Annotated in this window: 55 protein-coding genes and 1 tRNA gene; 20 read left to right on the top strand and 36 right to left on the bottom strand. The window is 65.0% G+C overall.

What is annotated here, in order from left to right; translation table 11 throughout:
- Positions 1–217 precede the first annotated feature (217 nt).
- The 30 genes from HZB53_14435 to HZB53_14290 all read right to left on the bottom strand — a co-directional run bounded on the left by HZB53_14435 (position 218) and on the right by HZB53_14290 (position 31,352).
- Positions 218–1,690, bottom strand: a complete 1,473-nt coding sequence (locus HZB53_14435; GenBank protein ID MBI5878845.1) for an exo-alpha-sialidase — start codon at positions 1,688–1,690, stop codon at positions 218–220.
- Entirely contained in the window at positions 1,687–2,814 is a 1,128-nt protein-coding gene (locus HZB53_14430; GenBank protein MBI5878844.1) for an NAD-dependent epimerase/dehydratase family protein, read from the bottom strand. Before HZB53_14430 ends, HZB53_14435 begins: the two co-directional genes overlap by 4 nt.
- 28 nt (positions 2,815–2,842) lie before the next feature.
- A complete protein-coding gene (locus HZB53_14425) occupies positions 2,843–3,025 on the bottom strand; it encodes a hypothetical protein (GenBank protein ID MBI5878843.1) in 183 nt (60 codons plus the stop codon).
- Positions 3,022–4,824 (bottom strand): hypothetical protein, encoded by a 1,803-nt coding sequence (locus tag HZB53_14420; GenBank protein ID MBI5878842.1) that lies wholly within the window; start codon positions 4,822–4,824, stop codon positions 3,022–3,024. Before HZB53_14420 ends, HZB53_14425 begins: the two co-directional genes overlap by 4 nt.
- Position 4,825: 1 nt before the next feature.
- Positions 4,826–5,053: a hypothetical protein gene (locus HZB53_14415; protein MBI5878841.1), complete on the bottom strand. Its 228-nt coding sequence runs from the start codon at positions 5,051–5,053 to the stop codon at positions 4,826–4,828.
- 40 nt (positions 5,054–5,093) lie between these two features.
- On the bottom strand, positions 5,094–6,986 hold the full coding sequence (locus tag HZB53_14410) for an O-antigen ligase family protein (GenBank protein ID MBI5878840.1): 1,893 nt from the start codon (positions 6,984–6,986) through the stop codon (positions 5,094–5,096).
- 25 nt (positions 6,987–7,011) lie between these two features.
- Positions 7,012–8,664, bottom strand: coding sequence for a radical SAM protein (locus HZB53_14405; protein ID MBI5878839.1), 1,653 nt, complete (start codon positions 8,662–8,664; stop codon positions 7,012–7,014).
- Positions 8,665–8,701: 37 nt separating this feature from the next.
- Positions 8,702–9,925 carry a glycosyltransferase family 2 protein gene (locus HZB53_14400; GenBank protein ID MBI5878838.1) on the bottom strand — a complete coding sequence of 408 codons (1,224 nt, stop codon included), beginning with the start codon at positions 9,923–9,925 and terminating at the stop codon, positions 8,702–8,704.
- Between the two features lies 1 nt (position 9,926).
- On the bottom strand, positions 9,927–10,583 hold the full coding sequence (locus HZB53_14395; protein MBI5878837.1) for an acyltransferase: 657 nt from the start codon (positions 10,581–10,583) through the stop codon (positions 9,927–9,929).
- A gap of 96 nt (positions 10,584–10,679) precedes the next feature.
- Positions 10,680–11,663 carry a GHMP kinase gene (locus HZB53_14390; protein MBI5878836.1) on the bottom strand — a complete coding sequence of 328 codons (984 nt, stop codon included), beginning with the start codon at positions 11,661–11,663 and terminating at the stop codon, positions 10,680–10,682.
- A 34-nt stretch (positions 11,664–11,697) separates the two neighbouring features.
- A complete protein-coding gene (locus HZB53_14385) occupies positions 11,698–12,123 on the bottom strand; it encodes a hypothetical protein (GenBank protein MBI5878835.1) in 426 nt (141 codons plus the stop codon).
- A 56-nt stretch (positions 12,124–12,179) separates the two neighbouring features.
- Positions 12,180–12,641 (bottom strand): universal stress protein, encoded by a 462-nt coding sequence (locus HZB53_14380; GenBank protein ID MBI5878834.1) that lies wholly within the window; start codon positions 12,639–12,641, stop codon positions 12,180–12,182.
- Positions 12,642–12,665: 24 nt separating this feature from the next.
- Positions 12,666–13,382 carry a VIT1/CCC1 transporter family protein gene (locus HZB53_14375; GenBank protein MBI5878833.1) on the bottom strand — a complete coding sequence of 239 codons (717 nt, stop codon included), beginning with the start codon at positions 13,380–13,382 and terminating at the stop codon, positions 12,666–12,668.
- A 364-nt stretch (positions 13,383–13,746) separates the two neighbouring features.
- Positions 13,747–14,703, bottom strand: a complete 957-nt coding sequence (gene pyrB, locus HZB53_14370) for an aspartate carbamoyltransferase (GenBank protein MBI5878832.1) — start codon at positions 14,701–14,703, stop codon at positions 13,747–13,749.
- 474 nt (positions 14,704–15,177) lie between these two features.
- On the bottom strand, positions 15,178–16,410 hold the full coding sequence (locus tag HZB53_14365; protein ID MBI5878831.1) for a YgeY family selenium metabolism-linked hydrolase: 1,233 nt from the start codon (positions 16,408–16,410) through the stop codon (positions 15,178–15,180).
- Positions 16,411–16,431: 21 nt separating this feature from the next.
- Positions 16,432–17,508, bottom strand: coding sequence for a Zn-dependent alcohol dehydrogenase (locus HZB53_14360; GenBank protein MBI5878830.1), 1,077 nt, complete (start codon positions 17,506–17,508; stop codon positions 16,432–16,434).
- Between the two features lie 25 nt (positions 17,509–17,533).
- Positions 17,534–18,625 carry a redox-regulated ATPase YchF gene (gene ychF / locus HZB53_14355; protein ID MBI5878829.1) on the bottom strand — a complete coding sequence of 364 codons (1,092 nt, stop codon included), beginning with the start codon at positions 18,623–18,625 and terminating at the stop codon, positions 17,534–17,536.
- An 18-nt stretch (positions 18,626–18,643) separates the two neighbouring features.
- On the bottom strand, positions 18,644–19,192 hold the full coding sequence (locus HZB53_14350) for a histidine phosphatase family protein (protein MBI5878828.1): 549 nt from the start codon (positions 19,190–19,192) through the stop codon (positions 18,644–18,646).
- 62 nt (positions 19,193–19,254) lie between these two features.
- Positions 19,255–20,223, bottom strand: a complete 969-nt coding sequence (locus HZB53_14345; protein MBI5878827.1) for an ABC transporter permease — start codon at positions 20,221–20,223, stop codon at positions 19,255–19,257.
- Positions 20,224–20,226: 3 nt separating this feature from the next.
- Positions 20,227–21,285 (bottom strand): ABC transporter permease, encoded by a 1,059-nt coding sequence (locus tag HZB53_14340; GenBank protein MBI5878826.1) that lies wholly within the window; start codon positions 21,283–21,285, stop codon positions 20,227–20,229.
- 7 nt (positions 21,286–21,292) lie between these two features.
- Positions 21,293–22,759 (bottom strand): ATP-binding cassette domain-containing protein, encoded by a 1,467-nt coding sequence (locus tag HZB53_14335; protein MBI5878825.1) that lies wholly within the window; start codon positions 22,757–22,759, stop codon positions 21,293–21,295.
- A gap of 64 nt (positions 22,760–22,823) precedes the next feature.
- The gene (locus tag HZB53_14330) at positions 22,824–24,014 is read right to left on the bottom strand and encodes a BMP family ABC transporter substrate-binding protein (GenBank protein ID MBI5878824.1); all 1,191 of its coding nucleotides are present in this window, start codon (positions 24,012–24,014) and stop codon (positions 22,824–22,826) included.
- A 102-nt stretch (positions 24,015–24,116) separates the two neighbouring features.
- Entirely contained in the window at positions 24,117–25,526 is a 1,410-nt protein-coding gene (locus tag HZB53_14325; protein ID MBI5878823.1) for an 8-oxoguanine deaminase, read from the bottom strand.
- Between the two features lie 439 nt (positions 25,527–25,965).
- A complete protein-coding gene (gene corA / locus HZB53_14320) occupies positions 25,966–26,937 on the bottom strand; it encodes a magnesium/cobalt transporter CorA (protein ID MBI5878822.1) in 972 nt (323 codons plus the stop codon).
- Entirely contained in the window at positions 26,934–27,578 is a 645-nt protein-coding gene (locus HZB53_14315; GenBank protein MBI5878821.1) for a pyrimidine 5'-nucleotidase, read from the bottom strand. Before HZB53_14315 ends, corA begins: the two co-directional genes overlap by 4 nt.
- 31 nt (positions 27,579–27,609) lie before the next feature.
- A complete protein-coding gene (locus HZB53_14310; protein ID MBI5878820.1) occupies positions 27,610–28,467 on the bottom strand; it encodes a DMT family transporter in 858 nt (285 codons plus the stop codon).
- Positions 28,468–28,614: 147 nt separating this feature from the next.
- The gene (locus HZB53_14305; GenBank protein MBI5878819.1) at positions 28,615–29,502 is read right to left on the bottom strand and encodes a dihydrodipicolinate synthase family protein; all 888 of its coding nucleotides are present in this window, start codon (positions 29,500–29,502) and stop codon (positions 28,615–28,617) included.
- Positions 29,503–29,546: 44 nt separating this feature from the next.
- Positions 29,547–29,759, bottom strand: coding sequence for a hypothetical protein (locus HZB53_14300; GenBank protein ID MBI5878818.1), 213 nt, complete (start codon positions 29,757–29,759; stop codon positions 29,547–29,549).
- Positions 29,760–30,041: 282 nt separating this feature from the next.
- Positions 30,042–30,800 (bottom strand): 3-oxoacyl-ACP reductase FabG, encoded by a 759-nt coding sequence (fabG, locus tag HZB53_14295; protein MBI5878817.1) that lies wholly within the window; start codon positions 30,798–30,800, stop codon positions 30,042–30,044.
- 12 nt (positions 30,801–30,812) lie between these two features.
- Complete coding sequence (locus tag HZB53_14290; GenBank protein ID MBI5878816.1) at positions 30,813–31,352, bottom strand: hypothetical protein; 540 nt, start codon at positions 31,350–31,352, stop codon at positions 30,813–30,815.
- Positions 31,353–31,752: 400 nt separating this feature from the next.
- Between HZB53_14290 and mutL the strand changes: the two genes are divergently transcribed.
- The 6 genes from mutL (at position 31,753) to HZB53_14260 (ending at position 37,240) form a co-directional block, all read left to right on the top strand.
- Positions 31,753–33,567 (top strand): DNA mismatch repair endonuclease MutL, encoded by a 1,815-nt coding sequence (mutL, locus tag HZB53_14285; protein ID MBI5878815.1) that lies wholly within the window; start codon positions 31,753–31,755, stop codon positions 33,565–33,567.
- A 22-nt stretch (positions 33,568–33,589) separates the two neighbouring features.
- Positions 33,590–34,396 (top strand): alpha/beta fold hydrolase, encoded by an 807-nt coding sequence (locus HZB53_14280; protein MBI5878814.1) that lies wholly within the window; start codon positions 33,590–33,592, stop codon positions 34,394–34,396.
- Between the two features lie 58 nt (positions 34,397–34,454).
- The gene (locus tag HZB53_14275) at positions 34,455–35,210 is read left to right on the top strand and encodes a dienelactone hydrolase family protein (protein ID MBI5878813.1); all 756 of its coding nucleotides are present in this window, start codon (positions 34,455–34,457) and stop codon (positions 35,208–35,210) included.
- Between the two features lie 213 nt (positions 35,211–35,423).
- Complete coding sequence (locus HZB53_14270; GenBank protein MBI5878812.1) at positions 35,424–35,606, top strand: aminopeptidase P family N-terminal domain-containing protein; 183 nt, start codon at positions 35,424–35,426, stop codon at positions 35,604–35,606.
- 84 nt (positions 35,607–35,690) lie between these two features.
- The gene (locus HZB53_14265) at positions 35,691–36,893 is read left to right on the top strand and encodes a cation:proton antiporter (GenBank protein ID MBI5878811.1); all 1,203 of its coding nucleotides are present in this window, start codon (positions 35,691–35,693) and stop codon (positions 36,891–36,893) included.
- Positions 36,890–37,240 (top strand): hypothetical protein, encoded by a 351-nt coding sequence (locus tag HZB53_14260; protein MBI5878810.1) that lies wholly within the window; start codon positions 36,890–36,892, stop codon positions 37,238–37,240. Before HZB53_14265 ends, HZB53_14260 begins: the two co-directional genes overlap by 4 nt.
- 320 nt (positions 37,241–37,560) lie before the next feature.
- Here the strand turns inward: HZB53_14260 and HZB53_14255 are convergent, their stop codons facing one another.
- Both HZB53_14255 and HZB53_14250 read right to left on the bottom strand, forming a co-directional pair.
- Positions 37,561–38,964, bottom strand: coding sequence for an IS4 family transposase (locus tag HZB53_14255; GenBank protein MBI5878809.1), 1,404 nt, complete (start codon positions 38,962–38,964; stop codon positions 37,561–37,563).
- Positions 38,965–39,224: 260 nt separating this feature from the next.
- The gene (locus HZB53_14250) at positions 39,225–39,785 is read right to left on the bottom strand and encodes a GNAT family N-acetyltransferase (protein MBI5878808.1); all 561 of its coding nucleotides are present in this window, start codon (positions 39,783–39,785) and stop codon (positions 39,225–39,227) included.
- A 230-nt stretch (positions 39,786–40,015) separates the two neighbouring features.
- Between HZB53_14250 and HZB53_14245 the strand changes: the two genes are divergently transcribed.
- Positions 40,016–40,597, top strand: a complete 582-nt coding sequence (locus HZB53_14245; GenBank protein MBI5878807.1) for a TlpA family protein disulfide reductase — start codon at positions 40,016–40,018, stop codon at positions 40,595–40,597.
- Between the two features lie 250 nt (positions 40,598–40,847).
- On the opposite strand, the gene HZB53_14240 is transcribed toward HZB53_14245, so the two are convergent.
- From HZB53_14240 to HZB53_14225, 4 genes are read right to left on the bottom strand one after another with little or no spacing between them, the layout of a single operon-like run.
- Entirely contained in the window at positions 40,848–41,564 is a 717-nt protein-coding gene (locus tag HZB53_14240) for an HAD family hydrolase (protein MBI5878806.1), read from the bottom strand.
- Between the two features lie 8 nt (positions 41,565–41,572).
- Positions 41,573–42,535, bottom strand: a complete 963-nt coding sequence (locus HZB53_14235) for a threonine/serine dehydratase (protein MBI5878805.1) — start codon at positions 42,533–42,535, stop codon at positions 41,573–41,575.
- Positions 42,525–42,923 (bottom strand): PilZ domain-containing protein, encoded by a 399-nt coding sequence (locus tag HZB53_14230; protein MBI5878804.1) that lies wholly within the window; start codon positions 42,921–42,923, stop codon positions 42,525–42,527. The genes HZB53_14235 and HZB53_14230 overlap by 11 nt, the downstream gene beginning before the upstream one ends.
- 46 nt (positions 42,924–42,969) lie before the next feature.
- Complete coding sequence (locus HZB53_14225) at positions 42,970–43,707, bottom strand: SDR family oxidoreductase (GenBank protein ID MBI5878803.1); 738 nt, start codon at positions 43,705–43,707, stop codon at positions 42,970–42,972.
- 223 nt (positions 43,708–43,930) lie between these two features.
- Here HZB53_14225 and HZB53_14220 point away from each other — a divergent pair.
- The 13 genes from HZB53_14220 (at position 43,931) to HZB53_14160 (ending at position 56,748) form a co-directional block, all read left to right on the top strand.
- A tRNA-Leu gene (locus tag HZB53_14220) sits at positions 43,931–44,014 on the top strand.
- Positions 44,015–44,088: 74 nt separating this feature from the next.
- Positions 44,089–44,598, top strand: coding sequence for an HNH endonuclease (locus HZB53_14215; GenBank protein ID MBI5878802.1), 510 nt, complete (start codon positions 44,089–44,091; stop codon positions 44,596–44,598).
- Positions 44,599–44,825: 227 nt separating this feature from the next.
- Positions 44,826–45,740, top strand: coding sequence for an NAD-dependent epimerase/dehydratase family protein (locus tag HZB53_14210; protein ID MBI5878801.1), 915 nt, complete (start codon positions 44,826–44,828; stop codon positions 45,738–45,740).
- A gap of 85 nt (positions 45,741–45,825) precedes the next feature.
- A complete protein-coding gene (locus HZB53_14205) occupies positions 45,826–46,914 on the top strand; it encodes a glycosyltransferase family 4 protein (GenBank protein ID MBI5878800.1) in 1,089 nt (362 codons plus the stop codon).
- Positions 46,915–46,922: 8 nt separating this feature from the next.
- The gene (locus HZB53_14200; protein ID MBI5878799.1) at positions 46,923–48,038 is read left to right on the top strand and encodes a glycosyltransferase family 4 protein; all 1,116 of its coding nucleotides are present in this window, start codon (positions 46,923–46,925) and stop codon (positions 48,036–48,038) included.
- Positions 48,039–48,321: 283 nt separating this feature from the next.
- A complete protein-coding gene (locus tag HZB53_14195; protein MBI5878798.1) occupies positions 48,322–48,699 on the top strand; it encodes a VOC family protein in 378 nt (125 codons plus the stop codon).
- A gap of 293 nt (positions 48,700–48,992) precedes the next feature.
- A complete protein-coding gene (locus HZB53_14190) occupies positions 48,993–50,156 on the top strand; it encodes a glycosyltransferase family 4 protein (protein ID MBI5878797.1) in 1,164 nt (387 codons plus the stop codon).
- Positions 50,153–51,583 carry a sugar transferase gene (locus HZB53_14185; protein ID MBI5878796.1) on the top strand — a complete coding sequence of 477 codons (1,431 nt, stop codon included), beginning with the start codon at positions 50,153–50,155 and terminating at the stop codon, positions 51,581–51,583. The genes HZB53_14190 and HZB53_14185 overlap by 4 nt, the downstream gene beginning before the upstream one ends.
- Positions 51,584–51,635: 52 nt before the next feature.
- Positions 51,636–52,634, top strand: a complete 999-nt coding sequence (gene argF, locus HZB53_14180) for an ornithine carbamoyltransferase (protein ID MBI5878795.1) — start codon at positions 51,636–51,638, stop codon at positions 52,632–52,634.
- Between the two features lie 10 nt (positions 52,635–52,644).
- Positions 52,645–53,589: a carbamate kinase gene (gene arcC, locus HZB53_14175; GenBank protein MBI5878794.1), complete on the top strand. Its 945-nt coding sequence runs from the start codon at positions 52,645–52,647 to the stop codon at positions 53,587–53,589.
- A gap of 198 nt (positions 53,590–53,787) precedes the next feature.
- A complete protein-coding gene (locus tag HZB53_14170; GenBank protein ID MBI5878793.1) occupies positions 53,788–55,320 on the top strand; it encodes a hypothetical protein in 1,533 nt (510 codons plus the stop codon).
- 293 nt (positions 55,321–55,613) lie between these two features.
- The gene (locus HZB53_14165) at positions 55,614–55,841 is read left to right on the top strand and encodes a hypothetical protein (protein ID MBI5878792.1); all 228 of its coding nucleotides are present in this window, start codon (positions 55,614–55,616) and stop codon (positions 55,839–55,841) included.
- A gap of 526 nt (positions 55,842–56,367) precedes the next feature.
- Positions 56,368–56,748, top strand: a complete 381-nt coding sequence (locus HZB53_14160; protein MBI5878791.1) for a hypothetical protein — start codon at positions 56,368–56,370, stop codon at positions 56,746–56,748.
- The last annotated feature ends 462 nt before the right edge of the window (positions 56,749–57,210 follow it).

The following is a 57,210-nucleotide window of genomic DNA, read 5'->3' as shown; positions in this document are numbered from 1 at the left end:
GGAATACACGGAGCGGTTCTGTTGAGAAAGACTCAGGCGTTCAACGCATAGATACAAGCGCACGAAGCAACTCTTGATCGGTCTGTGACATTGTGCGATTTGTGAAGCGGGCGACTCTGCGCACACAGATATTCGATCGGTCATGACAGCCTGGCGCCAGGCAGCGGGTCTGAGTCGAGTCCCTACGTTCTGGCTTCGAGTGATCGAGAATCGACGGTCAGCGACCGCGCGCCATGACGCGGCTCACCACAACGAGCAGGAGCAGCGCGAGCACGGGCACGACGCCGAAATAGAGCGGCAATTCGCCCGGCCGCGATTCGGCCGGCACGGCGTCGGCCGGAAATTGCGGGCCGCGTGTGGGTGCCGGTGCGACGCTTGTGGCGAGTGCGGAAGGCCGCGTCGCCGTTGGCAAGGGTGTCGGCACGGTCCGAGCCGCGATCGAGCGCGCTGTACTCTCGCCGGTTGCGTACCAGACCCGACCGTCATTCGTGTACCATGCCGCATGCATCTTGTTGCCGAGGCCGATCGCCAACTTCAGATCATCGGGGCCGCGTTGCTGCCAGTCGTCGCCATCTTTGATGGACACGCCGAGGAATGTCTGGGGCGCCATCCAATCGGTGTTGCCCCAGGTGCTGCGGTATAGTGCGACGATGCCCTTGTCGCGGCCCACGGTCGCCATCTGGAGGACGCCGGAGCCGTCTGCAACAAATGGCGTTTGGAAGAAGCAGCCTTCAATCGGTGCCAGCACGCGCCGCCGTGCGCCCCAGGTCTGCCCGCCGTTGGTCGAAGTACGCCCGTAACGGGCGCACGAAACCTTGTCGTGGCTCGCCGTCCAGAGTAGGACTATACTGCCGCGCGCGTCGACGCCGATGCTGGGATACAGCGGTCCGAACAGGTTGGAATTAGGATCGCGCTCATCGAGTTGCACCGGGCGCGACCATGACAGTCCTTGATCTGTCGACTGCGCGTAATACAGGGTTGGCTCGAAGATGTCAACCCAGACCGCGTGCAGCACGCCGCTGGCCGGGTCCTGCACGACCACGATAGCGTCGGCTGTGCCGGGAACCTGCCCGCGCACCGGCCGCTGCCAGATCGGCTCGGGCGATGTCCAGTGCAGGCCGCGATCGACTGAGCGTGTGTAATAGATACCGGGGGTTGTGCCCGTGTTCCAGTAAAAGAGGTGCAGCGTGCCATCCCTGCCGGTCGCCAGGTACGGTGTCTGCACGTTATCGTCGATGCGGATGAACGGCGACCACGCGCGCGCGCTGGTTGCCAGGTCTATGGGCGCGCGGGTGAAAAACAGCAGGCCGCCGCCCACCCACGCAGCGTCCACGTAGCCTGCATCATCCGCCACGGCCACAACATTGGAAGCCAGCGAATAACTGCCGGGCGATACAAACAGATCCACCGGATCGGTCCAGCGCGCGCCGTCATACTGCGAGTAGTAGATGATGCTGCCGCCCACCTCTGGGTTCTGAGGGAACGGCGTGTACGCGGCCTGCCAGAAGATATGCACCCTCCCGAAAGCGTCGGCCACAATGGCCGGCCGGCCGGAATGCGGCACGTTGCCTGAGATGACCAGCGGCTGGCTCCAGCGCACACCGGCGGGATCCTGCGCGTCCACCGTTCCGGCGGCGAGCGCTATCGCGAACAGTGCCAGCACGAGCGCCGGCCAACGAGAGCGTGTCATCGCGCCAACCCTCGCCGTTCCAGTTCGCGCGCGGCGAGCGCGGACCCGTCGACCGCCGTCTGACCGCGCACCCAGCCGGCCAGTTCGCGCATGCCGTGCTCCAGCGTCACGCGCGGCGCATAGCCGAGCAGTTCGCGCGCGCGCGAAATGTCGGCCACACAGTGCCGGATATCTCCTTCGCGATACTTGCCGACGATCTCCGGCGCGATCTCGACGCCGAGCGCGGCCGCCACGGTCTCGGCCACGGCCCGAATGGTGATCGACCGACCGGTACCCACGTTGAATGATTGGTAATCCGCCGCGTCGTGCTCCATCGCCAGCAGGTTGGCCTGGACGATGTCGCTCACATGCACAAAATCGCGCGTCTGGAGACCGTCTTCGAAAATCTGTGGCGCGCGGCCGTTGAGCAGTCGCGACGAGAAGATGGCGGCCACGCCGGTGTACGGGTTCGATAGGGCCTGGCGTGTGCCGTACGTGTTGAAGTACCGCAGCGCGACGGCCGGTATGCCGTAGGCGCGGCCCACGCACAGGCACATCTCTTCCTGGTCCTTTTTGGCAATCGCGTAGATGCTATTCGCGCTCAGCGTTTTGTCCTCGCCGGTCGGTGTGGGACTCGCCTGAGCGCCGCAGTGCGGACACCGCATCTCCCAGTCGCGTCGAGCCAACTGCTCGGCCGCGCGCAGTGGGGGCGTGATCGGACCATGCGTGGAGCAGGTGTAACCGCCTTCGCCGTAGATCGACATGGACGACGCGACGATCAATTTGCGCACGCGGCCGCGCTCGGCCGCCAGCAGATCCAACAGCGTCGCCGTGCCGAGGGTGTTGACCGACACGTAGCGCGCAATCTGGTACATCGACTGCCCGACGCCGACCATCGCCGCTTCGTGAAAGACGACCTCGACTCCGTCGAGCGCATGCCGAAGCGTGTCGCGGTCGCGCACGTCGCCCCACAGGTACTCGACCTGCGGGTTGAGGTAGTCCGGCCGGACGCCGCCTTCGCCGTGGACCTGCGGTTCGAGGTTATCCAGCACGCGCACGCGGTGGCCGCGCGCGATGAGCGCGTCAACCAGGTGCGAGCCGATGAAACCGGCGCCGCCGGTGACTAATACGAGTTCCGATGCCATAGTATGTCTGCGGGATGGGCGATTGTGCCTAGAACAGCGTGTAGATGAACGGGCCAACGCCGGACGCCGACGCAAAGACCAGCAGTAGTCCGAAGACCATCAGCACCACGACCATCGGGATGAGCCACCACTTCTTGCGGCGCCACAGATACACGAAGACTTCGCCGGCCACACCGGTGTTGGCGGCCAGGCTGCGAAACCAAGCGCTCATGCGGCTTCCTCCTTGTCCTTCAATACCAGAAAGCGGTCAAAGACCAGCATGTCCAGTCCGCTGTTGTTGAACGTGCGCATGGCGTCTGCCGGGCTTGCCACGATTGGCTCGCCGCGCAGGTTGTACGAGGTGTTCATCAGCACCGGCACGCCGGTCGCGTCGCCGAACTTGCGCACGACGTTGTAGTAGCCGGAATTGGTCTCCGGCCGGATCGTCTGCAAGCGGCCGGTGCCCATATGGTTGACCGCTGGAATCTGATCCTGCTTGTCGCTCTTGATCGGGGCCACCAGCAGCATGTACCGCGCCGGCAACTGCCGCGCCGGGTCGTCCAGATCAAAATACTCCGCCGTGCGCTCTTCCAGCACCACCGGCGCAAAGGGGCGAAACGGCTCGCGGAACTTGATCTTGGCGTTGACAATGTTCTTCATCTCGGCGCGCCGCGGATCGGCGATGATGCTGCGGTTTCCGAGCGCGCGCGGTCCCCATTCGAAGCGACCGCGAAACCAACCGGCTACCTTGCCATTCACCAGGCCGTCCACCACGCGATCGAGCAGGCGATCTTCGTCGTCGAATTGCTCGTGCCGGATGTTGTTGGCGCGCAGGTAATCGCCAATCTCGGAATTGCTGTATCCCTGTCCCCAGTAGCAGTCGTTCAACGTAAACTTGCGCGGCTGGCCCAGAATGACGTGGTAGGCGTACAGCGCCGCGCCCAGCGCCCCGCCCGAATCGCCGGCGGCCGGCTGGATAAACAGTTCCTCGAAGCCGGTCTCGCGCAGGATGCGCCCGTTGGCTACGCTGTTGAGCGCCACGCCGCCCGCCATGACCAGTCGCTTTGAGCCTGTGCTCAGCCGGGCGTGGCGCGCCATCTTGAGGATAATCTCCTCGGTGACACGTTGGATGCTGGCCGCGATGTCGGCGTAGTGCTGGTTGCGTTCGGCGGCGCGGTCATCCCACTGCGGGTGGTCGCGTTGCGGATGCGTCTGCCGGGTGTAGAACTCGGACTCGCGGACACGCGGCTCGCCAAACAACTCGGTGAACCGGCGATTGTACGTCTGCTCCGTCGAGTGGTAGAAGCTGAAGTATTCCATGCTCAGCCGGAAGCTGCCGTCGGCTTCGACGCGCACGAGCTTGTACACGTCGTCGACGTAGCGCGGCTCGCCGTAGGGCGCCATGCCCATGACCTTGTACTCGCCCTCATTCACCTCGAAGCCGAGGAACGCCGTGAAAGCCGAGTAGAGCAGCCCGAGCGAATGCGGAAAACGAATCTCTCCGGTCAGGTTGATGCTGCTCTTGCCCGTGCCGGTCCAGTCGGCCTGGCCGTGCCCGATCGCCGCGGTTGTCCACTCGCCCACGCCGTCAAGCGTGAGCACGGCGGCGTCCGCATACGGCGCGCAGAAGAGCGCGCTGGCCGCGTGCGCCATGTGATGGTCGGCGAACAACACGCGGTTCTGCGGCACGCCCAGCTTGCGGACGATGAGGCCCTTGACCCACAGTTTTTCATTAAACCACGCGACCATCGCTTCCGGAAAAACGCGCCAGGTCCTGGGATAGCCGCCCAGCGAGGTCATCAGAATGCGCTCAAACTTGACCAGCGGCTTCTCGTAAAAGACCACGTAGTCCAGATCGCCGGCGGTGATACCAGCCTGCTTGAGGCAGAACGCGACCGCCTGCGCTGGGTAGTCGTGATCGTGCTTCTTGCGGGTGAAGCGCTCTTCCTCCGCAGCGGCCACGAGCATGCCGTCAACCAGCAGCGCCGCGGCCGAGTCGTGATAGAAGCACGAAATGCCCAGGATGCGCATGCTAGAATGACCTCCGCGCATCGTCCAACGCTTCGGAAACCGGCTCGCGGGGATTCCATTGCGGCGTTTCGGGCTTCAGGTGCAGTGGATCGCTGAACAGCCGTACGCCAATGCCGAACGGGGCGGCCAGCGTGAAATAGAAGATAGTCATGACCACTCGGCCGACCACGTCGGCCATCCAGTGGCCGAACGCGCGCCATTTGTCCCAGATTGTGCGTAGCAGTGCCATAATCAAGATCGAACGAGACTCGCAATAGTGAAGCGGCAGGCTAATGGCCCTTGGAACGCTCTGACGCGATGCGCGCCGCAAGCGCGCGTGCCGCTGCGGCACGCTCCAGATCATTGAGTTTATCGTACCGCAGTGATGCCGTCAATTCAAGGCGCGACGGCGCGTCCGGCGCGCGCACCCAGAATGTGTACGCGTCGTCCGCCCGGCCGGCGGCCAGAGCGGCGTCGCCCATCAACATGCGGAGTGTTTCATTCGCCGGGTCGCGGCGGTACGCGGCCTCGATGTAGCTCATGGCGGCATCGTATTGCCCGCGTGCCAGCGCAATCATGCCCATGCGCTGATTGGCGGTGCGGTTGCCCGGATCGAGCGCCAGCGCCTGACGGTAGGCGGCAATCGCTTCATCGAGCGGGGCCTCGCGCCGGAGCGTCTCCGGCAACCGGTCTGGAACGCGATAGCCCGCCAGTTCTGCGCGTGACTGGGCCAGCGCTCCGAGATTCGCGTATGCGGTGGCGACTATGGCATCGCGCTGCCATAGGGCGGTGACGAATAGCAGCGCTGCGGCAATCGCAATCACCCGCAGGGGCAGGCGTCCGAAAGCTGACCTGGCGCCGCCGTGCAAAGCCGCGATCATGCCGAGCGGGACAAACAGCAAGAGCATGCCACGTGAGCCGAACGGCACATCGTCCACCAACCCATGCAGCAGCATCACGGCCAGGCTGACCAACGCGGCCTCCCGCATCAGTCGGCGTGATTGATCTGCGGACGTGTTCCCGGAGTTTCTCGTGGCGCGCCAACTGGCGACTATGGCGACAAGCAGGAGCCAGATCAACGCCACGGCGCCCGGCAGCCCCTGCTCGATGAGAATATTGAGGAACGTGTTGTGCACGTGAGGCACATACAGGACGGGCAGCAACAGAGCGTACGCAGAGATCTGCATCGGCAGCGCGCCCAGCCCTGCGCCGGTGAAGATGTAGTCCTGCGCCAGTCCGATGCCGCCTTGCCAGAGCGTTACGCGCCCGATGACCGATCCGCTGCCGAAACCCGAAACGCCGGCCGGAGCCGCCACGGGCAGGCTGCCGAAGCTGCCTCGGTCAACAGCCGTGCCGAGCACGACGCCGACGCAGATCAGCGTCAAGGCGAGCAGGGCAGCGCGCACGACCGAGCGATTCTGCCGCAGCGCCGAGAACTGCCGTGCCAGCGCCCATCCAAGCAGGGCCACAGCCAGCGCCAGCCACGCCCCGCGCGACGCCGAGAGCAACAAGCCCGCGCCGGCGATCGCCAAAGCGATGCTCCACAGGATACGCAACGCGATGCGGCGGCGCGCTTCGATCCACACCACGATGCCGAATGGCACGGCCAGTGCAATAATGCCACCTGCGACATTGGGATTTAGGCGGCGGCCGGCGATCTCCGGCGCGGGTTCAGCCAGCCAAGCGCCGATCTGCGAGAGCGCATCGACCTTGCCGCCCCGCGCGCCCCAGTCGTTTGTCAGCACGAAGTAGATACTGATGGCGACGGCCAGCACGAACATGCCGAGCGCGGCGCCGCGCACGGCGGATGGCGTGCGCAGGTTGGCAACCGCGAAAAAGAGCGCCACCGCCGCGACGAGCGTCCAGTATTTGGCCCACGCCCACATGAGCGGCGTCGGCCCATCGGCCCAGCGCGGGTCCTGGTTGTACCCGACCGTGGCCGATGCGAAGGCGCTGGCCAGGAAGATGACCATCGGCAGGTCGAAGGGCGTGGGGCGCGTGGGGCTGCCGTACGCGAGGGTGCGCAGCAGCCACGCCACGCCGATCAGCGCCAGCGGCCAGGCGCCTTCCTGCGGCCGGATGTACCAGATCGCGCCGGCCAGTACGGCGAGACCGATGTCCAGCGCAGGCAGCAACTGTACGGTCAGCGAAGGCGCTTCGGAGCTTTGGGGTTGTCGAGACACGGGCACGCTCACTCAGCGAGACGGCTCACGTAGCCGAGTCGCCGGCGAGCGGCGTATCGCTGGCCCAGGTGAAGTGTTGGAAGGCGATATCGAGCGCCGATTTCAGCCCTTCCCATGAGTTCATGCCCTTGAGGAACGTCAGAATCGGGCCGGGACGATAGGCCCACTCGCGGAAGGCGCGCTTCTGCCAGTACTCCAGCCGCTCGGCCTTCAGATGCGGATAGTCGAGCACGGTCGAGCGATCCATATCGACTTCTTCCCAGCGCGTGCCGGGGCGGAACCAGCCATTTCTTACGACCTCGAAGAAGAACGGCGTGCCGGGGTACGGCGCGGCGATATGGAACAGGGCGATATCGAGCGGCAACTGCTTGGAGAACTCGATCGATTCACGGATGGTCAGTTCCGTTTCGCCGGGCAGGCCGATGATGAAGTAGCCCCAGTTCTTGATGCCGGCTGCGCGCGCCCAGGTGAGCGCCCGTCGCGCTTTTTGCGGGTCGGCGCCCTTGCGCGCGTGGTGAAGGATCGCCTCGTTGCCCGACTCGATACCCCACGAGATCATCCAGCAGCCCGCGCGGCCCATCAGCGACAACATCTCCGCGTCCACATAATCCACGCGGCTGTTGCACGTCCACTTGATGTCCAGTTTCTGGTCGATGATCAAGCGGCACAACTCGACCACCTGGTTGCGCGACAGGGTGAACAGATCGGCGTACATGTGGATGTAGTTGATGCCGAGTTTCTTCAGCACCCACAGCTCTTTGACGATATTCTCCGGCGAGCGCAGGCGCAGCGTCCACTGGTACGAGACGTGCTTGATGCAGTAGGTGCAGCCGGCGCTGCACCCGCGCGAGGAGACGATGAACGTGTACGCGCTCTTCATCATCGGCATGCGGTACTTGTCCAGCGGGAGCAGGTGATGCAGCGGGATCGGCAGGTCGTCCAGATTCGGGATGAACGGGCGCGGGGTATTGAGCGTGATCTCCGCGCCGCGCCGCCAGCCCAGGCCCTTGATATGTGACAGGTCCCCGCCGTTCTGCGAGACGAACTGGGTGGGCACGTTGGAGCCGGTGCCGGTCAGCAGGCGGCGGATGTTCTCGCTGGACGGCTCGCGCCCTTCGAAGGCGTCGATCACCTCGCGCAGGGTCATCTCCGGCTCGCCCTGCAACACGAAGTCGAGCGCCGGGTAGGGCTCCAGCGTTTCGCGCCACATCGGTGTGACATGCGTGCCCATGGCCATCGTCCGCGCGCCGAGCGACTTGGCCAGGAAGACGCCGTACATGTCGTTCTGCAGCGTCGGCGCGGTCACCTGAGTGAGGTAGTACTTTGGCATCGCCGCGCGCAGACGCGCCTCGAACTGAGGCCAGGTCATGCGCTCGGCGATGGCGTCGATGATGGCGACCGTGTAATCGGGCGCCAGCAGCGCGGCCATCTGCGCCAGCGAGACCTGCGGCCAGATCATGTTCTCGCGGCTCTTGCGCCCAACACGGTGCTGGCTGCGAATCCAGATGCCGCCGTCCGGCGCCGGCGGGTTGACGAGCAGCACGTCGACGGCCGTGGCGGGACGCTCGCGCGCCGTGATATGCTCGCGCACGGCGGCGCCGGCGTCCGGGAACTTAGGCGCGCGCACGATTTCGCGCGTGCGCGTGCCCAGATTGATTTGTGTATCAGATTCAGGCATGCTTCCTTCTTCCCCTTGTTGATGCGCCGGCACCGCGCTACGCCGCAGGGTCTTCGGCTGCGGCGGTGATGCCGGGTTCAATCAGATCGCGCTGCGCGTCGGCATCGCGCTGGGCCAGTTCCTCCAGCACGCGCATCACGACCCATGCGACGGCCAGTTGAATGCCGACGATGACCAGCGACGCGCCGATAAGCAGGTAGAACCAGAGGCGCTCGATTTCCCATCCGCTGAAGCTGGCGATGAACGCGCCGGTACCCATGAGCGTGCCGAGGCCAATCGCCGCCAGCCCCATCCACCCGAACTGGTAGTCGAGCGGCGGTGAGAAGATCGGCTTGCCGAACAGCCCTTGCCGCACCGGCTGGCGGTGGAAGAGCGCAACCAGGTAGTTGAACATCGCGCCGAGCGAGAAGAGGTTGATGCCCGCTACCACCAACAGAGCCGCGCCGAACACCAGGAACACCTGTGACGCCGTCAGCGTCGTGACGCCGCTCAGGCGCAAGAACAACATATACGCGCCGATCAGTAGCGCGACCGCGAGCGCCGCCAGCGCGCCGATGCCGAGGATGCGCACCGGGTTGTAGGCGAGCGCCGTCCAGACAATGGCGCGGGTGAAGCGCACCCCGTCGCGCACCACGGATAGCTTCGAGCGTCCAACGCGCTCAGCGTATGAAATCGGCACTTCAACGATCTTGAGGTTTTCGTGGATTGCGCGCGTGCTCATGGCCGGCGTGAACTGCAGGCCGTCCGGCAGCGGGTACAGGCGCGGCAGCACCGAGCGTCGCACGATCCGCTGACCGCTGGCGGTGTCGCGCACCGGCACGTTGCCGATCAGACTCAGCAGCATGGCGAAGACCGTGTTGCCGATGCGCCGCGTCAGCGGCATGTCGCTGCGCGCCCCGCTCATGCGCGATCCGACGACCACGTCGGCGTCCTGCGCCGCGCGGCACAACGCGGGAAAGCTCTCCGGCGGGTAGGTGCCGTCCGCGTCGAGAAACGCCACGTAGTCGCTCTGGCTGGAGCGGAAACCGGTCTTGATGGCCGCGCCATAGCCGCGGTTGCGCGGGTGGCGGATCAGGCGCACCAAGGGATAGCCAGCGACGACGTCAGCGGTGTGGTCACGTGAACCGTCGTCCACCACGACGAGTTCGGCGTCCCAACCGGCGTTGGCCAACTCAGGGCGTACGGCCAGCACGCGCTCGACAATGTGCGCGATGCCGTGCTCCTCGTTGTAGGCTGGAATGACAATCGATAAGGTGTGCATGTTAGAGCGAATAGACGGCTACCCCGTCGGGCACCGTGCTGGTCCCATCAATCTCCCGGATGACCCGCGCCGGCACGCCGCCGACCACGGTATGCGCCGGCACGTCTTTGGTGACGACTGCGCCGGCGGCGACGACCGCGCCGCGTCCGACGCGCACGCCATCCAATATCAGCGCGCCACTGCCGATCCACACATCGTCCTCAATGACGATTCCCTGCGCCGTGATGCCCTGCTCGACGAACGGGCGTGCCGGGTCATCGAAGACATGGTTGACGGCGATGAGCTGGCAGTGCGGCGACGTATAGACCCGGTCGCCGATCGTCACGCCGCCCTGCCCGCGAATAACATTATACTCGCCGATGAGGCTGTGGCGTCCGACACGAATGCCCGACTGCGGTATGCCCCGGAAGTTATATACGTGCAGCACCGAGCCGTGCATGACCAGCGTGTCGTCGCCGATCGTGACGCCGGCCGGGCAGGCATGAATATACACACCCTCGTCGAGGTACACGCGCCGGCCCAGCCGGATGTTGCCGGCAAAGCGCAGCCGCACGCCCGCTTCGATGGCGGCCATGCCGTCCATGCGCAGCATGAAGCGGTAGAGCAGCCCGCGCAAAGCGATTCCGGCAATTGTTGGCACCCATCCGGCCAGCGCCATCAGCGCTTGCTCCCATACATAGCGCGGCAGGCTGGCTGCCTGGCGATCCAGGTAGAGGCGGGCGGAGGGCGGTCGGCCCGCGGCGGTCGCCATGCTTCAATCCTCGACGTAGATAATCTTGGAGCCTTGCGGCTCAAAGCCGAAACCGATGCGCCGCAGTTCCGGCAGAGCGCGCTCGATGGCGGCCTGCCGTTCCGGTGGCGCATACAGCAGCAGGAACCCGCCGCCGCCCGCGCCAAGTACCTTGCCGCCGACGGCCCCGGCGGCGCGCGCGCGGTCATACCACTCATCAATCTGCCCGTTGCTGATCCCGGACGCCAACTGCTTCTTGGCCAGCCAGCCGTCGTGCAGGATGCCGCCAAACGCATCGAGGTCCTGCTGATTGAGCGCGGCGCGCAGTGCGTCGGCCTGTGCGACCATGTGCCCCAGCACGCGCCGGTTACCGGCGTCGTGCTCCGTGTTCGAGCGCTGCTCGGCCAGAATCGCGCTGGAGGCGCGGGTCGTGCCCATGTACATGAGCATCAGTCGGGATTGCAGCGTCTGCCGCAGAGCGGGCGGGCAAATGATCGGATTAACGAAGACGCTCTCATCCGGGTTGAATCGCAGATACTGCAGGCCGCCATAGGCAGCTATGTACTGATCCTGCTTGCCAATCGGACGTCCGCACCGCTCGATTTCGATTTCGCACGCCTCGCGCGCCAGCCGCTCGGCTCCCACGTGCCGCCCGATGTAACCGTACAACGCGGTCAGCAGTCCGACCGTGTACGTGCTGGAGGAACCGAGTCCCGTGCCTTCAGACGGAATGTCCGAGATTGATGTAATCTCGATGCCGCCATCAACCCCGACCAGTTTCAGCGCCTCGCGGATCAACTCGTGCTTCACCATGCCCACGCTATCGACGATTTCCGTGACGGAATAACTCGCGCGGATGCGGCTGTCAAACTTGCGGTTGACCGTGATGTAGATGTATTTGTCGATCGCGGTGCTGACGACGGCGCCGGGCGCACACTGGTAGTACGCCGCCAGATCGCTGCCGCCGCCGACGAAACTGACGCGCAGGGGGGTGCGGGAGATGATCACGCTGCGGATGATAGCATAGCTGACTAGTCGGCGGCTAGCGGGTTCTGATCAAATCGGTCAGCCGCAGTTGCGGGAGCCAGAAGACAATGGCCACTGACAGCGCGATAACGACGATGGTGGTTGCGATAACGGTAATGCTCAGTCTAGCGTTCTGCGGACGGACGGCGCGCCACAGCTTCTTGTACCACGGGCGATGGTGCCGCGAGCGCCGCACATGCACATGATCCTCGATGGCCTGTGTCGTCAGCACCGGGCCTTGTGGTTCCGGCGCGCCGGCGGCCGCGCTGTTCCAACGGATCTCCGGTGTGGCGGAAGGAACGGCCGGCGCGGTCGAAGTCACAGGGCCGTGCATTTCCAATTCGGCTATGCGCACCTGCAGGCGGGCCGCTTCAGCCTGCAGGTGCAAGATGAGGTCCACCAGTTGATCGAACGTCAGTTGCGATAGTTCGTCGCGCGTCATTATAGGCCATTTTAACCGAATGGCAGCGATGTCACAAACGACCGGACGATGCCCGCTCACGCCGCTCTCGCGACCGGCGTCGAGCGAACCAGCAGCACCGGCGCGCGCGCTTGACGGGCGACGCGGTCGGCGACGCTGCCCAGTAGCCAGCGAACTACGCCGGTGCGCCCGTGGGTCGTCATGACGATCAGGTCAACCGCCTGCTCGGAAGCGCAAGCGATGATGGCGTCGGCAGCGCGGGCATTGTCCAGCACGATTGCGCGCACGCGCTCCCGCGGTTGCAGCCGGGTGGCGAGCCGGTGCAGGTACAACTCGGCGTCGGCGCGCACCGCCTTCAAATCGTCTGCCAGCGTGCCGTCCATGTGCGGGTCGTGTTCCGCGATGTCGTGTAGCGAATAGGTCACCACGCGCAGCAGGATGATCTCGCCGTTGGCCGGAGCCGCCAGCATGTGCGCGTGCGGCAGCGCAGCCTCGGCCAGCGCCGATCCATCGAGCGGCACCAGGATGCGGTTATACATCGTGCCCCCTTCGGCCGTGCGGCGTTATGGCGCCGCCGGTACTTTGAAGATCACGCCAGCCAGATAGCCGGCCAGCGCACTGAGCGTGCCGATCAGGGCCATTTCCAGCCCGCTGCGCCCCGGGTGCCCGACGGTCGTGCGCGCTTTGTAGGCACCGACCACAAATAGCGTCAGGGCAGCGATGATGAGCGACAGCAGCATGCTGGTGCCGACCGGAAGCCAGATGTAGGGCGCCAGCGGGATCAGCGAGCCGACAATCGCGGCGAAGCCGACGACGAACGCCGAGCGTAGTGCGTGGCCGCGATCCGACGGCATCAGGCGCATCTCCTCAGCCATCATGACGGCCACCCAGACGTCCGGACTGGCCGTGATCGTGTTCACGATCCGCTCAAGCAGATCGCCGCTAAAACCCTTCTGCGCGTAGATCTGGCGGATTTCGTCTCGCTCGCGATCCGGCTGCGCAGTAATATGCCGGAATTCGCGCTGCCGTTCGCTTTCGTACAGCTCCGCGTCGGCCAGCGTCGAGGTGTACGCCACCGCGCCCATCGACACCGATTCGGCGAAGGTGGCGGCCAGCCCGGCGACGAGCACAATGGACGTGTCGCTGGTCGCCGCGGCGACGCCCAGAATGACGCCGAGCACGTTGACCAGTCCGTCCTGCCCGCCGAGTATCACTTCCGAAAGGCGCGAATGGTTGCGGTGTGCGTCCACTGCCGGTTTGCTTTGACGCCGGTGATTCATTGCTGGCCTCCGAGAGCGCATGAACGATGCGCGCTCCTTAGTTTACTCGAAGCTGCCGTGCGGCGGAAGGGGCGAATGTCACTCCCTGTGAAGGGTAAATTGGCATGGGGCGCAGGCACAAAAGACAAAGGCGCCCGCATCTGGGCGCCTTTGGTGAGCATTGAACTCCGGCCTGATCTTTGCGGTGTTGCGGCGTGGGCGAGGTTGCAGCCATGTGGTGCGCGAGCAGCGCGGACAAGAGCGCATACCACTCGGTTGCGCGCACGACATCGTCGAGGCTGATCTGGTCGAGCGTGGTATGCGCGTAGACCTCGTCGCCCGGACCGAAGCCGATCGACGGGATATGCGCTACGCTCGCCGCGGATTACCGCTCAGCCGCGCCAAGGATCAAGGCCAGCAGCGCCATGCGCACGACAACGCCATTGAACGCTTCCTGCCAGTAGCGCGCATGGCGGGTACCATCCACGTCGGCGGGCAACTCGTCCATGCGCGGCAGGGAGTGCAGGATGATGGCATCGGAGCGCGCCTTGTCACGCAGGAGTTCGCGGCTGACGACATAGTTATCCGGCGTATGCGGCCGCTCGGACGCGTGCTCGACGCGCGATTGCGTGTAGTCGGCCTGGATGACCGGCTCCATGTAGATCACGTCGGCCTGATCGATCACTTGTGCGACATGCTCTGCCTCGCGGAAACGCAGGTTGCGCTCGCGCAACTCGGCCTTGAACTCGTCCGTCAGCGACATGTCGGGCGGCGCGACGTAGATCGCCTGGCAATCAAACTGGGTGAGCGCATACGAGAGGGAGTGCATCGTCCGCATGCGCATATCGCCGATGCAGAGGAACGTCAGGCCGTCGATGCGGCCGCGCTCCTCGCGCACAGTGTACAAGTCGGTCAGCACCTGTGTGGGGTGCTCGCCCCAACCGTCGCCTGCATTGATCACCGGAACGCTGGCCCAGCGCGCAGCCTCGGCGGGCGCGCCCTGCAGGAAATGGCGCATGACGATTGCGTCACCGTAATACTCGAGCATGCGAACGGTATCCTTGATTGATTCCTGATACCAGTCGCCGGCGCGCGTCATCTTGAAGTCGGCAAACCCGACCACGTGGCCGCCGAGCCGGTGCATGGCCGCCTCATGCGCCAGCCGGGTGCGGGTACTCGGCTGGTAGAATGCCGTCACGAGCGTCTTGGCCGCCAGCAGGTCGCTGTTGCGCCGGTCGCGCGCAATCGGCTCGAGGTCTTTGGCGACTTGAAAGACACGCGTGAAATCGTCACGTTCGAAATCCTTCAGCGACAGGATGTCGCGGCCCAGAAAACTCCGCATCATGGCCTCCTTTCGGGCTCACTGTGTCCGTGCCCGACGGCAATCGGTGAGAAGCCGCACGCACTCTTCCTGGATATATGATACCACCGTGCGGTCGCGGCGCTCGCATGCAGAGCAGCAATTCTCATTTTGGAGTCGGCTGCCAATATGCCCCCTCATCCCCTGCCCCTTCTCCCCCGCGCGCGGGGGAGAAGGGGAAAAGCTAACGGGGATTGGCGCGGCGGCTACGCCGCCGCGCCAATCCCCGAAGAATCTCGCCCCCTCCCAACGAAGTTGGGAGGGGGTCGGGGGGAGGGCAACGCCACTTTTTCGGCGGGCCAGCTTGCGTGACAAGCGCCTGAGAGCCAGCGCATCGCAAGCGGCATTGGAAAGTACCCGTACAAAGCCAAATTGAGAATTGCTGCATGCAGAGGCCCGGCTTGCGGGCAACAAAAAAGCCCCGCACCGGCACGGTGCGGGGCGTACAACGAGCGGCTAGAACTCCGGCGTAACGGCGGCGGTAAGTTGCGCCAACACGGTCGGAAAAAGCGCGTACCATTCGGTGGCGCGCACCACATCGTCGAGCTTGTTCTGGTCCAGCGTGGTGTGCGCGTGGACCTCGTCGCCGGGCCCGAAGCCGATCGACGGTATCTGCGCCTTCCCCGCCCAGTAGGTGCCGTTGGTCGAGAAGCCCCATTTGCCCGTGGGCGGCGCTTCGCCCCACAGACGCGCCATCGTGCGTTGCCCGGCGCGCACCAGGGGATGCGTCTCATCGAGCGCCCAGGGCGGATAGTACTTTTCGATCGGGAAGACGAAGCCGGTGTAGCTCGGCGTGTCGTAGAACATCTCTTTGAGCGTGATCTCGCCGCGCAGTTCAGCCGGAATCAGTGCCTGGATGCGCTCCACGATGCCTTTGCGCGTCTCGCCGAACGTAATGCGGCGGTCGATGAAGATACTGAACAGGTCTGGCACGGCGTTGATGGACGGCGTGTGCACCTCAGCATCGGTGACAACCACGGTTGCCTTGCCCAGGAACGGGTCGCTCGGCAGCTGCGCGTCGAGATCGCGGATGCCCGCGATGATGTCCAGCATCTTGTACACCGCGTTGTCACCCAGGTGATGGTGCGCGGCATGAGCCGATTTGCCGCTGGCCGTGATCTGCAACTCGATGCGCCCTTTGTGCCCGCGATAGACCTGCATCTTGGTCGGCTCGCCGATGACGACGAAATCGGGGCGTACCCTTGGGTCCACCTCAACGAACGAGTTGGGGGCGATGCCGTCGCACCACTCTTCCATATTGCCGAAGTAGTACGCGGTCCAGCCGTGCAGCAGACCGAGCTGTCGGGCGAGCGCCAGGCCGTAGATCATGCCGGGCGTCGAGCCTTTTTCGTCGCATGCCCCGCGCGCGAAGAGAATGCCGTTTTCAACCTTGCCCTTGAACGGATCCCACTCCCAGGCGGCCGGATCGCCGACGCCGACGGTGTCGATGTGCGAATCATACACCAGGCAGCGCGGCCCGTTGCCGATGCGGCCCAGGATATTGCCCATCTTGTCGAAGCGCACCTCGTCGAAGCCGAGGGCGCGCATCTCCTGGCCGACGCGCTCGCCCACGGGGCCGATCTGCGAGTCGTACGACGGAATCGCGCAGATATCGCGGAAGAACCGGATCATCGAGTCGCGCCGCTGGGCGACGAGCGACCGGATTTCTTGGGTGATGTCAGGGCTCATGGCGTTTCAATCCGACAGGGGCTAGAGATCGATGACGCTGCGGGCCACTTCGCCGCGCGCCAGTGCCTCGTACGCTTCGTTGATACGCTCAAGCGGGTAGTGACGCGAGATCAACTCGTCTAGCTGCAATTGGTGATGCTTGTACAGATCGAGGACACGCGGGATGTCGATGCTGGGACGCGCGCTGCCGAACATGGAGCCTTTGACTGTCTTCTCCTCGGCAAAAAAGGAGAACGCCGGGAACGAAACCTTGCTGGCCGACGGCGGCATGCCAACCATGACGGCCGTGCCGCCTTTGCGGATCATAGCGTACGCCTGTTCCATGGTCGCCGGCAGGCCGATGACCTCGAATGACCAGTCCACACCGCCCTTGACAAGCTCGCGCACTTTCTTGATCGCGTCTTCGGACCGGCCGTTGATCAGATGTGTCGCGCCGAACGTGGTCGCCATCTCCAGCTTGTTGTCGTGAATGTCGACCGCGATGATGACGGAGGCGTTGGCCAGCCGCGCGCCCTGAATCACATTCAGCCCGACGCCGCCGCAACCGATCACAGCCACCGTCTCGCCCGGCGAAACCTTCGCCGTGTTGATGACGGCGCCGACGCCGGTCATCACGCCGCATGAGACGAGCGCGGCGCGGTCGAGCGGCACGTCGGACGGCACCTTGATGGCGGCGGATTCGTGCACGACCGTGTACTCGGCGAAGCACGACACGCCGATGAAGTTGTACACGCGCTCGCCGTGCTGACTGAGGCGGCAGGCGCGGCGCAGCACTTCGACGTTGTCGCACAGGTTCGGATGGCCGCTGTTGCACTGCCGGCAGTAGCCGCAGAATGGGCGGAACGTCACGGCGACCGGATCGCCCTTGTGCAGGCGGCTAACGCCCGGCCCGACGGCCTCCACGATGCCCGCGCCCTCGTGCCCGAGCACCACCGGCATTGGGTGCGGCGTCTCGCCGATCATGATGTGGTAGTCGCTGTGGCAGACGCCGGCGTGCGTAATCCGCACCAGCACCTCGCCGGTTAGCAGATTAGTGTCCAGATCGACCTGCTCGATGGTCAGCGGCGCATTGGGCGCGCGCAAGACGGCGGCCTTCATGGTCTCGCTCCTGTGCTCTGTCGTGCTACACGTTGAACTTGACGTGGACGATGTCGCCATCGCTGACCACGTACGTTTTGCCCTCGAGCCGCAGCGTGCCGCGCTTGCGCGCTTCGGCGAATCCGCCCGCGTCGATCAGGTCGGCATACGCGATGACTTCGGCGCGAATGAAGCCGCGCGCCAGGTCGCTGTGAATGGTGCCGGCGGCTTCGACCGCTGTCGCGCCTTTGCGGACCGTCCAGGCGCGCACCTCGTCTTCGCCGGTCGTCAGGAACGAATGCAGGCCGAGCAGGTCGTACGAGAGCCGGATGATGCGGTTCAGGCCGGGCTCGGTAATGCCGTACTCAGCAAGAAACTCGCGCGCATCGTCGGGCGCCATCTGCGCGATTTCCATTTCCAGCTTGCCGCGCAGTGCCGTGTGGATGGTGCCCTGGTCGCCGTCGCGCCGTTCCCACTCGGCCTGGGGCGACTGCGACTCCGCCAGATTGTAGATGACCATCGTCGGTTTGACGGTCAGCAGGCCAAAGCCGCGCACCGATTTGACTTCATCTTCATTCATGCCGAGCGTGTTGAGGCGCCGCTCGCCTTCGAGGTGAGTCTGCATGCGCTCGAAGAGGGCGACCTCGCGCACGCGCATTTCCTTCTCCTGCGGCGTGCCGCCGCGCTTGCCGGCGTCTTCCTTCAGTCGCTGCAGGCGCTTTTCGACCGCCATCAGGTCGGCCAGCAGTAATTCGGTCTCCAGCGCATTCAGGTCGCGCGCCGGGTCCACGCTGCCGTCCGGGTGCGGCACGTTCGGGTCGTCAAAAGCGCGGATGACCAGAATCAGCGCGTCGCTCTGCGAGAGCAGGTTGAGGAGCGCCGGCTCCAGCCCGCCTTTCTCGCCGGCGCCGCGCGCGAGGCCGGCCACATCGTTATACTGCACCTTCGCGTGCGTCACCTTGCGCGGGTTGAACATCTGCGCCAGCACGCCAAGCCGGTCGTCCGGCACGTCGACGACGCCGGTGTGCACTTCGAACTTGCCGGACGAGTAGGCCGCCGGGGCGATGTTGCCGCGCGTTAGCGCATTGAAAATGGTGGTCTTGCCCGACGTGGGCAGGCCAATGATGCCGATCTGCATAGCTTGGCGGGATCCTTGTTATGTGGCGGGAAGGGCCGGCGCGTCATCGCGCTCGACGAGCACGACGCTTCCGTGGCCGAGCGATTGCCAGATATCGAACGCGTAGCCGACCGATTCCTGCAGCACGCCGAGCAGCAGCGCCAGCGTCATGCCGTGCGAGACGACGGCAAACGTCGCCTCGCCGTAGCGGTCGACGAGTTCCTGGAAGCACGCCGTTGCGCGCGTCTGCGCATCGGTGGCGCGCTCCCAACCGCCGATGCTGAGCGCCGGTTTCTGCATGACTTCGAGCACGCGCGACTCGGGGTCTTCCAGGTGCTCGCTGGTGCGTTTCAGTTCGCGCAGGCGCACATCGTGAAACAGCGGGAGGCGGCGGTCAAACACAATCTGGCTGACGGTGGCGAGCGCGCTGCTTTCGTCGCTGCTGACGATCGCCGTGACTGCGTCCCAAAAAGGCAGCCGCGCGATCATGCGCGCCTGCTCCTCGCCGCGATCCGACAGCGGCCAGAAGGCGGGGTCCTCATGAGTTGCCTGCGTCTCGGCGTTGCGGATGAGATAGACTTTGGGCATGCGCGGTTCGTTTGGCGGGATGGGCGCCGGCGCGCCAACATGCGCGCCAACGGCAAACCATTTTACTCCGAATGGAAGTTGGCGCCTAATGCGGCGGGCGACTGCCCGCGCAGCATGCGCGTGAGCCAGCGCGCGAACCCGGCAGGCAGGTAGGCCATCAGGCGGTCGAGTCCCTCGCTGTTGGCTGCGAGCAGGACGAGGATCATCATCAGGAACGGCGCGACCTGGAAGACGTAGATCGGCATGTCGGGCATGCCGGCCTGCAGCACGCTGCCGAGTGTTTGCAGCCCGCCGAACAGGTATGCGCCGAAGGCGGCGCGGAACGGGTGCCAGCCGCCAAAGATGACGATCGACAGCGCGATCCAGCCGAAGCCCTGCGTGTGATGGTAGCTCCAGCCGGGGCTGGCGCCCAGCGAGAACGCCGCGCCGGCCACGCCGACCAGGGCGCCGCCAATCAGCGTATAGAGGTAGCGCAGGCGGTTGACGTTTGCGCCGCGTGCGAAGGCCGCCGCCGGGCGCTCGCCGATGCCCTGCAGCATGAGGCCGGGCTGCGTCTTGAACATGAACAGCCAGGCGAGCAGCACGACGGCGAAGCTGGCGTACACCGTGACGCTGTGGTTGAAGAAGAGCGTGCCGAGCACCGGGATGTCGCTCAGGAACGGGATGGGCGCGGGCAACGCAGTGATGATCGGCTTGCGCACAAACGGCGTGCCGAGGAACGAACTGAGATCGGTGCAGAGCACAGTCAGGATGAACCCGACGGCCACCTGGTCGCGATTGAGCGCAATACCCGCGTACGCGATGAGCAGCGCGACGAGCGCGCCGACCGCCATCGCCGCCAGGAATCCGGCGGCCACGCTGCCGGTGCTGTACGCCACGGCGAAGCCGGCCATCGCGGCCAGCATCAGCGAGCCGTCGAGCGACAGGTTGATGACGCCGGCCTTCTCGGTGATCGTCTCGCCGACCGCCGCGAAGACGAGCGGCGCGGAATCGGCCAGGATAGAGGCCAGCAGGCGGATGACGATGTCCATGCGCTAGGTCTCCGTATTGCCGCTGCGCGTGCCGAGGCCGCGCGCGAGCACGACGATCAGCACCAGCACGCCCTGGATGACGCCGCCGAGCGACGAGTCGAGTTGCAACTGCATCTGCAGCGTGCGGCTACCCAGGCTGAGCGCTGCGAAGAAGAACGCTAGTGGGGCGACCCACAGAGCGCGGAACCCGGCCAGCAGCGCGACCAGGATGGCCAGATATCCGTAGCCGCTGCTGATGGACGGGATGAGGCGGTGATACGTCACAGTGGTCTGCACAGCACCGGCGAGACCGGCGCATGCGCCCGCCACAACGAACGCCAGCAGTATCTGCCGCTCGGTGGCGATACCGAGCCAGTGCGCGGCGCGCAAGCTCTTGCCGATCGCTTTGAGTTGCAGACCCCAGGTGGTTCCGCGCAGCGCCACGTACACTATCAAAAGCGCGACAATGGCCAGCCCGAGCGCATACGGGCTGAGGCGCAGCCCCTCCAGCGTCGGTAGATAGGCGTTCAGCGGGTATGGTTCCGTGCCGCTGGCCGACGCGCGACCGGCCTGCTTCCACGGCCCGAAGATCAGGTAGTTTGTGAGGCCGATGGCCACGAAGTTGAGCCCCATCCCACCGAAGATCTCATGTACCTTGCCGTACGTTTTTAGCGCTCCGACGATCAATCCCCACAGTCCGCCGGCAACGGCCGCGCTCAGCAGGACGAGCGACAGGAGCAGCGGCGCCGGCAGGTCCGGTAGCGTGCGCACGACGAAGGTGGCGCCAATCGCACCGAGCGTGATCTGCCCCTCGATACCGATGTTCCACAGGCCGGCAGTGAAAGTAACGAGCAGTCCGACGGTGGCGAGCGTCAGCGGCACCCAGGCGGCCAGCACATCGGCCTGCCGGTCGGCATCGCCGAACGCGCCGTCCCACATGCCGGCCAGCACGGCGAGCGGCGACGCGCCGACCAGTACAATGATCACGAGCGTGACGATCAGCGCCAGTGCGACAGGCTGCAGCGCCGGCATCAGCCGGCGAGCGACGCGCGTTACTGACCTGCGCGGGACGGATGTGGTCATGTTGCTATCAGCCCTGGGCGCGCTTGCCGCCGATCAGGTTGCCGAGTTGCTCGACGGTCGCGTCGCGGGCGGCGAGCGGCGCGCTGACCTGGCCGCCGGAGAAGACGACGATGCGGTCGCTGTAAGCCAGAATCTCGTCGAGGTCGGCGGAGATGAAGATGATGGCCGTGCCGTGCCGTCTGCGTTCCAGCAGTTGCGTCCAGACCCAGGCCGACGATTCGATGTCGAGTCCGCGCGTCGGGTGCTCCAGCAACAGCAGTGAAAGTTGCTCCGGCAGCAGCGCGAGCAGAGCGCGCTGCTGGTTGCCGCCCGAAAGGTCATCGACTGCGGTTGCGGGGCGGCCGCGAATGCTAAACATGTCGATTCGCTCGGCGGCCAGCGCTTCCGCGCGTTTCCAGTCCACGGTGAAGTCGTGGCTGCGGCGCGCCAGTTCAAAATGCTCCGTTAGATTGAGGCCCGGCACAAGCCCTTCATCCATCCGCCCGGCCGGCAAGTACGCAACGCCGGTACGCAGAAACTGGCTGTACGGTTTGCCGGCCAGCGACTGCCCACCGACGCTGATCTCGCCGTGCGAAGGCGTCAGCAGGCCGCCGAGCGCGCGCATGACCAGCCGCTGCCCGCTACCTTCCAGTCCGGCCAGCCCGATGACCTCGCCGGCCATGATCTCCAGGTTGACCGCTTCCACCGCCATGCGGTGATCGTGTACCGCCAGGTCCCGGACGGTCACGGTCGTTTGTGTGGCCGATAGGGCCGGGCGCTCCAGGCGTGGCAGTTCCTGGCCGAACATGAGCTGGACCAGTTTCTGAGTGGTGAACGGTCGCTCGACCTCGCCGACGACCCGGCCGCGGCGCAGCACGGTCACACGCTGGCACAGTGTCTCGGCGTCTTCGAGCTTGTGGGTCACGAGGATAATGCTCTTGCCCTGCGCCGCCAGTTTCTGGAGCGTCACAAAGAGCTTGACCTTCTGCACCTGCGAGATGCCGGTGGTCGGCTCATCAAGTATCAGCAACTCCGCGCCGCGTGCGAGCAGGCGCACGATTTCGAGTTGTTGACGCTCGCCGGGGCTTAAGGCGCCGGCCGGTGACTCCGGGGCCAGGGTAAAGTCAAACTGGCGCGATAGGTCCAGAAGCTGGGCGAGCGCCGCCGCGCGCGGCGGCAGCGTACCAGGCATGCCGAGCATGAAGTTCTCAAGCACGCTCAGGGTGGGGAAATCCAGCGGGTCCTGGTGGAGCATGCCGATGCCATGCTCCAGCGCCTCGAGCGGCGACCGGAAGCGCACGCTCTTTCCGTCCAGCACGATCTCGCCGCTGTCCGCGCTGATGAAGCCGGACAGCGCCTTCATCAGGGTGGACTTGCCGGCCCCGTTTTCGCCGAGCAGGCCGTGGATGATGCCCGGCTCGACGGTCAACGAGATGCGATCGTTGGCCGGCACACGGCCGAACGTCTTCGTAATCTCGCGCAGGATGAGGTGCATGCGATGTCGCAAATGACGCCGGGCGCCGGCATGATCTGCCGGCGCCCGGGCGATTGACAGACTGCTACTTGCTGGCTCCGTCCATGCCCTGCAGCAGTTGGGGCAGGAACCAGATCTGGTTGTCGGTGGCCTTCTCGCCGGCCTTCAGATAGACCGATCCGTCCTGCAACTTCAGCTCGCCCTTCCACAGGTCGATCGAGCCATCGGCCAGACCTTTGATGAACGCATCCACCTTCGTCTTGTTGTCGGCGGCGAGTGCCGGGCCGGGCACCCAGCCGACCGGGCTGGTGTCGGCGTTGTTGATGTCCTTCCAGTCCGGCGCAAGCCACTCGAACTCCGGCTTCCACGTCTTGGCGTTGTATGCGTTGGCCAGTTTCAGGTAGCCGGGGCCCCAGTTGAAGTAAGGCACGCCGAGGCAGACTGAGGCGGCTTCGTTGCAGGCGTCCCTGAAGTCGTACGGGATCGCCCAGACCTTCTTGCCGGCTTTCGCCGCTTCGCCGGCCTGCACCAGCGCCTGCGTCGTGTCGATGCCGCTCAGGACGACGTCGAAGCCGCCATTATAGAAGTCGTTGGAGACCTTCGTCGGGTCGAGTGTGACGCCGGGAATATTGAACCAGAAGCCGATCCAGCGGACTTCGAACTTCAGGTCGGCGGCCGGCTTGGCGCGCACGGTCGTCCAGCAATACTTGGCGCCGAGGAAGACGGAGGCAGCCAGGCGGCGCGTTTCGTCGTTGATGAGGGGGCCGAGGTAGCCGATCTTGCCGGTCTGCGAGGTCAGTGCGGCAGCGCACCCGGCGATCATCTTGCCGTATTCCATGCGGCCCATGTAGTTGCCGAGGTTGGGCGGGTTCTTCTTGGTCAGCACGTCGTCGCCGGAGATGTGCATGATCGTGACGTCGGCGTGCTTCTGCGCGTACGCGCGGGAATCGTCTTTGAAGTCGTCGGACGTGGTGAAGATAAGCTTGGCGCCCTGCTTCACCATGTCATCGATAACCTGTTCGAGCGTGGTGCCTTTGCGGTCGGCCGGGTTCACCTTGTCGAGCCAGACCATCTTGGAACCGGGGAGCTTCTTCTCCAGGTACAATCCGGCGTTGTAATGCGCTTCGCTCCAGCCGTGGTCGTCCTTGGGGCCGACCAGCACGACGCCAAACGTGAACGGCTTGGCCGCCGTCGGCGGGGTGGGGGTCGACGGGCTGCAGGCTGCCAGCAGCAGCAGGGCGAGCAGCGCACTGATTAGAAACAGCTTGCGAACCATGGGCGTTTTCCTCCGAATGGGACCGTGTCCCGAGTCTGACACGGGTTGAATCCAATGTGGGCGGGCTTCGCTACAGGTGTGTCGGTGCGCCTCCTCGTCCGTCTAGCGCGGACCGTCGACCATGGCCCGCGCAATGCGGTTGTGCTGCTCGATCACGGGGCCGAGTTCAATTGTCGTGAGATGCTGCTCGCGGACCACCAAGCGGCCGTTGACCATCACCAGGCTGGCGGTCTGCGGCGCGCAGAAGACGAGCGCGGCCAGCGGGTCGTGCCATGCGCCGGCATAGGCGAGTTGGTTCAGGTCGAACATCGCCAGATCGGCCGCCATGCCGGGCGCGAGCGCGCCGATATCCGTGCGGCCGAGCACCGCCGCGCCGCCGCGCGTGCCGAGTTCCAGCGCCTGGCGCGCGGTCAGCGCGGCCGGGCCATGCGTCACGCGCTGCAGCAGCATCGCCTGGCGCGTTTCGGCCAGCAGATGGCCGGAATCGTTGCTGGCGCTGCCATCCACACCGAGCCCGACCTTGACGCCGTGGGATAGCCAGTTCAACAGCGGCGCGACGCCGGACCCGAGGCGCATATTGGAGGTGGGGCAGTGTGCGATGCCGCTGCCCGACCGGCCGATGCGACCGATCTCCGCCGGGTCGAACCACACCCCGTGAGCGTACCAGACATCGTCGCCGACCCAGCCGACATCCTCGGCGTACTCGAGCGGGCGGCGGCCGAACTTCTCGAGACAGAACTGGTCTTCGTCGGCGGTCTCGGCCAGATGGGTGTGGCAGCGCACGCCATAAGCGCGCGCAAGTTCCGCCGACTGGCGCATCAAGTCGGTCGTGACCGAGAACGGCGAGCACGGCGCCACGCCAACGCGGCACATCGAGTACGGCGCCGGGTCGTGGTACGCTTCAATGGCCCGGCGCGTGTCGCGCAGGATCGCCTCTTCGTTCTCAGTGACCCGGTCCGGCGGCAGGCCGCCCTGCGATTCGCCTAGCGACATGCTGCCGCGCGTCGGGTGGAAGCGCACGCCGATCTCTTGTGCGGCGCGAATCTCGTCGTCGATGCGCGCGCCGTTCGGGTAGATGTAGAGGTGGTCGGCGACTGTCGTGCAGCCGCTCAACAGCAGCTCGCTCAGACCGGTCAGCGCTGAAATATAGATAGCCTGCGCCGTCAGATTGGCCCAGATCGGGTAGAGCGTGACCAGCCATTGGAAGAGCGTGCCATCCTGCGCGCCGGGCACCGCGCGAGTCAACGTCTGATACAGGTGGTGATGGCAGTTGATCAGGCCGGGGATAATGACATGATCGCGCGCATCGATGGTCTCGTCGGCCCCGGATGGCAACTCAGACGTCGCGCCGACCTGCTCGATCAGATGGCCGCGCACGAGGATTGCGCCGTCTCGGATCTCGCGTCGCCGGTCATCAAACGTCGCGACCAGATGGGCGTGGCGGATGAGCGTGGTCTTCACAGCGCCATTATAGCACGCCGAGGTCGTAAAACGGTTACTTGGCGCAGCAATTCTCAATTTGGCTTTGGACGGGTACTTTTCAACGCCGCTCGCGATGCGCTGGCCCGCCGAAGAAGTGGCGCTGCCCTCCCCCCGACCCCCTCCCAACGAAGTTGGGAGGGGGCGAGATTCATAGGGGATTGACGCGGCGGCGCAGCCGCCGCGCACCTCCCCGTTAGCTTTTCCCCTTCTCCCCCGCGGGGGAGAAGGGGCAGGGGATGAGGGGGCATAGTGGCAGCCGACTCCAAAATGAGAATTGCTGTACTTGGCGAGACTTTGCCGCCAAACTGTCGGGCACACCGGTTTGGCGCAATGTAGGGGCGCATCGCGATGCGCCCGCGGGCCGGGCGGCCGAGCATCGCACCCTTTGGGGTGTCGCGAACTGTCCCTACGCTGACGCCGATATGCGACAATTCCGCCAGTTGTGCGTAATACCCCTTGGCGAATGTGGCTAGAGCCAGCCTTTGCGGCGATAGAATATCAGCATTCCAACGGCGCTGCCCAGCATGGTGGTCATGGCGACCCAGAATATGATGTCGCTGTCGAACGGCAGGTGCTGGAAGTTCATGCCGAAGAACCCAGTCACAAAGGTCAACGGCATGAAGATGGTCGTGATGATCGTCAGGCGCTTCATCACGTCGTTCAGATTGTTTGACACGCTGGAAAGATAGGTGTCGAGCGCCGAACTGGCAAGGTCGCGGTAGGTGTCGATGATGTCGTAGAACCGCACGACGTGGTCGTACACGTCGCGCATGTAGACGAGCGATCGCTCATCGATCAGCGGGTAGCGTCGGATGAGCAATGCGTTGAACACCTCGCGCATCGGTCCGAGCGTCTTGCGCAGGAAGACGAGGTCGCGCTTCAGCGTGAAGATGCCGGATAACTGGTCGCGCGTCGCGACATTGACGATCTGGTCTTCGAGATCGTCGACCCGGTCGGCGACCTCGTCGAGGACCGGGAAGTAGGCGTCGACGGCCAGGTCGCCGAGCCGGTAGAACAAGAACGATGTGCCCCATTCGCTCAACTGGAAGTTCTTGGACTGGATTTCGACCAGCGCAGTGATCACGGAGTTCGGCGTGTCGTGGACCGTGACGAAATAGCGCTCGCTCAGGAAGACGTGGATTTCGTCGCTGGTCGTCTCGTCGGCGTTGACGATCGGCGTGTGCAGCGTGATGAACAGGTACCCGTCGTAGTCGCTGATCTTGGCGCGCGCGTCGTGCTGGCGGCAGTCGTCAATGGTCAGCGGGTGGAAATGAAACGACTGCTCCAACCAGGCGAAGTCGGCCTCGGACTCGGCGATCACGTCGAACCAGACATGGCCGCCGGGCGCGGAAAGAAGGGCGAGTCCTTCTTCGACAGGCACCGCGCGCGCTTCGTTCACGCGCCCGTTGGCGTCGGTCCGGCGAGCGTAGGCGTTGATCATGTGGCAACTCCCAGTCGGCGTGCGACCGCCAGCACATCGTGCACGCGCGCGATGTGGTAGTCAAATGTCGGGCCGGCGTACGGTGCATCGCCAACCAGAATCGACGTCATGCCGGCGGCGCGCCCGGCTTCCAGATTGACCGGGCTGTCTTCCAGCAGCGCAACCTCCGCGCCGGGCACGCCCAGCGTGGCAAGCGCTACCTGATAGGGGCGCGGGTCGGGCTTGCTGATATAGTTGAAATCTTCCAGTCCGAACACGCGCGTAAAGCGCCGCGTGATGCCCAGCGCCTCCACGACGTTGATACCGTGCTGCCGCGTGGCGTTGGTAAACAGGCACTTCTCGACGTTGATCTGCCCCAGGATAGCGTCGAGTTCGGAGTCGGGTTGCAATGCCTCTGAGACCGGCACATCGTGGACGTAGGCGAGGTACTCGTGAACGTTGATGTGGTCGTTGATCATCAGGCCGCGCGTCGCCGTGCCGTATTCCTTGAGGTAGCGTTCGCGAAGCGTCATCGCCTCCGGGCGGCTCAGTCCCAGGTAGTCGATCATGTACTGGATGATCTTGTTGCGGATCATCGGGAACAGTGAGGATGAGCGCGGGTACAGTGTGTCGTCCACGTCAAACAGAATGGTCTTGATCATCAAAGCTCCGGTATCGCTATCTTTGCGACGCTCAGGTGCGTTCGCCGGCCGTGACGAGCGCGATGCCGCCGAGTACCACCAAACCGCCGATCAGCACGACAGCCGGCGGCTGCTCGCCCAGGATCAGCGCGGCCAGCAGAGTCGAGCCGATCGGTTCACCCAGCGTCGCCACGCTGACCAGTGTGGCACTCAAATGGCGTAGTGCGAAATTGTACGCAGAATGACCTAGCAGTTGCGGCACCGCGGCCAGCAGCACGAACATCAGGTACGTTTGCGCCGAGTACCCGGTCAGCGGCAGGTTGCCGGCCAGCACCGCCGCCAGCAGAGCCAGTGCCGCGACGGAATAGACGGTCGCGATATACGGAACGAGCGTCAATTCGTGGCGCAATCGCCGGCCCAGCAGAAAGTATCCGGCGACACTCCATGCTCCGACGAGCGCCAGCAGGTCGCCATACAGGGCGTTGCCACCCAGCGTCAGATCACCGCCGCCGATCAGCGCGCCGCCCGCCACTGCGAGCGCAATGCCGGCGACGGTGATACGCTTCAGCCGCTCTCGCAGCAGCGCGACCGAAGCGAGCGCCACCCAGACCGGCGACGAGGTCACGATCACGACCGAACTGGCGACCGATGTGTACTGCAGCGATGTGATCCAGGTACCGAAATGCACCGCCAGCATCAGGCCGGACAGCAGCGCCCATCCGAGCGCGCTGCGCGACAACCGTCGCATTTGCGCGCCGTCCCGCGCGGCCGCGACCGGCAGCAGCACGAGCGACGCCAGCCCGAGCCGAAAAGCGGCAATGACCAGCGCCGGCGCGTCGGCCAGGCGGATAAAGACGGCGGCAAACGCCGTGGCGATAATGCCGCCCAGCAGGACAAGGTATGCGTTCAATCGGTCAGGGAGCGTTATGGTTCAATATGCTTCGCTCAGGTTCAGGGCGCGACTTCAGGCTCCGGGCACGCGCTGCCAACCGGCGAAAAAACGGAAAACGTGATCACGCCAGATCACGTTTTCCGCAGGCATGGCAACCGGTAGTCGCTACGCCGCCAGCTTCAGCGACTCCATGATGGCGCGAATCTTGGCTTTCGCCTCGTCGCCCAAAGGCAGGATCGGCAGGCGCGGTTCGCCGCCCTCCCAGCCCATCACGTCCATCGCGTACTTCCAGCCGGCGATGCCGAACGCGCTGAGCTTCTGCTCCGCCGCGCGGACCTCCTTCTGCTGGGCCAGCGCGGAGGCCGTATCGCCGCGCTTGAACGTTTCGTATATCCCTACGTAGGCGTGGCCGAGCGGGTTGCCCGCGGCCAGGATGCTGCCGCGCCCGCCGACAGCCAGCGTCTGGTACAGGATGCGCGCATTACCGGTGAAAACCGCGAAGTTCGGGTCGGTCAGTCGGATCGTGTCGAAGATCTGCCCGGCATCGCCCGCGCTGTCCTTCATGCCGACGATGTTCGGGTGGCCGGACACGCTGGCGACGAACTCCGGCGAGATGTTGTACGCCGTGAAGCCCGGCACGTTGTAAACCAGCACCGGGATCGGCGAGGCGTCGGCGACGTCAAAGTAATACTTGCGCTGGGCGTCTTCCTTGCCGCGCGTGTAGTAGACCGGCGTCACGACCAGCACGCAGTCCGCGCCGAGCGACGCGGCCTGCTTGCAGTAGCGGATCGTCATGCGCGTGGTCTCGTGCCCGGCGCCGACCATCATCGTCTTGTTGGCCGGGATCGCCGCGCGCGCGCCTTCGATCAGCTTGCCGCGCTCGGCTTCGTCCATGTACTGGAACTCGCCGGTCGAGCCGAGCACCAGGTAGCCGTGCAGTCCGGCCTTCTCCCAGCGCGCGACGTTCGCCGCAAAGCGCTTGGGCGAAGCGTTGCCGTCGGCGTCGTAGGGGGTGACGCAGGCGGGGAAAACTCCACTTAGATTCAGGGCCATTGATTTCTCCTCGATTGAAGTTGGTGACTTTGGTATGGCGTGCGTTATCTATCGCCGGAAGGTGAGGGAACGAACCCCTCGCAGACCAGCACCGGCAGGCGCGGATAGCGCGGGAAACGTGCATCCTGCACGTTTAATGCGCACAGCCAGAAATGGCTGCCTTTGGTCGATTCGATCACGCGATGGTGGGCGCAGAGCGCGCACAGACCGACCGGGTCGAGCGGATACGGGCGTCCCGGTTTTTGTTCCACGGGCATTAGACTCTATCTGAAATAGCGACGTAGCATCGTAAGCCTGTCGAAGCATGCGGTCAAAGCACTGGTACTAGCCACTTTTCCGCATGCTCCGACAAGCTCAGAATGGTGGATCCCTTATTTCGAATAGAGTCTATTATATACCGGCCTGCCGACCGGCCGCAACCGAGGCCGACTGGTGATCGCCCACATCTGCGCGGATGTCGCGCCTCAAGACCTCGCGGGTATTCAAAACCCGCGAGGTCTGGTTGATATGGGTAGTCACCAGGGGCAGCAGAGTCTGGACTAAAACGTGAACAGGTGCAGTCCACCGGTGACCGGAACGGCCGCGCCCGTGATATAGCGCGCTTCCGGCGATGCCAGGAAAACGACCAGGGTCGCAATGTCGCGCGGTTCGCCTTCGCGGCGCATCGCCACGCGCGCGCGCATGCGGTCGCGCATCGCATCCGGGATCTTGCCGAACGCCTCGGTGCCGATGATGCCGGGGACAATGGCGTTGGCGGTGATGCCGTGCCGCGCGCCTTCGAGCGCCAGCGTCCGCGTGAAGCCGATCAGCGCGGCCTTCGTCGCCGCATAGCTCGCCTGGCCGAAGCCGCCCATGGTGCCCGCCACCGACGCCATGCTGATGACGCGTCCCCACTTCTTGGCCATCAGTTCGGGCCAGAGCGCCTTGGTCACGTTATACGCGCCGGTCAGGTTTACCGCGATGTCGCGATCCCACAACTCGTCCGGCATGTCCTGCACCTGCGCTGTGTTGTCGAGCGTGGCCGCATTGTTGACCAGGATGTCCGGCGCCGCGCCGAACTCCTGCTTGATGCGCTGGATCATCGCCTTGACCTGCGCGCGGTCGCGCACATCGACTTTCAGCGCAAGCGCATCGCGCCCCATGGCGCGCGCCATCTCGGCCGTGTTCTCGGCGCCCGTCTCGTTGACGTCCGCCGCCACGACGCGCGCACCGGCTTCGGACAGTGCGAGACAATCGGCGCGACCCAGCCCTCGCGCGCCGCCGGTGACCAGTGCAATCTTGCCGTCCAGTGAGAACATCTCGCCTCCGCTCTACTTGTTCAGGCTGAAGCCATTGACTTTCCAATCGGCGCCGATGCGCTCGAGCTCGACGAGCACCGGTCCCGGCGTTTTTCCGAACAGGGCTGTCCCGGTGACGGTGGCGCTTGTCGTGCCGGCGCTCACGGTGCTGACGCCGTCCACCTTCAACGGGCCGTTGGGTTGGCCTTTGGCCGCCGAGATCGCTTGTCCGAGCGCCGTGGCGCTACCGACCTGCCGCTGCAGCGCCGGCGTACAGAGCGCATAAGCGTCGGCCCAACTGCCGGCCTGGACCTTCTGCACGAACGCTGCGGCGGCGGTCGCCGCCTTGCCCTGATCGCGGCTCAGGCTGCCGAGCGGAATATTGGGCGCGTCCGGTGACGGGTTGAGGAGATTATCGATCGTCCCGTTGGAGACCGCCCACGCGCCGACAGCTATCACGGCGCAGAAGCAGCAGGCGCACAGCAGGAGCAGGGGCAGGCCAATCAGTAGCAGGCGATTGGAGGTCAGACCGCTGCGCGGGGGCGCCGGCGGCAGGGAATTTCTAGGTGCCAAGCGGTATTTCCTTGAATTTGATCTGGTCGTGTGACCGGCAGCGGCGACACTAACAATCGACATACTGCCAGACGATTATACGCGATGTTGCTTCACACGCTTAAACCAAAACGCACGCGCGGAGCCGTCTTATTCGGTCGACCGACACCGATCAAAGCGCGGGGCTTTTTCAAAATCGAAGTCCAGACGGCCCCTTCCCAACCTTCCCCCGTTCGCACACGACGCGAACAGGGGAAGGAGTGGATCCCCTCGCCTGCGACGCCGTTTTTGCGTCGCGGGCGAGGGTTAGGGAGAGGGCAAAGCCAACTCTGGAAATGCCCTGCAAAAGGCACGAAGGCGGCCGCGGCACGATCGGTTCGTGTGCTATAATGCCAGATACGCTCCTGCCGAGCGCCCACCTATGCCCATTCATGTTCTTTCTGATCAATTGGCGGCCCAGATCGCGGCCGGCGAGGTTATTGAGCGGCCGGTCTCGGTCGTCAAGGAACTGGTCGAGAACTCGATCGACGCCGGCGCGACCGACATCCGCATCGAGATTCGCGACGGCGGCAAGCGGCTCATCCGCGTCGCCGACAACGGCACCGGCATCCCGTCCGCCGAGGTCGAGCTGGCATTCGTACATCACGCGACCAGCAAACTCGATTCGAGCGATGACCTGTTCGCGATCCGGACGCTCGGCTTTCGCGGCGAGGCGCTGCCGAGCATCGCCGCGGTGGCGCAGGCCACGATGCTCACGCGCGCTGCGCTGGAGGAGGCGGGCACCGAAATTCGCATCGTCGGCGGCGCATTGGAGGGCCGCGCGCCACACGCCGCTCCGATGGGCACGGTGATCACGGTCGAGAACCTGTTTTTCAACATCCCGGCGCGCCTCAAGTTCCTGAAATCGACGACAACCGAGGCCGGGCACGTCGTCGATCTCGTCAATCGTTACGCGCTGGCCTACCCGCATGTCCGGTTCAGCCTGCAAACCGAGTCGCGGCAGGTGTTCCAGACGTCCGGCAACGGCTCGATGCAGGATGTGCTGATCGCGGTCTACGGCCTCGACACGGCGCGCCAGATGATCGAAGTGGCCGCGAACATGCCCGGCGCGGACGGCGATGGCGTGGCGACAACGGTCAGCGGCTACACATCACTGCCGGCGCTGACCCGCGCGAACCGGTCGCAGATGGTCTTCTTCGTCAACGGGCGCTCCGTTCAGGACCGCAACCTCAACTTCGCCGTGACAGAGGCGTACCACACGCTCGTGATGGTCGGCCGTCACCCGTTCTGCATTCTGCGCATCACGCTGCCGCCCGACGAGGTCGACGTGAACGTGCACCCGACCAAAGCCGAGGTGCGTTTCCGCGACTCGCACGCGATCTTCAGCGTCGTACAGCGCGCGGTGCGCGCCGTACTGGTCTCGCACCAGCCGGTACCCGACATGCCGATGGCCGGCCAACCATCGTACGACGGCGAGCGCGTAGTCGATACGCCGCTGTCGCCGCTGCTGCCCGTCCCGCCGGATTACCCGCCGCGACCGGCCGGGCCGCACCTGTGGACGCCGGAGCTCGACGGCGCGCCGCGACCACTACTGCCCGACGTGCCGCGGCAGACGCCGTTGCCGTCCGACGAGCCGCTGCCGATGCTGCGCGTGCTGGGCCAGGTGGCGCGCACGTACATCGTGGCCGAGGGGCCGGAGGGCATCTTCCTGATCGACCAGCATGCTGCGCACGAGCGGGTATTGTACGAGCAGTTCAAGCACGAGCATGCGTCGCACGCCCCGGTCGGTCAGTCGCTGCTGGAGCCGCTGACGCTCGAACTGACCGCGCGCCAGGCGACACGGCTGGAGTCGCAAATTGACCTGTTCCAGCACGTTGGTTTCCAGCTTGAGCCGTTTGGCGGTAGCATGTTTCTCGTGCGCGCCGTGCCGGGCATCTGGGGCGAGGGCGATCCGCGCCAGGCGCTGGCCATCATACTCGACGAACTGGCCGACGAACGCGAATGGGGCCACGGACGGGTGGCTGGCCCGATTGACGAAGCACGCGAGGCGCGGCTGATCGCGTCGGTCTGCAAGCAGGCGGCGATCAAGGCGGGGCGACTGCTGGCGCCGGCTGAAATGCACGAGTTGATTCGCCGGCTGGAAAGTTGCCGGTCGCCGCGCACCTGCCCGCACGGCCGCCCGACGATGATTCGCCTCGGCCTCGACCAGTTGTCGCGCGAGTTTGGCCGCATCTAACGCTGCCCTTCGGGAGAACAGCATGCCGTTCGCCAACATTCGCGATCTGAGCGTGTATTTCGAGCAGCACGGCGCGGGGCCGCGCCTGCTGTACATCAGCGGCACGGGCGGCGATCTGCGCCGCCTGCCGCGCGTCTTCGACCGCCCGATTGCCAGCCGGTTCGAGATTCTGGCGTACGACCAGCGCGGGCTGGGGCAGACGTCGCGGCCGGACACGGCCTGCTCGATGGCCGACTATGCGAAGGACGCTGTCGCGCTGCTCGACGCACGCGGCTGGGACCGATGCCACATGATGGGCGTGTCGTTCGGCGGCATGGTGGCGCAGGAGATCGCGGCGCGCTACCCGCAGCGCATCGACAAACTCGTGCTGGCCTGCACCAGCAGCGGCGGGATTGGCGGCGCGTCGTACCCGCTCCACCTGCACACAGGCGATTCGCTGGAAATGCGGGCGCGCCGGCAACTGATGCTGAGCGATGTGCGCCGCACTCCCGCCTGGCAGCAGGCGCACCGCGACGAATTCGAGACGCTCGTCAGCCAGCTTGCGGCGGCGCTGGGGATGGGGAAGGACGAGCCGGGACGGCAGACCGGCTATCTGCGCCAGTTAGCGGCGCGCCAAATGCTCGACACGTATGACCGCCTGCCGGCGCTATCGATGCCGGTGTTCATTTGCGGCGGGCGGTACGACGGTATCGCGCCCGCCCGTAACCAGTATGCCATGCAGCGCCAGATACCGCATGCACGCGTCGAACTCTTTGAAGGCGGCCATCCGTTTCTGCTGGAGGACCCGGCCGCCTACGAACGCATCATCGCGTTTCTGCAGGAAGCCTGAATCCATCTTGCGGCCCTGCCGCAAATACCATCCATATTATTCTCAGGGGGAAGAGACTATGTGCTACGATTCGCAAGCGCGGCCGCCCGTGCCGCCAATTGCCGGCGGCGCGGCCACCGGTGAGGAGATTGTTCTGACGGCAGCGGACGGCAATCGCTTCGCCGGCTACATCGCGCGCTCCGGCAACGCGGCGGGCGCGTCGGTGCTGATCTATCCGGATGTACGCGGCCTGCACCAGTTCTACAAAGAATTGGCGCTGCGCTTCGCCGAGATCGGGCACACGGCGCTGGCGATCGACTACTTCGGCCGCACGGCCGGGCTTGGCGTGCGCGACGACGCGTTCGAGTTTCGCCCGCATGTGGAGAAGATGACGCTGCCGACGTTCTATGCCGACGTGCGGGCCGGGCTTGATTACCTGCGCCTCCAGGCGAGCGGCAAGGTCTTTGTGACTGGCTTCTGCATGGGCGGCACGCTGACGCTGCTCTCCGGGACCGAGGATTTTGGTTTTGCGGGCATCATCCCATTCTACTCTGGCTTCGGTCGCGTATTTCCCGGCGCGCGCGGCACGGCGCTGGCCGTAGCCAATACGGTGCGCTATCCGGTGCTCGGCCTGTACGGTGGCGCCGATGCCGGCGTTTTGGTCGCCGATGTGGAGAAGCTCGACGTCGCGCTCGACATAACCGGTGTCAAGCACGACATCGTCATCTACCCTGGCGCGCCGCACAGCTTCTTTGACCGGCGCTACGCCGAGTTTGCCGACGCCTCGGCCGATGCGTGGACGCGGATCATCGCGTTCATCGCGGCGAACAAGTAGAGAGCAGCCTCCGGTCGCCGCCCGGCCTGGGTGGCGACCGGCTCTTTTAGAGCGGTTTGCGAAATTATCCGACATAGCGCCGCGCGGAGCTACACGTCACATGTAGGGACAGGCCTTTGGCCTGTCCGGGCAGGTCTTTGACCTGCCCCTACGCGGTGCACCGCATGGCGTGCCCGATGTTCTTGCTAAATGCTCCAGGTACGCGAGGATCAGATGATTGACTATGCAGCGCGGGTGGCGACCATTCAGGCGCGGATGGCGGAGCAGCGCATTGCTGTGCTGTACCTGCCGCCGGGCGCCAACCTGTTCTACCTGACCGGCATCCGGCGACGGGAGCAGGGCGGCACGGATCATAACGCCTACGGCGCTATATTGTTGGCGGCTACCTGGGCCTGACAGGCGGAGTTAGCGTCGTGTGGCCCCGCATGGGCGGCGGTTTCTATCGCGCCGAGGCGCAGGACAAGCCATTGTGAAACCACCATGCTGAACGTACTCTTACTGCTGGGCATCGTGATCTTCGCGGCCAAAGCGAGCGGCTGGGTCAGCACGCGTCTGGGTCAACCGGCCGTGCTGGGCGAGTTGCTGGCCGGGTTGCTGCTCGGCCCCACACTGCTTGACATCATGGCCTGGCCGCTGTTTGCGGAGGGGCACGCCCACGATGTCGTCAAGGTGCTGGCCGAGATCGGCGTCATCCTGCTCATGTTCATCGCCGGGCTGGAAGTCAACCTCGCGGACATGCGCCGCGCGGGCAAAGCAGCGGCGTGGACGGGGGCACTGGGCGTTGCCGTGCCGTGGATCATGGGCGCGGCCTTCGCGGTTATGGTCGGCTATCCGGCCGATCGCAGTCTGTTTGTCGGCATCATCCTGACCGCCACGAGCGTAAGCATTTCGGCGCAGACGCTGATCGAGTTGAAGCTGTTACGCACCCGCGAAGGGCTGGTGCTGCTGGGCGCGGCCGTGTTCGACGACGTGCTGGTTATTCTGGCGCTCTCGCTGTTCCTGGCGCTGTCCAGCGGGGCATCCGGCGATCCAGCCAGCCTGATCTGGATTGTCGTGCGCATGGCCGGATTCGTGGCGGTGGCGGTGGCGATCGGCCTGTTTGCCCTGCAACCGCTACTGCGCTGGATCGAGCGCCTGCCGATCAGCGCCAGCGTGTTGTCCGCGACGGTTGTGGTCACGTTCCTGTACGCCTGGACCGCCGAGGCGCTGGGCGGCATCGCCGCGATCACCGGCGCGTTCATTGCAGGCGTGTTCATTGGCCGCACGCACGCGCGCGAAACGATCGAGTCGGGCATTCATGCGCTGACCTACGGTTTCTTCGTGCCGATCTTCTTCGTGAGCATCGGGCTGGAGGTCAACGCCCGCGCCATGGGCGAGACGGGGCCGCTGTTTGTGGCCGGGCTGTGCGTGGTGGCGATTGTCTCGAAGATCGTTGGCTGCGGACTGGGAGCGCGGGCGGGCGGCGTGGCCTGGCCGGAGGCGCTGCGAATCGGCATCGGCATGATCTCGCGCGGCGAGGTCGGACTGATTGTGGCATCGATCGGACTGAGCAGCGGCCTGATCTCCGATGCGGTCTACGCCGCGACGGTGATCATGGTGCTGGTGACGACGCTGGTGACGCCGCCGCTGCTACGACTGGCGTTTGGGCTGTCGGCGCGAGGCAGCCGCGGAGGGCAAACATGATAAACCTGCTTATTCTGGTCGTACCGGACGATGCAAAAGGCGAGGAGATTCGGGAACGCTGGCGCGCGTCGGGCGTAAAGGGTGTTACGATACTGGCCAGCGCCGGGATGGGACATCAGGAAGGCAAGGGCGCGCGCGACGACGTACCGCTGCTGCCATCGATTCGCTCGCTGTTCGCACCTGACGAGGTTACGCACCGCACATTTTTCTCGGTGATTGACGACGATGCCACCCTGGCGCGCGCGCTTGCCGATGCGGAGTCTGTGGTGGGCGATTTCGACGCGCCTGATAGCGGCATCATGTTCGTCGTGCCGGTATCGCGCGCCTGGGGGCTGCACCGGCGCTGATTCGAGCGTACAGACTCCCCCGTCAAACAACACCGAATCGGAGATCTTACTTGTTTGCCGGGAAGTTGTCATGAATGCGCAGCCGCAGTGCTCAGCATGGGCGTTGATCGATTGGTTGACCCGTTCAGCCGCGTGGGATGACGCCACAGGCAGACTCACTCAATTACATCAACCCACCCCCGGCCCCTCCCCGCGAAGCGGGGAGGGGCGATAAACAAAGGGTATTGGCGCGGCGGCGAAGCCGCCGCGCCAATACCCCAGAACGATTCCCCTTCTCCCCCGCAACGCGGGGGAGAAGGGGCCAGGGGATGAGCTTGTCATTACCCAGATTTCTTCGAGGTTGTCCTGGCCAGATAAGCACCGGTGACCAGGGCCTGGAGATGCAGCCAGCCGCGCCACAGGGTTTGCCAGCCGGGTAAGCCGTCGCGCTTGCGGTTGAGATGTCCACCCAGATTGCCCAAGGCCAGTGCCACGTCGCGCACGGTAACCAGAGAACGACCGCTCACGCGACGCAGCATCGTGAGTTCTGCCTCACTCAGCCCGCTGTGGACCGCGGGACTTGTCGGCTGGCGATGCACCTGTTCGCGCAACTCAACCAGACGCAGCGCCACGACGCTCTTGATGGCGGTGGCCGCCATCAAGCCCCGACCCGTCCGCAGTTGCAACTGTTCGACCTGCAGACCTGTTTTCAGCGCTTTATGGAACTCTTCACATAACCAGCGTGTTGCATATTGCAAACTGCACTCGCGGGCGTCCGCCCAACGCGTGCGTTCACCATCGCAGAGCAGGTGCCATTCCAAACGTTTCGCGCCCTTGGGGGCCCGCGCTTCCCAGACCCGCACGACTGTGCAGCGCACGCTCGGCAACGTGCCGGCTTTTTGGCCAGGTCGTTGCGGGGCTTGCAGATTGACGACCACCGCGCTCACGCGCAGATGAGCCGTGCGGGCCGCTTGCTGTGGCCGCGCACGCAGTTCCAGGTCGAACTGCCCACACGCCGCTTGCGCGCGCGCGACCTGCCACAAGCTCCCGCGCCGCTGCCCGCGCGCGTTGAGCACCACCCGATCCTGTGCGGCCCGCACCACATAGCCATGGCGGTTTGCTGCACAGCTGCACAGGAACTCGTAGATGTCGGCCCCGCGATCCGCCACACGCACCCACCGTACCCGGCGGTCATCCGGGGCTGGCCCCAGTTGCGCCGTCATCGCACTCCAGATTTGCGATTCACGCGTGCGGCGCAGGACCGCCCGCCAGTCCGCGCGCGCTTCCCCCGCTGGACGCGGTTGCCGGACTTGATAGCTTTGCCCGGCCAAGCCCAACAACTCCACGGGCGGGCGGGTGGCGGGCCACCCGGCGGCCGGTTCACGCGGCCAACCCAGCGCCAGCACCGAGTGCAGCAAGAACCCAACCGCGCCATACTTACGCGCACCGATTGGACCGAGTCCCGCGCCGGGTGCGCGACCCGCCCACGACAATTCCGTCGTGTCCTCCGGCAGCAGATACGTACCGGGCCGTGCCAGCCGTGCATGCACCTGCTCACGATGGGTGGCCTGCAACTCGTCGGGCGTGCTGGACGCGTGCGCCAACAAGCGATAGGCCGCTTTCAGGTCCGGCCAGCGTGTAAACAACTGGGGCAGCGAGGCGCGCGGATGCGCGGCCATGGCCGCGGCGATCGTCACGACTCGTTCAGCCCACTGTGTAGCGTCGAGGATCGGTGGCAGGCCCATGGTCTATTCGCTCCGTGTATGACCGGTTGTTCGTCAACCCATTATCTACCCGTTCCTTTCGATTGCAGTAATTTGGGTAATGACAAGGGGGATGAGGGGGCAACTTGGTGGCCAGACTCCAAAATGAGAATTGCTGTACCATGAGCACTGGTGACTACCCATATCGACCAGACCTCGCGGGTTTTCAAAACCCGCGAGGTCTTGATTCGCGCCATCCGCGCATATGTGGGTAGTCACCAGCATGAGCACGATCCACGATCTCACGATCTTGTGGTCATCCTGTCATCCTCCGCATACTCCCGCTCGAGGATTGCATACGTCAGCGAGTCATACCACTGGCCGCGAATAAGCTCCTTCTCGCGCTCGCGCGCTTCGAGCGTCATGCCGAGCTTCTCCAGCACCCGCGCCGAGCCGGCGTTGTCGGCAACGCACCACGCCCAGATGCGGTGCATGGCGAGCTGCGCGAAGCCGAACGTGAGGATCGCGCGCGCCGCCTCGCTGGCGTAGCCGCGGCCCCACAACTCCGGCGCGATCTCGTAGCCGATATTGGCCTCGCGCCACTCCACGTTGTTGACGCGGATGCCGCAGTTGCCGATCAGCACGCCGCTCTCCTTGAGCGTCACCGCCAGTTGAAAACGCTGGCGCGGGCTCTCGGCCTGCTGGTCGAGAAACATCTGCACGAACTTGCGCACATCGGCTTCGGTGCGCTCGTCCATGTCGTAGAAGCGCATGTAGCGCGGGTCGGCTTGGTACGCCAGTACGGCTTGCCAGTCGTCCGCCACGAACTCGCGCATCAGCAACCGCGCCGTTTCAATAATCATGCCCGTCCGCCCAGTGTCGTCCGTGTAGTGAGACCCCAAGGGTTTTAGAAACTCTTGGGGTCTGGCTTGTCGCGACTTGATTTTACAGCGTTTTGCGCGCGCGGCGTTACCTTTTGGCGGCGCGGCGCATCTAAACGAGCGGCGATTGCATTTCCGGTCGCTTCAGGTATCATGGATGGCATAGGCATATCAACGGGCACGCTGGTGAGCGCCCTGTTTCGGAGGCATGTATGAGTCAGGTAGCGCCGGCCAGGCCGGAATCGCCGTGGAAAATGCTGCTCGGCTTTGGGGTCGGCCTGGCGCTGGTTGTGACTGGCGTGCTCTGGCTCGTCATTACGACCGCCAACGCCGCGTCGGCGCCGCCGCCCGGCGCAGCCACCGCCAGCCTCGACCCGCGCATTGGCAAGGAAGTCGAATTCACGCTGTTCGACATGGCCGGCAACTCAGTCAAGGTAAGCGACTTCCGCGGACGGCCGGTGATCATCAACCTGTGGGCGTCGTGGTGCCCGCCGTGCAAGGCCGAGCTGCCGGAGTTGATGGCGTTCTATCGCCAATATGAGAGCACCGGGCTGGTCGTGCTGGCCGTGGATACCGAGGATGAGATGGAAGCCGCTGCGCGTTTCATCGCCGACTGGCAGATGCCGTTCACCGTATTGTGGGATCCCGAGGCGACCGTGCTGGAGCAGTTGAAAGCGCGCGGCCTGCCGACGACCTATGTGCTCGACCGCAACGGCATCCTGCGGCAGGTCTGGAACGGGCAGTTGATGAAGACGACGCTCGACCAGCAAATCGCCCCGCTGGTTATGCAGTAGCGCGCTCATGTAGAGGTAGCCAGCGACGGCTTCGACAGGCTCAGCCGACGGCCTGACATCCGCGCTCACGTAGAGGCAGGTCTCTGACCCGCTGGCGGGACAGGCGACACGTCGCACCCTTTGGGGTGTCAAAGACCTGTCCCTACGACCGCTTGAAATCCAAAACCCTTCGGACCTCAAAGGCCAGAAGGGTTTCTTTGCGTGAGATCGCGGCTTCGACCCCCGTCGCTCGCGCGGACATCCGGCGCGCCTAGCGCGCAACGAGGTCGAGCAGTTGCGGGAACTCCGTGATGACGCAGCACTCGGCTTCGGGGAACAGCCGCTTCGGATCGTACAGCACGGCGCGAATGCCGGCCGCCTCCGCGCCTGCCACGTCGGCATACGGGTTGTCGCCCACATGCATCGCCTCGGCCGCGGTGCAGCCCGCGCGCGCCAGCGCCAGGTCGAACATGGCGCGGAACGGCTTGGGCGCGATCCCGCCGGACACCGTGACGGTGAACTTGAAGTAGTGATGGAGCCCGTGCGGGTCGTATACCTCGGACATCTCGTCGTCGCGCCGGTTGGTGACGAGGCCGAGCGTGTAGCCGTCGGCCAGCAGCCGGTCGAGCGTGGCCCGCACGTCGGGCGGCACCTGGCGCTGGCGCGGTTCCTCGCCCAGCCGCGCGCCCACGTACTTTGCCGCATCGAGCAGATCATCCACCGGCACGCGCCCGCCGGTCATCACGTGCAGCGTGCGCTGCATGTAGTACAGCCGCCACGCCAGGCCGCCGCCCAGCCGGTCGTAATCCTCTTTGTAGTTGAAACCGGCGTAGTAGTGGTGCGCGAAACGCTCGGCGCTGCGCGTGGCGTCCTCGCTGACGACCAGGCCGTAGTCGCGCGCGAACTGTGTGTAGAGCGACCAGATGTCGGGCTCGCCGAAGACCAGCGTGCCGTCGAAGTCGAACAGGATTGCTTTGACCGTGCCCATGCCGCGCCCTACCAGCCCATCGCCTGCCGCAGGTGCTCCATCGAGGAGTTGCCGCCGCTGACGATCAGCGCGACTTTCTTGCCGGCCAGCCGGTCCTTCAGCTTCAGCGCCGCCGCCAGCGGCGACGCGCCGGCGCCCTCGACCAGATTGCGCGTCTTTTCCAGCATGATGCGCATCGACTGGCGCAGCTCGTCATCGCTGACGAGCACGAAGTCGTCGAGGTGCTTGCGCAGGATCGCCTGCGTCAGCGTGAAGCCGACGCGCGTGGCCAGCCCCTCGGCGAAGGTGGAGCTGGGCGCTTCGGCCAGGCGATTTTCCTTCCACGACAGGTACGCGGCGGGCGCCGAGGCGGCCTGCACGCCGATGACCTGAATGCGCGGGTTGATCGCCTTGGCGACGATACATGCGCCGCTCGCGCCGCTGCCGCCGCCGACCGGCACGATCACGACCTCGATGTCGGGCTGCTCTTCGAGCACCTCGAGCGTGTGCGTGCCGACGCCGGCGATCAGGCGCGGCTCGTTGGCCGAGTGGATGAAGCGCATGTTGCGCTCCTCCGCCACCGTCTCGGCCGCCACGCGCGCCTCGTCGAAGTCCTGGCCGAGGAACAGCACCTCCGCGCCCAGGCTCTGCATTGCCTCGACCTTGAGCGGGTTGGCGCCGTGTGGCACGCCGATGACGGCCCTGGTGCCGAACAGCCGCGCCGCGTACGCTACCGACTGGCCGTGATTGCCGGTCGAGGCGCTCACGACGCCGCGCCGCTTCTCGTCGTCGCTCAACTGCGAGACGAGGTTGATGCCGCCGCGGACTTTGAACGCGCCGACCGGCTGATGGTTCTCATGCTTGACGTACACCTGCATGCCGGCTAACTGGTCCAGCGCGGCGTAGCGGAACAGCGGCGTCGCGCGCAGGTGTGGCCGGATGCGCAGCCGCGCCGTCAGCACATCCTGCAAGGTCGGCATTTCAAGTTCCATGATTCTGGCTCCCGCCGGGCAGCGTGCCGGCCTGTCGGCTTGGATCGATGAGACTCCAATCGCCCTGGATGATATCGGTGTAGTGGACGCCGACCTGATACAGCGTGTCGCCAATCTCGGCGGAGTGGGCCACCACGGCCGTCGCCATAAAGACGTACAGGTGGCTGACAATCTCGATCAGCACCTGCATGCCCGACTGCAGATACTTGTCGGTCGTCAGCATCAGGCCGTCCTCGCTCACATTGACCGTCGCGCCGATGCCAACACCCAGTTTCTGCCCGGCCTCGTCGTAATAGTCGTAGGTCAGCGTCTGACGCACGGCCACGCGCACATGCTCGCGCCGATTGTCTATCGACGCCCCGTCGCCGGTGATGTTCATAGTTGACATGGGCTATTTATAGCACAGCAGGGCGCATTGGCGCAAAAGCGCGACCTCAGACCCACAGGCCGCCGTGCACATTCAACACGTCGCCGTTGATGTACGACGCGCGCTCCGAGACGAGAAACGCCACCGCCTCCGCGATCTCCGCCGGGCGGCCGATGCGCCGCAGCGGGATCTGCGCGGGCATGCGCGCCCGGTCGGCGTCGGACAGCGCGTACGTGTCCACGTAGCCGGGGTTGACGCAGTTGACGCGGATGCCGCGCGGTCCCTCGCTGCGCGCCAGCGAGCGCGTCAGCACGACGACGCCCGCCTTGGCGACATGATACGCCGTGACGCCCGGCGCGCCGCGCGCCAGTTCCGCATTGGCCGATCCGAAATTCACGATGCAGCCGCCGCCCTGCGCGCGCATCGGCGCCAGCGCGAACTTGCAGCAGTAAAACGCCGACGAGAGGTTGCCGTCGAGCATCGTCCGCCACTCGTCCACGCTCGTCTCGTAGGCATCCTTGACCAGCCAGGGCCCGGCGCCGTTGACGAGCACGTCGAGCCGCCCGAAGCGCGCCATCGTCTGCGCTATCAGGCGCTCCGCCTCGACCGGCTGCGAGACGTCGGCGCGCACGGCGCAAGCATCCGGCGCCAGCGGGCGCACCCGCTCAACCAGTTCCAGCGCCTCGCGCTCGCTGGTGCGGTAGTTCACCACCGGCGTCAGGCCGTCGCGCGCCAGCCGCTCGACCACGGCCGCGCCGATGCCTTTTGCGCTCCCCGTCACAATCGCCACCCGCAGACCCGCCACGCGCCACCTCCTGGCCGACCGGCGCATTCTAGCACCGAATGCGCTGCTGGGCAATGTAACCGCTATTTGACATGTTCAATCGCGGCGGTAAAATAAGGATTAGTATAGTTTCGGCTGTAAGAGGAGAAGAGCGAACAGCGTATCGGGCCGGTGCGGCAAACACTGGGCAAGGTCTTGCCGGATTCATGGCGAAACAGGCAGACGCGGCAGGAAAAGAAAAAACGCCTCAGTACGCAATTGGCATGACGAAGCCGCCTTAAAAGCGGTGCTCTTAACGAGCGTAGGGGTTCGAGTCCCCTCTGAGGCATATACGTCTTGTGTGCTCGGAAGGACGTGCGCGTTCGCGGCCCTCCTCGCCCAAGCGAACAGGGGTGATCTGAAATGGATGGCAGTGTGCTTGTGCTGAACGCCACGTATGAGCCGTTAAACGTGGTGTCGATTCGGCGCGCCATCGTCCTCCTGCTGAAGGAAAAGGCCGAGGTGGTCGAGGCGGCCGCCGCGGTCCTGCGCGCAGAGCGCCGGCACTTCGAGTACCCGCTGGTCATCCGCCTGGTGACCTACGTGAAGGTGCCGCGCCAGATGGGTCTGCCGCTGACGCGCCGCACCGTGCTGGCGCGCGACCAGTATACCTGCCAGTACTGCGGCACGCAGCCGGGCAAGAACCACCTGACGGTGGACCACATCGTCCCGCGCTCCAAGGGCGGCCTGACCGTCTGGGAGAACGTGGTCGCTGCGTGCGCCGCGTGCAACCAGCGCAAGGGCAACCGCACGCCGTCCGATGCGACCATGCCGCTGCGCAGCAAGCCGGCGCGCCCGCGCTACGTCGCCATCGTCCTGCTGGGCCACGCCAACGCGCCGCGCGTCTGGCACAAATACCTGCAGAGCGCCTGACCCGCGTGTTTGCCTTCAACCGGCCGGATCGCATCACGCGATCCGGCTTCTTGTTGCCTATCGCAGCCTGAGCCTGTCGAAGGCCGGCTTGTCGAATCCTGCACCGGTTGAAGCCCGTTCTCCAGCCGGTGTTTTGCCGCCGCGCTTTTGAGGTTTGCCGCGCCGCGCCTTATAATCGACCGTGAGCCCGTATTGCGCGGCTCCATCACACATCAGGACATCAGCGCATGAAAATACTGGTCACCGGCGGCGCCGGCTTCATCGGCTCGCATATCACCGACACGTTCATCGCGGCCGGGCACGCGGTCGTGGTGCTCGACGATCTCTCCACGGGCAAGCGGCAGAACGTCAACCCGCAGGCCCGGCTCGTGCAGATGGACATTCGCGACCCGCAGGTGGACGCCCTGTTCGCGGCCGAGCAGTTCGAGGGCGTGGTGCACCAGGCCGCGCGCGCCAACGTGCGCGAGTCGATGGAGAAGCCGCTGCTGTACGCCGATGTGAACATCCTCGGCTCGCTGAACCTGCTCGAAGCGTCGCGCAAGCACGGCGTGAAGAAGTTCCTGTACGCCTCCACCGGCGGCGCGGCCTACGGCGAGCCGAAGCAGTTGCCGGTGCCGGAGACGCACGCTGTCAACCCGCTCGACCCGTACGGCGCCAGCAAGCACCACGTCGAGCACTACCTGTTCCTCTACCGCGCCAACTACGGCCTGTCGTACACCGTGCTGCGCTACCCGAACGTCTACGGCCCGCGCCAGGACCCGCACGGCGAGGCCGGCGTCGTTGCGATCTTTACCGCGCGCATGCTCAAGGGCGAGCCGGTCGTCATCAACGGCGACGGCACGCAGGAGCGCGACTTCTGCTTCGTCGGCGACGTGGCGCGCGCGAACCTGCTGGCGCTCTCGCAGGGCGACGGCGAGATCTTCAACATCGGCACCGGGCGCGGCACGAACATTAACGAGATCTTCGACCACCTGTCCGAGTTGACGCACTACCCCCAGCCGCGCTCGCACGGCCCCAGGAAGCTCGGCGAGGTCTTTCAGATCTATCTCGACCCGTCGAAGGCGAAGCGCGGGCTTGGCTGGCAGGCCGAAGTGTCGCTGGCCGACGGCTTGAAGCGCACGGTCGACTTCTTCCGCCCATAGGCACAATCCGCGAATAACGCGAATCGGCGCGAACAGAGGACGTGATGGTTCACGCGGATCTGCATTATTCGCGGAGCCTTTTCCCATGGTCACACTCAAAGTCGCGCTCAACGGCGCCTTCCTTCACCGCCCCGACACCGGCAGCGGCCAGTACCTCACGCACCTGCTCGCCGAACTGCGCGACCCGACCTACGGCGTCGAGATGGTCGTCCATGCGCCTGCGTCGGGCGGCAACCTCGCCAAAGTGCGCTTCGAGCAGATCGGCTTTCCGGCGTCGGCGCGCGCGTCCGGCGCCGACGTCGCGCATGTGCCATACTTCGGCTCGGCGTGGCTGACGCGCCTGCCGACCGTCGTCACGGTGCACGACCTGATTCCGGTGGTGCTGCCGCTCTATCGCGGCTCGGCGAAGGTACGCGCCTACACGAAGCTGGTCTCGCTGGCGGCGGCGCGCGCACGCGTCATCCTGGCCGACTCGGAGGCGTCGAAGCGCGATATTGTGGCGTATCTGGGCATTGACGAAAGCCGCGTGCGCGTGGTCTACCTCGCCGCCGACGAGCGCTACAAGCCGGTGACGGACAGCGCCGCGCTCGACGCCGTGCGGGCAAAGTACCGCCTGCCGGAGTCGTTTGCGCTCTATCTGGGCGGCTTCGACCAGCGCAAGAACGTGCCAAACCTGGTGCGCGCCTTCGCCAGCGTCGCGCGCGGGCTGGGGCCGGATTACTCGCTGGTGCTGGCCGGGCGGCCGCCGGCGACCGTCTCGGACTTCTTCCCCGACGTGGGCACCGTGGTGCACGACCTGGAGCTCACCGAGCACGTGCAGTGGATTGGCGAGGTGGACGAGACCGACAAACCCGCGCTATACACGCTGGCCGGCTGCTTCGTCTTCCCCTCGTACTACGAGGGCTTCGGCCTGCCGGTACTGGAGGCAATGGCGTGCGGCACGCCAGTCGTGGCGGGCAACCGCGGCTCCCTGCCGGAGATCGTCGGCGATGCCGGGTTCCTGGTCGAGCCTGACGAGGTCGCGCGGATTGCCGGTGCCATCATCGCCAGCCTGATCGACGAACCGCTGCGCGCCGCGCACCGCCGCAAAGGGCTGGCGCGTGCCGCGATGTTCTCGTGGACGCAGTGCGCACGCGAGACAGTCGAAGCCTATCAGCTAGCGGCTAGTCGCTAGCAACTAGCATGAACGTCGTGATGCTGTCAAAGGCGTGCGTGGTCGGCGCCTATCAGCGCAAGCTCGAGGAGATCGCCGCGCTCGGCGTCAACCTGACGGTCGTCGTGCCGCCCTACTGGCAGACCGGCAAGAGCCGGCAGATGCTCGAACGCAAGTACGAGCGCGGCTACCGGCTGGTCGTGTCGCCGATGCGCTTCAACGGCCATTTTCACATCCACTACTACCCCGCGTTTGCGCGTATCGTCGCGGAGGCGAAGCCGGACATCGTACACATCGACGAAGAGCCGTGGGATTTCGTCACGTTTCACGCCGTGCGTGCAGCGCGCGCCGCAGGTGCGCGGCCGCTTTTCTTCACCTGGCAGAACCTGCAGCGCAGTTACCCGCCACCGTTTAGCTGGATGCAGAGCAGCGTGTTCGCGCAGTGCCCGACCGCTATCGCCGGGAACGCCGACGCCGTCGGCGTGCTGCGCGCCAAGGGCTACACCGGCGCGGCGCACGTCATCCCCCAATTCGGCGTCGATACGACACTATTCCAGCCCGCCGCTACGCCGAAGTCGCCCGGCGGTCCGTTCGTGATCGGTTACGCGGGGCGACTGGTGCCAGAGAAAGGCGTGGACGCGTTGTTTCACGCCGCGGCCGGGCTGGACGGTAACTGGCAGGTACGCCTGCTCGGCGACGGGCCGGAACGCCCGTCGCTGCTGGCGCTCGCGCAGTCGCTCGGCATGGCCGCGCGGGTTGAGTTCCTCGGCCGGGTGCCATCCACGCAGACCGCCGCGCACTACACGCAGATGGATGCGCTCGTTCTGCCGTCGCGGCGTATGCCGAACTGGTCCGAGCAGTTCGGGCGCGTGCTGGTCGAAGCGATGGCCTGCGGCGTGCCGGTCGTCGGCTCCAACTGCGGGGAGATTCCCAACGTGATCGGCGACGCCGGATTGACGTTCCCGCAGGACGATATCAGCGCGCTACGCGCGCACCTGGCGCGGCTGATGGGCAACAGCGCGCTGCACGCCGACCTGCGCGCGCGCGGCCGGGCGCGGGTGATGGAACGCTTCACGATGCAACGCATCGCGCGGCAGACGGTGGACGTGTATCGGACAATGCGGGATGGCAACGAGCGGCGTTAGGCGGCACCCACAGGCTGCTGCGATAAACGTACTCGCAACACGGATCGCCATGATACGTGCGGATTCGAGATCTTCGCGCGCGTAACGCACAATAAGCACAGCGTCTTGCCTGCGCGCTGCTCATGACGTTCGCAGTATCGCTTGTAGGGGGCACCCCTTGCGGGTGCCCGATGGCGGGCCGGGGCAAGCCCGGCCCCTACACCAAACGTCATGCCGCATCGCACACCGCGCGCGGTCTGGCCGTTCTCAGGATGACAGCTGAAGATATTTCAAGGGAGGATTCATGCAGATAAAGCATATCGGGCTCGTTTCGGTGCCAGTCAAGGACCAGGACGTCGCCAAGGCGTTCTACGTCGACGTGCTCGGCTTCAACGTAGTCATGGACGGCCCGTTCAACCACGGCGCGCGCTGGATCATGCTCGCGCCGAAAGGCGCCGAGACCGCGATCACGCTGGTGACCTGGTTCCCGCAGATGGCGCCCGGCTCCTGCCAGGGCCTGCTGTTCGAGGTCGACGACGTGGCTGCCGCGCACGCCGAACTGGCTGCGCGCGGGGTGAAGGTCAACGCGCTCGACAACGCGCCGTGGGGCGCGTATTTTACCTTCAACGACCCCGACGGCAACGGGTTGGTCATGCGCCAGGGCCCCGGCCGCGGGGGGTAGCGCGTATCCGCGCCCTGAGCTTGTCGAAGGGCGATTTGACTGGCGCTTCGACGGCGTTTTGTGCCGCTCAGCGCCCGTCTGAGGTGTATTTCAGTTTTGGGGCAGACCAGCTATTCCAACACACCGGCACCGCCACCGTCACTCCCGCGAAAGCGAGAGTCCAGGGGCAACACTTCTGGATGCCCGCTTTCGCGGGCATGACGACTTGTCTGCCCAAGAGCCGCCCCGGAAGTGAAACGCCCCCGCCTGAACCGTGTGCCGGTCAAAGGCCGGTTCGGGTATAATGTAGTTTGATGGCCGTCATCGGACTCAACGCGCAGTTGCTCAATCTGTCGGCCTCCTACCGGGGCGCAGGCATCCACCGCTATATCCACCAGACGCTGGTGAATCTGCCGGCGGTCGCGCCGCGCCACCGTTTCCGCGTCTACCTGAATGATCGGCAGATGCAGTCGCCGGATCCGGCGATGCAGTTGCGCCGCACGCGCTTCCCGGCGCAGAAACCGCTGCCGCGCATCGTCTGGGAGCAGTTCGCGCTGGCGGCCGCCACCTACCGCGACCGCCTCGACCTCCTGCACGCCATGGCCTTCGCCCGGCCGCTGGTGTCGCACTGCCCGGTCGTGCTGACGATCTACGACATGAGCTTCATGCGCATGCCGGAACGCTTCCCGGCGTTCCAGCGCGCCTACCTGCGGCTGATGACGCGCTGGTCGGCGCGCCATGCCGCGCGCATCATTGTCATCTCGCAGAGCACACGCAACGACGTCGTGCACTACTGCGGGGTGCCGGCCGAGCGCGTGCGGGTTGTCTACTGCGCCGCCGATGCGGCGTTCCGCCCGGCGGCGCGCGCTGCCGTCGAGGAATTCCGCACGCGCAACGGTCTGCCGGCGCACTTCATTCTGTATCTCGGCACGCTGGAGCCGCGCAAGAACGTGCCGGCGCTGGTGCGCGCGTACGCGCAGATGCGGCGCCGCAACGGCGCGGGCGACGCGCCCAAACTCGTCATCGCCGGCGCCAAAGGCTGGGGCTACGACGACGTCTTCGCCGCCGCGGAGCAGAGTGGCGTGCGCGACGACGTCATCTTCGCCGGCTTTGTGCCGCAGGACGAGCTGCCGCTCTGGTATAATGCGGCTGACGTGTTCGTGTATCCATCACTCTACGAGGGCTTCGGCCTGCCGGTGCTGGAGGCGATGGCGTGCGGCACCCCGGCGATCACGTCCAGCGTCTCGTCGCTGCCGGAAGTGGCTGGCGACGCCGCGCTGACCATCGCGCCGGACGACAGCGCGGCCCTGAGCGACGCTATGGCGTCGGCTCTGCACGACAGCGGGCTGCGCGCCGGTATGCGCGAGCGCGGCCTGCGGCAGGCGTCGCGTTTCGACTGGCGCACGGCTGCGCTGGAAACCGCGCGTATCTACGATGAAGCGCTCGCGGGGACGGCCCCCGCGGCGGACCAACGATGAACCTGCTTGCGAAGTACCGCCGCTACCGCGCCCTGTCACTGATGGCCAGCGACGCCGCGCTGATCGCCATCGCGATTCTGGCGGCGTACTGGGTGCGCTACATCGGCGAGTGGATCGCGCCGGTCGACGAGGCGAACTACGTCGCTTTCAGCGAGTACGCGCCGAGCGCCGCCTTTCTGACGCTGCTGCTCGTGATCATCTACCGCGCCGAGGGGCTTTACACGCCGCAGCGCGGCCTCTCCTGGCTCGACCGTGTCGCGACGATCGTGCGCGGCACGCTCGTCGGCGTCGTCGCGCTCTCGTTCATCTTCTTCTTCTACCGCCCCGCATTCTATTCGCGCCTGATGTTCGGGCTGATGGGCGTCTTCATCGTCATCGTCCTCTCGCTGGCGCGCCTGGTGCTGGGCATGCTGCTGGCCCGCCTGCGGCGGCGCGGCCTCGGCGTCGACCGGCTCATCATCGTCGGGGCAGGCGAGCGCAGCCGCGCGCTGATGCGCGCGATTGTGGCGCGGCCCGAGCTCGGCTACCGGATCGTCGGCTTCCTCGACGACGACCCGGCCGGCCCGGCGACCATCGGCCGCTTCCCGGCGCTCGGCGTGATTGACTCCCTGCCGGCCGTCCTCGATGCCGAAGGCCCGGACGAGGTCATCGTAGCGCTGCCGGCCACCGACCACCAGCGCATCCTGAACGTGCTGGATGAGGCCGAGCGGCGGCATATCCGCGTCAAGGTCGTGCCCGACCTGTACGAGTTGACGCTGAACCGCGTCGCCGTGGACGATATCAACGGCATCCCGCTGATCGGCGTGCGCGAGCCGACCATCAGCGGCTGGAACTACGCGCTCAAGCGCGCCATCGACATCCTGCTCTCGCTGGTCGTGCTGGCTATCCTGTCACCGATCTTCGCCGCGATCGCGCTGGCCATCAAGCTGGATTCGACCGGCCCGGTGCTGTTCGCGCAGCCGCGCGTCGGGCGCGCTGGGCGTATCTTCACCTGCTTCAAGTTCCGCTCGATGCGCCTGGGCGCCGACGACGAGCTCGACAAGCTGATGGAGCAGAACGAGGCGACCGGGCAACTGTTCAAGATCAAGAACGACCCGCGCCGCACGCGTGTCGGCAGCTTCATCCGCCGCACCTCGCTCGACGAGTTCCCGCAGATCATCAACGTCCTGCGCGGGGAGATGAGCTGGGTTGGGCCGCGCCCGCCGCTGCCGCGCGAGGTGGCCCAGTATGAGGAGTGGCACAAGCGCCGCCTCGAAGTCGCGCCGGGCATCACCGGCCTCTGGCAGGTCAGCGGCCGCTCGCAACTGTCATTCGACGAGATGGTCATGCTCGACCTCTACTACATCGAGAACTGGTCGCTGGCGCTCGACCTCGTCATCATCCTGCGCACCGTGCCGAGCGTCCTGCTGGCCCAAGGCGCGTACTAGCAACTAGCCGCTAGTGACTAGTCGCTAGTCGCTAGCTACTAATGGAGTTCGTATGAGACACTTATTGTCGCTGGCCGACTGCACGCCGGCTGAGATCAACGGCCTGCTCGACCTGGCGGTAAAGCTCAAGAAGCAGTGGAAGCGCGGCGGCAACCCGCCGATCCTGAAGGGGCAGTCGCTGGCGCTCTACTTCGAGAAGCCGTCGCTGCGCACGCGCGTCTCGTTCGAGATGGGCATGCACCAACTCGGCGGCTACGCGTTCTACCTGAGCAACAGCGAGATCGGCATGGGCGTGCGCGAGTCGGTGCCCGACGTGGCGCGCGTGCTGAGCCGCTACGTCAACGGCGTCATGGGGCGCGTGTTCAAGCACAGCACATTGGAGACCATGGCGCAGTATGCGAGCGTGCCGGTCATCAACGGCCTTTCCGATTACGACCACCCCTGCCAGGTCATGGCCGACCTGCTGACGCTGCGCGAGCACATCGGCGACTTCAAGGACAAGCAGTTCGTCTTCATCGGCGACGGCTACAACATGGCGAACGGCCTGCTGTTCGGCGCGAGTAAGATCGGGCTGAACATCGCCATCGCCACGCCCGAAGCGTACAAGCCGTCGAAGGAGGTCATGGCGCTGACGATGGAGTTCGCGGAGGAGAGCGGCGCGCGCGTGCGCTGGACGACCGACCCGCACGACGCCCTGCGTGGCGCGGACGTGGTCTACACCGACGTCTGGACCAGCATGGGGCAGGAGGCCGAAAACGCCGTGCGCCGCGAGGCGTTCAAGGACTATCAGTTGAACGAGCGGTTAATGCAGTCCGCGCCGGCGCAGACGCTGATCATGCACTGCCTGCCGGCCCACCGGGGCGAGGAGATCACCGACGCCGTCACCGACTCGTCCAATTCGATCGTCTTCGACCAGGCCGAGAACCGCATGCACGCGCAGAAGGCGATCATCGCCTGGTTGATGGGTGGCGTCGAACTGCCGGGCGCGAAGAAGGTCGCGCCGAAGGCGAAGCCGGCGAAAAAGACCGTGGCGCGCAAGGCGCGACGATAGGCCGCAGCCTATGCCCACTGCCGTCGTCGCCGTTGGCGGCAACAGCCTGATCGCCGACGCGAAGCATCAGACGGTCGGCGACCAGTTCGCCGCGACCCGCGAGACCGCCATCCCCCTCGCCGAGATGGTCGAGGCCGGCTGGAACATCGTCGTCACGCACGGCAACGGGCCGCAGGTCGGCTTCATCCTGCTGCGCTCGGAACTGGCGTCGCACGTCCTGCACCCGGTGCCGCTCGACTCGTGCGACGCCGACACGCAGGGCGCGCTCGGCTACATGATCCAGCAGTGCCTGCAGAACGAGTTTCGCCGGCGCGGCATCGCGCGGCAGGCGGTGACCGTCGTCACGCAAATGCGGGTGGACGCGGCCGACCCGGCGTTTCAGAAGCCGAGCAAGCCGATCGGCTCGTTCTACGACGAGACGCGCGCGCGCGAGTATATGCAGTCGCGCGGCTGGGTGATGGTCGAGGATGCGGGGCGCGGCTGGCGGCGCGTGGTGCCGTCGCCGAAGCCGCAGGAGATCGTCGAGGTCGATGTGATCGAGCGGTTGATCGCCGACGGCTTCGTCGTGATCGCGGTCGGCGGCGGCGGCATCCCGGTCGTGCGCGACGAGGCGGGCAATCTGCGCGGCGTCGAGGCGGTCATCGACAAAGACTACGCCTCGGCCCTGCTCGCCAGCGAAATCCACGCCGACCTGCTGCTGATCTCGACCGCCGTGGAGCGCGTCGCGCTCGACTACCACAAGCCGACGCAGCGCGATCTCGACCGGTTGACCGTCGCCGAGGCGCGCGAGCATCTGGCGGCCGGTCAGTTCCCCGCCGGCAGCATGGGCCCCAAGATCGAGGCGGCGCTCGGGTTCCTGGCGCGCGGCGGCCGCGAAGTGCTGATCACCAACCCGGAGAGCATCGCCCGCGCCCTGCGCGGCGAGACGGGGACACGGATTGTGACAGACAGGTAGCCCTTCAGGTTTCCAGAAATTGCAAACCTATTCAGGCACGTTCGACAAGAGGCGGCCACGATCCAAACGCCGCCCCTCCCGAGCGGAGCACGGGCGTCGCTTTTGTGGACAGCGCTGCATCGCTGTGTTTATACCATGGCACACAGATTCACCCGTGCTGCTCGCAGCGGCACTCAGGCTGGTTCTCGACATGAGCACATGAAAGCTACATTCGGAAGAAACTGGCTGACTTTGCGCTCATTGGGGAACCGCCCACTCATTGCAGAGTATTTCTTGCTTGCAGGCATTATCCTGCTCGCACTTGCCTATCGCCTTGGACTCGGGCCGTGGCCGGTTGATGATGCATTTATTACCTACCGCTACGCATACAACCTGGCACACGGCAACGGGTTTGTCTACAACGTGGGTGAACGAGTGCTGGGCACAACTGCCCCGTTATACGGCATCGTGTTGGGAATAGCCAGTTTTGCTGGTGCTGACATTCAGCTTACCTCATTCTGGATCAATCTCTCGGCTGACATAGGCACTATCGTGATGGTTTACTCGCTTTGCACATGGCTTAGGTTGCAGTTGCTGGGATTGCTCACAGCGCTCCTGATTGCTGTGTCGTCAGAATATTCGTATTATGCCGTTTCTGGAATGGAAACATCGCTCTACATCTTCATTATGCAGTGTGTATTCTGGAGCACGCTGAGACAGCGTTGGACGTTGATGGCTGTTGCCGCTGCGACACTCATATTGATCCGCATAGACGGCGTTATCTGCGTCACGGCAGTAGCCACGATTCTCGTTATTCACCACCAATGGACTGGATGGAAACCGTTGGTGTTGTTTGCAGCGATTCTGCTCCCATGGATCGCGTTCACGCTTCTTTACTACGGTTCCCCCTTTCCGCAGTCGGCAATTGCCAAAGGCGCTGCGGGCATGTCGAGTGATCGTTGGATTAGTGCGGAGAACTACATTTCATATTTCACCAATAACGCCGGGGTCAATACGGGGGCAGACAAAGGCCTGCTATTTGCCTGTTTGGCACTGCTCGGCATCGTCGTCATTGTTCGGGAACGACGCTTCGAGGGGCTGACACTCGTACTGCTTTGGGGGCTTCTCTACTCCTTGGTCTTTATTGTGGCGAACGTGTTCACATATTTCATGTGGTACTTTATCCCTCTGTATCCTGTGTACTATGTCTGCATGCTGATTGGGTTTATCAAGCTGTTCGAGGCCGCCGGCATCGAACGGGCATGGCGGCGTATTCAGTTGCACGGGCCTGCCCTTGCTGCGCGGGGCGTTCAGTTGGGCCTGGTGCTCGTGTTGCTTGCGACAACTGCGCTGTCGCTGCCGGCCAGAGTCGCTTCACATTACCAGGCGCTCGTCCGTTGGACGGAGGGACGCGAGGGGGCCTACCGGCTCATCGCGGAAATGATCGTTCGACAATCATCCAGTGCGAGCACCGTTGGCGCCAACGAAATCGGAGTCTTGGGATACTTCACACGGCGAACAATGGTCGATGCGGGCGGGCTTGTCAGCCTGAATACGGTTGGCAAGGACTCGCTGCATGTGGTCAAAGAATACCAGCCCGAGTGGTGGGTCGCCCTTGTTTCAGAAATGTCGCCAGTCGTGAGCGACCCGTGGTTTTGGCAAACCTACCAACTGGCCCCGAATCGCATGGATCGCGGACAAGGTATTGAGGTGTTCCGCAAGAAAAGTAATCCACCAACTGGAAGCCCTTAGCCGCAGCTATTCTCAATTTGGAAACTGAGCACCACCTGGCTCAGATACACATGGGCCAAATTGCTGGGCAATAGGTGCCTCCGGCGGCATGCTACTAGCCGGATCAATACCCGAAGCTCGGTCTTGCCGGTCGCCGGAACGAAAGCCGGCTGGCGTGCAGCAATCGTCGACCACCACCGGATCACCGCACCAGTTCTGAGGTCCCGCGATTTCGCCGTCGGCGCCAATACGAGCACTTTGTTTTGAAGTGCGCATCGTTCCGCCTATACTGAACGCATGAGAGGAGGCGCACCGTGAGTGTTCAAGAACTGGCTGGCGTGATCAAACACCTTACGCTGGACGAGCGGCTACATCTGCTCAATATGTTGACACAGTCGATCCGCGACGATTTGCAGCCCACCGCGCGCGCGACGGACACCCCGCTGCGGCTGCGCGGCCTGCTCAGGCCGGACGGCCCCCTGCCGACCGACGCCGCACTGGATGATCTGCGCGTGCAATCCTTACTGGAAAAGCATGCCTGATGCTTGTCTCAATGCCAGACACGGCATTCTCTTTGCTTTTCCTGCCTCCTCCCGCGCTCCTGCAATACATTCACTCGAAGTAAACGCAGCCTAATTTCAGACGCTGCGCTCCCCGCTGGGCTTTGGCGCTTGGGCTTTCAATCCGGCGCCCTTCGCTCCGTAGCCCCACAAGCGCACCATCCCCGTACGTCATGCCGTCCTGAAAGAATCAGGACATTTGCCACTGTCAATCCCCCGTATCGGTTCTACAATGAGACAGCGGGTTTGCAGCTGCATATTGATCGCGTTTCCGCTTCTTTCGCACGGAGGGGGATCGTGGAGAATCTGCGCCGATCGTTGTGCTCTGGCTCCAGCCAGATCAATGGTCGGTGTTTTTGTTTTGTCTGTCGAAGCAACTTTGCAACAGCATTGAACCTCGAATCGGCGTGTAAGGCGCGACTTCCGCTGTGGAGGTGCGGGAAGGCACGTGTTTGGCGACACCTGGAGTACTTGATTGCCCCGCACGGGGCAGAAAGGAGAGCATGTCGTGAAGCTCAGTATGCTGATGACCATCAAGGCGGTCATTGTCGTTGTCTTCGGGATTGGCTTCGTACTGATGCCGGCGACCCTGATGTCGTTCTACGGCGTGACGCTGACCCCCGGCGGCGCCATGATGACGCAGCTTTTCGGAGCGTCGTTCATCCTCCTGGGCTGGGTGCTCTGGTTCGCCAGAAACGCACCCGGTTCCGAAGTGACGCTGCGCGCACTCGTCATGGCCGTCGTCGTCGGCGATACAATCGGTTTCATCGTCGCCCTGCTGGCACAGCTTTCGAATGTGACGAATGCGCTTGGGTGGGTCACGGTCGCGCTTTATCTGCTACTGGCGTTGGGGTTCGGATACTTCCAGTTTGTCAAGCCGGCTTCGTAAGCTCGCTGGTCTGACTCCAAACCCAACGCCTGGAGGATAGGCTGCAGTCCTGACGAACGTCGTTCACAGGTCAGCAACAATCGGCGTCGCCAAACAACGGCCCCCCGGCAAGGGCACGCGTGCAGCTCTCTGGTGGTAACGCGTTTGACCCATCGAGCGTGCTATTGCCGGGGCTGCACGCACATTGTCACAGCCTCATTCGCCGCGCCTGTTCGGCATGGGTGCCCCCCCCGTTGGGATTTGGCGCTTGAGATTTGGGATTTCGATCCGGCGCGCCCTGCGCCCCGATCGTAACGCAGGCCGCCCCGGCTTAAAATTCAGCCCAGCAATTCTCAATTTGGCTTTGTACGGGTACTTTCCAATGCCGCTTGCGATGCGCTGGCTCTCAGGCGCTTGTCACGCAAGCTGGCCCGCCGAAAAAATGGCGCTACCCTCCCCCCGACCCCCTCCCAACGAAGTTGG

This window comes from Chloroflexota bacterium (genome assembly GCA_016235055.1).
GTDB lineage: Bacteria > Chloroflexota > Anaerolineae > JACRMK01 > JACRMK01 > JACRMK01.
The sequence above is the reverse complement of the archived record's forward strand: the minus strand, read 5'-3'. Positions and strand labels throughout refer to the sequence as shown.

Bases quoted from the DNA above. Each gene is read 5' to 3' on its own strand.
- HZB53_14435 (MBI5878845.1), bottom strand. From the start codon at position 1,690: ATGACACGCTCTCGTTGGCCGGCGCTCGTGCTGGCACTGTTCGCGATA.
- HZB53_14430 (MBI5878844.1), bottom strand. From the start codon at position 2,814: ATGGCATCGGAACTCGTATTAGTCACCGGCGGCGCCGGTTTCATCGGC.
- HZB53_14425 (MBI5878843.1), bottom strand. From the start codon at position 3,025: ATGAGCGCTTGGTTTCGCAGCCTGGCCGCCAACACCGGTGTGGCCGGC.
- HZB53_14420 (MBI5878842.1), bottom strand. From the start codon at position 4,824: ATGCGCATCCTGGGCATTTCGTGCTTCTATCACGACTCGGCCGCGGCG.
- HZB53_14415 (MBI5878841.1), bottom strand. From the start codon at position 5,053: ATGGCACTGCTACGCACAATCTGGGACAAATGGCGCGCGTTCGGCCAC.
- HZB53_14405 (MBI5878839.1), bottom strand. From the start codon at position 8,664: ATGCCTGAATCTGATACACAAATCAATCTGGGCACGCGCACGCGCGAA.
- HZB53_14400 (MBI5878838.1), bottom strand. From the start codon at position 9,925: ATGCACACCTTATCGATTGTCATTCCAGCCTACAACGAGGAGCACGGC.
- HZB53_14395 (MBI5878837.1), bottom strand. From the start codon at position 10,583: ATGGCGCTGGCCGGATGGGTGCCAACAATTGCCGGAATCGCTTTGCGC.
- HZB53_14385 (MBI5878835.1), bottom strand. From the start codon at position 12,123: ATGACGCGCGACGAACTATCGCAACTGACGTTCGATCAACTGGTGGAC.
- HZB53_14380 (MBI5878834.1), bottom strand. From the start codon at position 12,641: ATGTATAACCGCATCCTGGTGCCGCTCGATGGATCGGCGCTGGCCGAG.
- HZB53_14375 (MBI5878833.1), bottom strand. From the start codon at position 13,382: ATGAATCACCGGCGTCAAAGCAAACCGGCAGTGGACGCACACCGCAAC.
- pyrB (MBI5878832.1), bottom strand. From the start codon at position 14,703: ATGCGGAGTTTTCTGGGCCGCGACATCCTGTCGCTGAAGGATTTCGAA.
- HZB53_14365 (MBI5878831.1), bottom strand. From the start codon at position 16,410: ATGAGCCCTGACATCACCCAAGAAATCCGGTCGCTCGTCGCCCAGCGG.
- HZB53_14360 (MBI5878830.1), bottom strand. From the start codon at position 17,508: ATGAAGGCCGCCGTCTTGCGCGCGCCCAATGCGCCGCTGACCATCGAG.
- ychF (MBI5878829.1), bottom strand. From the start codon at position 18,625: ATGCAGATCGGCATCATTGGCCTGCCCACGTCGGGCAAGACCACCATT.
- HZB53_14350 (MBI5878828.1), bottom strand. From the start codon at position 19,192: ATGCCCAAAGTCTATCTCATCCGCAACGCCGAGACGCAGGCAACTCAT.
- HZB53_14345 (MBI5878827.1), bottom strand. From the start codon at position 20,223: ATGGACATCGTCATCCGCCTGCTGGCCTCTATCCTGGCCGATTCCGCG.
- HZB53_14340 (MBI5878826.1), bottom strand. From the start codon at position 21,285: ATGACCACATCCGTCCCGCGCAGGTCAGTAACGCGCGTCGCTCGCCGG.
- HZB53_14335 (MBI5878825.1), bottom strand. From the start codon at position 22,759: ATGCACCTCATCCTGCGCGAGATTACGAAGACGTTCGGCCGTGTGCCG.
- HZB53_14330 (MBI5878824.1), bottom strand. From the start codon at position 24,014: ATGGTTCGCAAGCTGTTTCTAATCAGTGCGCTGCTCGCCCTGCTGCTG.
- corA (MBI5878822.1), bottom strand. From the start codon at position 26,937: ATGATCAACGCCTACGCTCGCCGGACCGACGCCAACGGGCGCGTGAAC.
- HZB53_14315 (MBI5878821.1), bottom strand. From the start codon at position 27,578: ATGATCAAGACCATTCTGTTTGACGTGGACGACACACTGTACCCGCGC.
- HZB53_14305 (MBI5878819.1), bottom strand. From the start codon at position 29,502: ATGGCCCTGAATCTAAGTGGAGTTTTCCCCGCCTGCGTCACCCCCTAC.
- HZB53_14300 (MBI5878818.1), bottom strand. From the start codon at position 29,759: ATGCCCGTGGAACAAAAACCGGGACGCCCGTATCCGCTCGACCCGGTC.
- fabG (MBI5878817.1), bottom strand. From the start codon at position 30,800: ATGTTCTCACTGGACGGCAAGATTGCACTGGTCACCGGCGGCGCGCGA.
- mutL (MBI5878815.1), top strand. From the start codon at position 31,753: ATGCCCATTCATGTTCTTTCTGATCAATTGGCGGCCCAGATCGCGGCC.
- HZB53_14280 (MBI5878814.1), top strand. From the start codon at position 33,590: ATGCCGTTCGCCAACATTCGCGATCTGAGCGTGTATTTCGAGCAGCAC.
- HZB53_14275 (MBI5878813.1), top strand. From the start codon at position 34,455: ATGTGCTACGATTCGCAAGCGCGGCCGCCCGTGCCGCCAATTGCCGGC.
- HZB53_14270 (MBI5878812.1), top strand. From the start codon at position 35,424: ATGATTGACTATGCAGCGCGGGTGGCGACCATTCAGGCGCGGATGGCG.
- HZB53_14265 (MBI5878811.1), top strand. From the start codon at position 35,691: ATGCTGAACGTACTCTTACTGCTGGGCATCGTGATCTTCGCGGCCAAA.
- HZB53_14260 (MBI5878810.1), top strand. From the start codon at position 36,890: ATGATAAACCTGCTTATTCTGGTCGTACCGGACGATGCAAAAGGCGAG.
- HZB53_14255 (MBI5878809.1), bottom strand. From the start codon at position 38,964: ATGGGCCTGCCACCGATCCTCGACGCTACACAGTGGGCTGAACGAGTC.
- HZB53_14250 (MBI5878808.1), bottom strand. From the start codon at position 39,785: ATGATTATTGAAACGGCGCGGTTGCTGATGCGCGAGTTCGTGGCGGAC.
- HZB53_14245 (MBI5878807.1), top strand. From the start codon at position 40,016: ATGAGTCAGGTAGCGCCGGCCAGGCCGGAATCGCCGTGGAAAATGCTG.
- HZB53_14240 (MBI5878806.1), bottom strand. From the start codon at position 41,564: ATGGGCACGGTCAAAGCAATCCTGTTCGACTTCGACGGCACGCTGGTC.
- HZB53_14235 (MBI5878805.1), bottom strand. From the start codon at position 42,535: ATGGAACTTGAAATGCCGACCTTGCAGGATGTGCTGACGGCGCGGCTG.
- HZB53_14230 (MBI5878804.1), bottom strand. From the start codon at position 42,923: ATGTCAACTATGAACATCACCGGCGACGGGGCGTCGATAGACAATCGG.
- HZB53_14215 (MBI5878802.1), top strand. From the start codon at position 44,089: ATGGATGGCAGTGTGCTTGTGCTGAACGCCACGTATGAGCCGTTAAAC.
- HZB53_14210 (MBI5878801.1), top strand. From the start codon at position 44,826: ATGAAAATACTGGTCACCGGCGGCGCCGGCTTCATCGGCTCGCATATC.
- HZB53_14205 (MBI5878800.1), top strand. From the start codon at position 45,826: ATGGTCACACTCAAAGTCGCGCTCAACGGCGCCTTCCTTCACCGCCCC.
- HZB53_14200 (MBI5878799.1), top strand. From the start codon at position 46,923: ATGAACGTCGTGATGCTGTCAAAGGCGTGCGTGGTCGGCGCCTATCAG.
- HZB53_14195 (MBI5878798.1), top strand. From the start codon at position 48,322: ATGCAGATAAAGCATATCGGGCTCGTTTCGGTGCCAGTCAAGGACCAG.
- HZB53_14190 (MBI5878797.1), top strand. From the start codon at position 48,993: ATGGCCGTCATCGGACTCAACGCGCAGTTGCTCAATCTGTCGGCCTCC.
- HZB53_14185 (MBI5878796.1), top strand. From the start codon at position 50,153: ATGAACCTGCTTGCGAAGTACCGCCGCTACCGCGCCCTGTCACTGATG.
- argF (MBI5878795.1), top strand. From the start codon at position 51,636: ATGAGACACTTATTGTCGCTGGCCGACTGCACGCCGGCTGAGATCAAC.
- arcC (MBI5878794.1), top strand. From the start codon at position 52,645: ATGCCCACTGCCGTCGTCGCCGTTGGCGGCAACAGCCTGATCGCCGAC.
- HZB53_14170 (MBI5878793.1), top strand. From the start codon at position 53,788: ATGAAAGCTACATTCGGAAGAAACTGGCTGACTTTGCGCTCATTGGGG.